The sequence below is a fragment of the Microbacterium sp. NPDC079356 genome (assembly GCF_049545465.1).
GTDB lineage: Bacteria > Actinomycetota > Actinomycetes > Actinomycetales > Microbacteriaceae > Microbacterium > Microbacterium gawkjiense.
Map to the genome: position 1 here is coordinate 55569 of NZ_JBMWDN010000007.1, position 55337 is coordinate 110905.

Genomic DNA, 55337 nt, shown 5'->3' on the forward strand with positions numbered 1-55337 from the left:
TGCACCTGCGTCTCCTGCACGTACTCGAGCGAGCGGAACCGGTAGGTGTACCAGCCCGCCTTCGTCTGGATGACGATCGCGTCGCCGATGACCAAGCGGTCGATGGGGTCGAAAGGGGCCCCGGAGGTCCAGCGATGCGCGGCGTACGCGGTGTTCCCGACCGCGCCGGGCATCGCGGTGTCGGGGTAATGGCCGATCTCGCCGCGGTCGAGGATGTCGGGGCGGGTGATCCCGGAGGCGATCTTGAACTGCCAGTTCGAGCCGAAGCGCGGCACCCTCATGATCCCGAACACGTCGCCGTGCGACTGCTCGCCGAGGACGGGGATCGCCGCGGGGCCCTCCGGCTCCGCGGTCGCATCGGGCGCGGGGGTCTCGGACGGGCCCGGGGTTGCGCGCGCTTCGTTCGCCCACTCCTCCGCGAGCGCCTGCGCGGCAGCCTGCTGCTCGCTCTGCACGATCGCGTCGCCGATCCAGGTGTGCCAGGACACGTAGAGCAGGGTCAGCACACCGACCGTGAGCAGGATCTCGCCGAACACGCTCGCGACCGTCGCGCGACGTCGAGGGCGCGGACGACGGGAACGTCGGGTGGGGTGCTCCGTGGGCGAGGAGTCGGTCACGATCGGAGTTTAGCCAGCGAAGGCTGGATCCGGGCTGGCAGGTAGACTTCCCCCCATGGCACGTGGAGACAAGGACGACGACCGACTCGTCCAGACCGAGGGCGACGCCGCCCCCAACCCCGTCTGGTTCGAGCCGATCATGCTCGGGCTGATGCTCATCGGTCTGATCTGGATCATCGTCTTCTACCTGAGCGGCCAGGCCTTCCCGATCCCCGACATCGGGCCGTGGAACCTCGCGATCGGCTTCGGCATCGCGTTCATCGGATTCCTGATGACGACGCGCTGGCGCTGAGCCCGCGGCATCCCTCGTCCTCGACGGGAATTACACCGGTGTGATTCATCCCCATCTGTGGATGAACCTGTGGATAACTCAGAGGTAGAGCAGACCCGGCACGGTCACGGCGACGGCGACGAGGCCGAGCCCGACGGCGACGAGCAGCAGCGCCTGCAGGCTTTGACGGTTCTGCGCGCGTGTCCGCGCGAAGACGAAGCCGACCAGCAGACCCACGAGACCGCCACCGATGTGCGACTGCCAGGACACTCCCGCACCCACGAACGAGAACACCAGGTTGATCCCGAGCAGGATCGCGATCGGGAGGATGTTCGCGCCGACGTGGCGCCCGATGATGAGCATGGCCGTGAGCAGACCCCAGACCGCGCCGGACGCACCGACGACGGCGGAACCGGGCGCGATGAGCGCGACGAGGACCGATCCGCCGATCGCACTCAGCGCGTAGAGGGCCAGGAACCGCGCCTTGCCGAGAAGGGGTTCGAGGCTGCGGCCCAAAGCCCACAGCGCCAGCATGTTCAGAGCGACGTGGAACGGCAGCGGCGTCGAGTGAACGAGGGCGACCGTCAGCATCCGCCACGGCTCGAAGGGCGCCCCGCTGCCCGGGACGACGTACGGCGGAGCGAAAGCGAGCGCGCCCGTGACCGCGCCGCCGACGACGGGGATGAGCTGCACGAGGTACATCGCGATCGTGACGATCATGATCGCGTAGGTGACGACGGGGCGGTCGCTGCGCAGCTTGCGGGCGAACCGCCCCGGAATCCGCCTCACCTCGGCCGACCGCGCACCCTTCTGCTGTTCCGCGAGGCACTCCGGGCAGATGACGCCCACGGGCAGTGGCGTCTGGCACTCGGGGCAAATGGTGCGGAGGCACCGCTGGCAGAGCACGAAGCTCTGGCGGTCGGGATGCCGGTAGCAGAAGTTGTCCGGATTGGTCCGGGGGTCGGCCGAGGTCACGAAGGGATCAGGCCTCGGCGATGTCGATCGAGGAGATGACGACGGGCTCGAGCGGACGGTCCTGCGCACCGGTCGGGACGGCGCTGATGGCGTCGACCACCTTGCGGGAGGCGTCATCGGCGACCTCGCCGAAGATCGTGTGCTTGCCGTTGAGCCACGGGGTCGGGTCGGTCGTGATGAAGAACTGCGACCCGTTGGTGCCCTCGGCCTTGCCCGTGATGGCGTTGCGGCGCAGGCCCGCGTTCGCCATGGCGAGGAGGTAGGGCTTGTTGAAGGTCAGCTCGGGGCTGATCTCGTCGTCGAAGTTGTAGCCCGGTCCGCCGACGCCCTGACCGAGCGGGTCGCCGCCCTGGATCATGAAGCCCGGGATGATGCGGTGGAAGATGACGTCGGTGTAGAGGGGACCCTCGCCCGGCTTGCCGGTGGCGGGGTGCGTCCACGCCTGGGATCCGTCGGCGAGGCCGATGAAGTTCTTGACGGTGCGCGGCGCCTGGTCGCCGAACAGGTTGACGACGATGTCGCCGTGGGTGGTGTGCAGGGTTGCGACAGCGGAGTGAATCGGCATACCCATCATCCTCTCACTTGCAACCCCCCTCACAGCCTGAATGCGTCTGGCAGTATGGACCCACTACGTCCCCGGATGAACCCCGAAAAGGGAGGGCCCCGTGAGCCTCAACCGCAAGACCAAAAAGGAACTCCGCAAGCTGCAGAAGCAGGCTGCGAACCTCTGGGAGTCCCAGCAGGTGCTGGTCGGCCAGGCCGGTGAGGTCGCCCGCGAGGCGGGTCGCCAGCTCGGCAAGTACAACCACGACCACGTGGTGCCCGCCGCCAAGCACTCCTACGAGCGGTACGCCGCTCCCTACGTCGACCGCGGTGTCGAGACCGGACGCAAGGTGCTCAACGGCGCCATCGTCCCCGCCGCGGGAGCCGTCGTCGGTACCGCCCTGTCCGTGTGGGACGTCGCCAACGACACGCGTCTCCGTCTGGCGAAGGGCAAGGGGCTCGGCGGCTTCGACGCCGACGACTTCCGCAAAAAGGCGAAGAAGGCCGGCAAGAAGGCGACGAAGAAGCTCAGCGTCCCCGAGAAGAAGAGCGGCCCGAGCGCCGGCGGCGTCCTCGCCCTCATCCTCGGCATCGCCGCGGCCGCCGGTGTGCTCTACGCCGCGTGGCAGACGCTGCGTGCCGACGACGAGCTGTGGGTGGCGGACGACCCGCTGCGTGCACCGGATGCCTGAATCCACGCCCGTACCGTCGGAGCGCGTCGCTGAAGCGGCGCGCTCCCGGTCTTTGTCGGTGGAGTTCGTCGCCCGGCCGGCCGCGGGGAGTCTCGAGGAAGCCGCACGGCTGCTGGGTCTCGCGGCATCCGACATCGTGAAGACCCTCGTCGTCAAGCGCAGCGACGACACCTACCTGTTCGCTCTCATCCCGGGCCATCGCGCCATCTCGTGGCCGAAGCTGCGGGCCGTGGTCGGTGTGAACAAACTGCGGCTGCCCGAACCGGAGCTCGCGCTCGCGGCGACGGGGTTCGAGCGCGGCACGATCACACCGATCGGCAGCACGACGGACTGGCCCGTCTACGCGGACGAGACCATCACGGGTCGACGGATCGCGATGGGAGCCGGCGCCCACGGCTTCAGCCTCTTCGTCGACGCCGACGACCTCATCCGTGCTTACGGCGCGACGGTCGCCGACATCTCGCAGGCGATGGGCGAGCGTCAGGCCTGAGGCAGCAGCCCCGCCATCCGCAGGGCGGTGTCCACGAGACCGACCCGGGTCAGCGCCGGAACGTCGGCGAGCGGGAACCACGCCGCCTCGTCGGTCGATCCGTCCTCCTCATTGCGGAGGTCGCCGCCGACGATGTGCGCGCGGTAGAGGATGCGGAGCGCCTGGATGGGCCCTTCGCCGTGCAGCCGGTCCTTGGCGGCGATCACCTGCGAGTCGGTGCCGAGGATGCCGTCGAGTTCCACGTGGAACCCCGTCTCCTCGAAGACCTCGCGCACCGCGGCATCCTTCGGATCCTCACCGGGATCGATGCCCCCGCCGGGCATGGTCCACGCGGGTCTCGTGGGGCTGTTCCAGTGAGTGAGCAGGATGCGGTCCCCGTCGGTGATGACGGCGTACGCGGCGACGCGGATGTCCACGCGTTCACCCTACGCGCCGCCCCGACGCGGGGGGACTGCCTGGGGTGCGAGCTCCCCAACCACGCACCCCAGGCCCTGTCGCGCAGAGCCCCCAGAAACTCCGCGTCCCCCAGCGGAGTTGCTGCTCACGATGGGTCCGAGCTTCGGGTGCTCGTCTCCAACGGCGACACCATTCATGGTGTCGGGTGCGGCGCAAGCGAAGCGCAACATCACCTCAAGATCAGCGCAAGATTCCTCACACGTCGGCGTGGTGACGCTGCGCAACCCCCGTCTGAGCCTCGAGTTCGCGCACCAGAGGGATGACCTTCTCGCCGAACTGCTCGAGCTCCTCCTGGAAGTGCAGGAAGCCGAGGAGGAGGAGGTCGACCCCGCGCCGGCGGTACTCGACGATGCGTCGGGCGACCTGCTCGGGTGTGCCGATGAGCTGCGTGCGGAACCCGTCGTTGTACTGGACGAGGTCCTCGAAGTTCGAGTCCGCCCACATCCCCTTGCGGTCGGCGGTCGCGGGACCCGCCTGCTGGACGGACGTGCGGAAGCCCTCGACGGCCTCGGTGTCGGCCTTGGCGATGATCTCGCGCAACTGCTCGCGCGCCTCGGCCTCGGTGTCGCGCACGATCGCGAAGCCGTTCAGGCCGAACCGTACGCGACGTCCGTGCTCCGCCGCGATGCGGGTGACCTCGTCGTACTGCTCGGTGAAGCCGTCGAAGTCCTTGCCGTTGGAGAAGTACCAGTCCGCGTAAGCGCCGCCGTTGAAACGCGCCGCCGTCGAGTTGCCGCCCTGGAAGATCTCCGGATGCGGTCGCCCGGGCACCGGGTAGGGTCCGGGCCGCAGCGTGAAGTCGTTCACCCGGTAGAAGTCGCCCGCGAACCGGACGTTCTCCTCGGTCAGCAGTTTGCGCAAGACCTGCAGGAACTCGCCCGACCGCCGGTAGCGCTCGTCGTGGTCGAGCCAGGGGAGTCCGAGCTTGGTGAACTCGTCCTTGAACCAGCCCGACACGACGTTGACGGCCGCGCGACCCTTCGAGAAGTTGTCGGCCGTGAGCAGGAACTTCGCGAGGACCGCAGGCTCCCACAGGCCCGGGTGCACCGCCGCGATGACCTTCAGCTTCTCGGTCGCCAGGAGCAGGGCGAGGCTCGTCGACGTCGACTCGTGCTGCTGCGCCGCGCCGTAGCTCGACAGGTACCGCACCTGACTGAGCGCGTACTCGAAGCCGACGCGCTCGGCCGTGCGGGCCAGTTCGATGTTGTAGTCCAGGTCGAACGAGGTCCGCTGCTCGATCGAGGACACCACCAGTCCGCCCGACACGTTGGGCACCCAATACGCGAACTTCGTGGGCTCGAGGCCCGCCGTCGTCTCCGTCATCGTCCGCTCCGTTCCGCCTCGCTCCGAGGACTGTGCGAACGAATCTCCGCCATGGCCGCAGGGGTGTCAAAGAAGACGACGATCCGTGTCGCGGCGTGACGGGATGTGACGACCGGGGATGCGCGAGACGCCGGACCCCGTGGGGAACCGGCGTTTCTGGAATGTGGAGCCTAGGAGATTCGAACTCCTGACATCCTGCTTGCAAAGCAGGCGCTCTACCAACTGAGCTAAGGCCCCCGGTGCGGTGACGGTGGGGCTACCAGGACTTGAACCTGGGACCTCTTCATTATCAGTGAAGCGCTCTAACCGCCTGAGCTATAGCCCCGTCGTTGCCGGCTCACACCTGCAACCTCCAAGACTTTACCCGAAGAGGGCGCCGTTTGACGAATCCGCGGCGGCGGCGGCCCGCGGCATCCGTTCGTTCTGATTCACTGGCCTCATGAGCACGACCATTCCCCGTGAGCCCGGCCACCGCGAACCGCAGGGCGCCGGCCTCGGCCAACGCTTGAACTGGCTGCGCGCCGGTGTCCTCGGCGCGAACGACGGCATCGTCAGCGTCGCCGCCGTCGCGGTCGGCGTCGCCGGTGCGACGAGCGACCTCGGACCGATCCTCACGGCATCGTCCGCCGCTCTCGTGGGTGGGGCGATCTCGATGGCGCTCGGCGAGTACGTCTCGGTGAGCAGCCAACGCGACACCGAGCGCGCGCTCATCGAGAGAGAGACGCGGGAGCTCGCCGAGATGCCCGACGAGGAACTCGGCGAGCTCGCCGAACTCTACGAGGCGAAGGGGCTGAGTGCGGAGACCGCGCGGAAGGTAGCCGAGGAGCTGACCGCGCACGACGCCCTGCGCGCGCACCTCGACATCGAGCTCGGCATCGACCCCGACGAGCTCACCAGCCCGTGGCAGGCTGCGGTGTCGTCGGCGATCGCCTTCACGCTCGGCGCGCTGCTGCCGTTCCTCGCGATCCTGCTGCCACCGGCGGAATGGCGGGTGCCGACGACGTTCGTCGCCGTCCTCATCGCGCTGGGTCTGACCGGCACCATCTCTGCGACCCTCGGCGGCGCCGGCAAGCGGCGGGCCGTCGTGCGTCTCGTCGTCGGCGGGGCGCTCGCCCTCGCCGTCACCTGGGCGCTGGGTCTGCTGCTCGGGACATCCGTCGCGTGAGCGGATGCCGCGGCATCCGATTCAGTTCGAGGTGAAGCCGACGAGCAGACCGCCGGTGACCTTGACCATGAGGTTGTAGATCCCCGCGAGGACCGCACCCAGCACGGTCACGACGATGAGGTTCAGGATCGCGACGACCGCGGTGAACGCCATCACCTGGGGCAGGTTGAGGATCGAGGCGAGCGTGAAGGTGTTCTCGCCGTTGACCGCACCCAGCAGGGCGTCGACCTGGCCCACGAGACCGGTCGAGCTGATCACAAGGTAGACGAGCAGCGTCGAGACGACCGTGACGATCGCGAGGGCGACGGCCGCCAGGAAGGACAGCTTCACGGCCGACCAGAAGTCGACGTAGACGAGACGGAGGCGGACCTGCTTCGCGGTCGTCCGGCTCGAGGACTTCTTGGCCAGCTTGTCGGCTACGGAGCTCATGCGTCACTCTCTTCGGTGGTCTCGGGAGCTGCGGCGGCCTCCTCGGCCCCCGCACTCTCAGCCAGACCCCGCTCGCCGTTGCGGGCGATCGCGAGGATCCGGTCGTCGTCATCGGGGCGAGCGAAGACGACACCCATCGTGTCGCGACCCTTCGCAGGCACCTCAGCAACGGCCGAGCGTACCACCTTGCCGCTGGCAAGAACCACGAGGACCTCGTCGTCCGCGCTGACGATCAGACCGCCCGCGAGCTCGCCGCGGTCGTCGTGCAGCTTGGCGACCTTGATGCCGAGACCACCGCGGCCCTGCACGCGGTACTGCTCCACCGAGGTGCGCTTGGCGTACCCGCCCTGGGTGACGACGAAGACGAATCCCTCGTCACGCACGACGGATGCCGAGAGCAGGCTGTCGCCGTCGCGGAAGGACATGCCCTTCACACCCTCGGTCGAACGGCCCATCGGACGCAGCGATTCGTCGTTCGCCGTGAACCGCAGCGACATGCCCAGGCGCGAGACGAGCAGGAGGTCGTCGGTCGAGTCGACGAGCATCGCGCTGACGAGTTCGTCGCCGTCCTCCTCGTCCTGACCGCGCAGGCGGATCGCGATGATGCCGCCCTGCCGGTTCGTGTCGTACTCGGTGAGCGCCGTCTTCTTGATCTTGCCGTCGCGCGTCGCGAGGACGAGGTACTCGGCCGCGGCGTAGTCGCGGATGTCGAGGATCTGCGCGACGTCCTCGCCGGGCTGCAGGGCGAGCAGGTTCGCGACGTGCTGCCCCTTCGCATCCCGTCCGCCCTCGGGGAGCTCGTAGCCCTTTGCGCGGTAGACGCGCCCCTTGGTCGTGAAGAACAGGAGCCAGTGGTGCGTCGTCGAGACGAAGAAGTGCTCGACCACGTCGTCGGCGCGCAGCTGCGCACCCTTCACACCCTTGCCGCCGCGGTGCTGCGAGCGGTAGTTGTCGCTGCGTGTGCGCTTGACGTAGCCGTTGCGCGTGACGGTGACGACGATCTCCTCTTCGGGGATCAGGTCCTCCATCGACATGTCGCCGTCGTAGCCGTGCAGGATGTGCGTGCGACGCTCGTCGCCGAACTTCGCGACGATCTCACCGAGCTCCTCGGCGATGATCCCGCTCTGGCGGTCGCGCGAGACGAGGATGTCGTTCAGGTCCGCGATCTTGAGCTCGAGCTCGGTGGCCTCGTCGACGATCTTCTGGCGCTCGAGGGCGGCCAGGCGGCGCAGCTGCATCGTCAGGATCGCGTCGGCCTGCGCGTCGTCGACGTCGAGGAGCGACTTCAGCCCTTCGCGCGCCTCGTCGACCGTGGGGGAGCGGCGGATGAGGGCGATGACCTCGTCGAGCGCGTCGAGCGCCTTGAGGTAGCCGCGCAGGATGTGCATGCGCTTCTCGGCCTCACGCAGCCGGTAGCGGGTGCGGCGGACGATGACCTCGAACTGGTGCGCGAGCCAGTAGCTGATGAAGCCGTCGATCGGCAGCGTGCGCGGCACACCGTCGACGATGGCGAGCATGTTCGCGCCGAAGTTCTCCTGCAGCTGCGTGTGCTTGTACAGGTTGTTGAGGACGACCTTCGCGACGGCGTCGCGCTTGAGGACGACGACGAGTCGCTGACCGGTGCGGTCGCTCGTCTCGTCGCGGATGTCGGCGATGCCGCTGAGCTTGCCCTCGCGCACGAGCGAGGTGATCTTGGCGGCGACGTTGTCGGGGTTGACCTGGTACGGGAGTTCGGTGATGACCAGGCAGGTGCGGTTCTGGATCTCCTCGACGTTCACGACGGCGCGCATCGTGATCGAGCCGCGACCCGTGCGGTACGCCTCACGGATGCCCTTCGTGCCGAGGATCTGCGCGCCGGTGGGGAAGTCGGGTCCCGGGATGCGCTCGATCAGCGCATCGAGGAGCTCCTCGCGGGAGGCATCCGGGTTCTGCAGAGCCCACATGACACCGTCGGCCACCTCGCGGAGGTTGTGCGGCGGGATGTTGGTGGCCATGCCGACGGCGATACCGACCGAGCCGTTGACCAGGAGGTTCGGGAAGCGCGAGGGCAGGACGACGGGCTCGCGGGTGCGGCCGTCGTAGTTGTCCTCGAAGTCGACGGTGTCCTCGTCGATGTCGCGCACCATCTCGAGGGCGAGCTGGGCCATCTTGGTCTCGGTGTACCGGGGGGCCGCGGCGCCCATGTTGCCGGGGGAGCCGAAGTTCCCCTGACCATCGGCCAGCGGGTAGCGCAGCGACCACGGCTGCACGAGACGGACGAGTGCGTCGTAGATCGCGCTGTCACCGTGCGGGTGGTACTGACCCATGACCTCGCCGACGACGCGGGCGCACTTCGAGTAGCTCTTGTCGGGACGGTACCCGCCGTCGTACATGCCGTAGATGACGCGGCGGTGCACGGGCTTGAGGCCGTCTTCGACGCGCGGCAGCGCGCGACCCACGATCACGCTCATCGCGTAGTCGAGGTAGCTCCGCTGCATCTCGACCTGGAGGTCGACCTGGTCGATGTTGCCGTGCTGGTAGCCGGCGTTCGGGTCGGGACGCTCTTCGTCAGCCATGTTCTCTCAGTCTTCGTTCGTCGTCGGAGTGCCGGGGCGGATGCGGTGGACTCAGATGTCCAGGAACCGCACGTCCTTGGCGTTGCGCTGGATGAACCCGCGCCGCGCCTCGACGTCCTCGCCCATCAGCACGGAGAAGATCTCATCGGCCGCGGCCGCGTCGTCGATGGTCACCTGACGCAGCGTGCGCGTCTCGGGGTCCATCGTCGTCTCCCACAGCTCCTTGGCGTTCATCTCGCCGAGACCCTTGTAGCGCTGCACGCCGTTGTCCTTCGGGATGCGGCGGCCCGCCGCGGCCCCTTCGCGCAGCAGCGCGTCGCGCTCGGCGTCGCTGTAGACGTACTCGTGCGGCGCGTTCGACCACTTCAGCCGGTACAGCGGCGGCTGCGCGAGGTAGACGTAGCCCGCCTCGACGAGCCCGCGCATGTAGCGGAACAGCAGGGTGAGCAGGAGCGTCGTGATGTGCTGACCGTCGACGTCGGCATCGGCCATCAGGACGACCTTGTGGTACCGTGCCTTCTCGATGTCGAAGTCCGGCCCGATGCCGGCGCCGAACGCCTGGATCATCGCCTGGATCTCGGCGTTGCCCAGGGCACGGTCGAGCCGCGCCTTCTCGACGTTGAGGATCTTGCCGCGCAGCGACAGGATCGCCTGACGCTCGGGGTCGCGGCCGGACACGGCCGAGCCGCCGGCCGAGTCGCCCTCGACGAGGAAGATCTCGCTGATCGACGGGTCCTTGCTCGTGCAGTCCTTGAGTTTCTCGGGCATGGATGCCGACTCGAAGACGCTCTTGCGACGCGCCGTCTCGCGCGCCTTGCGCGCCGCCATGCGCGCGGTCGCCGCTTCGATGGCCTTCGTGATGATGAGCTTCGCCTGCTGCGGGTTGCGGTCGAGCCAGTCCATGAGCTGGTCGCCGACGACCTTCTGCACGAAGGCCTTCGCCTCGGTGTTGCCGAGCTTGGTCTTCGTCTGGCCCTCGAACTGCGGTTCGGAGAGCTTCACCGAGATGACGGCGGTCAGGCCCTCACGGATGTCCTCGCCGGCGAGGTTCTCGTCCTTGTCCTTGAGGAGGCCCTTCTCCTTGGCGTAGCGGTTGATGTACATCGTCATCGCCGCACGGAAACCCTCTTCGTGCGTGCCGCCCTCGTGCGTGTTGATCGTGTTCGCGAAGGTGAAGACGTTCTCGGTGTAGCCCGAGGTCCACTGCATCGCGAGCTCGAGCGAGATGTGACGGACCGTGTCCTCCGACTCGATCTCGATGATCTCCTCGTTGATGACCTCGGCCTTGCGGACCTTGTTGAGGTACTCGACGTAGTCGACCAGGCCGCGCTCGTACAGGAAGTCGTCGTGGCGCTGCGTGGTCTCGGAACCGCCCTCGGGCAGATCCACGACGTCGAGGGCCTCGGGGCGCTCGTCGGTCAGGGTGATGCGCAGACCCTTGTTGAGGAACGCCGTCTGCTGGAAGCGGGTGCGGAGGGTGTTGTAGTCGAAGTCGGTGGTCTCGAAGATCGCCGCGTCAGGCCAGAACGTGATGGTCGTGCCGGTCTTGTCGCTCTCCTCGCCCTTGGCGAGCGGGCCCTCGGGCTTGCCGCCACCCGAGAACGTCTGACGCCAGATGTGTCCCTGACGAGCGATCTCGACCTCGAACCGCGTCGACAGCGCGTTCACGACGGACGATCCGACACCGTGCAGACCACCCGAGACCGCGTACCCGCCGCCACCGAACTTGCCGCCCGCGTGGAGGACGGTCAGGACGACCTCGACCGTCGACTTGCTGGGGTCGGAGGAGTGCGGGTCGACCGGGATGCCGCGGCCGTTGTCGACGACGCGCAGGCCGCCGTCGGCCAGGATCGTGACGTGGATCGTGTCGCAGTAGCCGGCGAGGGCCTCGTCGACGGAGTTGTCGACGATCTCGTAGACCAGGTGGTGCAGACCGCGCTCACCGGTCGAACCGATGTACATGCCGGGGCGCTTGCGGACGGCCTCGAGGCCCTCGAGGACCTGGATCTCGTCGGCCCCGTACTCCGCGGGGATCCGGGGTGCGGCGGGCGGGTCGAGATCCTCGGGAGTGTTGTCGGGGGTATCTGACGTCATCGGTTTCGCGCGCTCCACATCCATCTTCTGGGCTTGATCCCAGTCTAGTGCCTCACGCCCTCGTCACGCGGCTGAACGCCGCTGTGGCGGCACGAAACCTTTCCGAAGCCTCCGGGACGTCGGTCAACCGTAGGTATCGCGTGGACCCCGCCCTGGAACGGCTCTGGGGCCCCATTTCCAGGAGGGGACGTCCGGCCCCACGAAACGCACGGACTCGACGCCCGCCTCCGGGAACCGCCGGATGAGCTCGGTGACGATCGTCGCGCGCATGAGGTGGAGGTTCTTCGCCCACGCCGTCGAATCGCACTGGACGGTGAGCACGCCGTCGCTCAGGGCCACGGGATCCGCGTGACGCGCGGTCTCCTCGCCGGCGACCTCGGCCCACTGGAGCACGAGGTCCTCCTTCGCGAGCTGCGCGTCCCATCCCGACTGCCGGGTGAGGTCGGCCAGCAGGTCGCCGACGCCCTTGGGATCGCGACCCGGCGTGAACGGCTGATTCTCGTCGTCGTCGTTGCGCCGCTTCCGGCGGCGCTTCTTCGCGGCCGACGGCTCGAGTCCGCGCAGCCGGAGGTAGGTCGCGACCGTTTCGGGGATGCCGGTGGCGTCAGACATCGGCATCCGTCACGATCGTGCCCGCCTCGACACGGACGGTGCGGACCCGGAGCGACGCCGGGACGTCGCCCTCGACCGCCGCCGTGACGATGACCTGCTCGAAATCGGCGACGACGCCCGCCAGACGGGCGCGACGGTCGGCGTCGAGCTCGGCGAAGACGTCGTCGAGGATGACGATCGGGTCGCCGAGGCGCAACTGGTCGCGCAGCAGCTGCGCCGACGACAACCGCAGCGACAGCGCCGTCGACCAGGACTCGCCGTGCGAGGCGTACCCCTTCACGGGGAGTCCGCGCAGGCGCAGGAGGAGGTCGTCGCGGTGGGGTCCGACGAGGGTCACCCCGCGCTCGAGTTCCTGGGATCGCTTCGCCGCCAGTCCGGCGCGGAAGGATGCCGCGACCGCGTCGGCCCCGACGGCGGAACCGGTCTTCGCGACGGGTGCGGCGTCGTCCTCCGGGTCTGACCCCTCGACGGTGAGCACCCATTCGAGCTGCGGGTCGTGGTCGGCGCCGGCGATGGCCTCGTACGCGTCGCGCATCGGCTGCGCGAGATCCTCCGCCAGGCGCAGGCGGGCCAGGATGATCTCGGTGCCGAGCGAGATGAGTTTGTCGTCCCAGACGTCGAGCGTCGTGAGCTGCTCCGCCTTCAGTCCCCGAGCCCGCGCCGACTTCAGCAGCGCCGTGCGCTGCTTGAGCACGCGGTCGTAGTCGCCGAGCACGCCCGACATGCGGGGCGCGCGCTGCACGAGGAGCTGATCGGCGAACCGGCGTCGCGCGGACGGGTCGCCGCGCACGATCTGCAGGTCCTCGGGCGCGAAGAGCACGACCTGCGCGTAGCGCGGGAGCTCCGAGGTGCGCACCGGCGACCCGTTGACGCGCGCCTTGTTCGAGCCGGACCGGTTCAGCTGCGCCTCGAGTTGGATGCGGCGGTCGCCGTACCCGAGCCGGGCGCGGACGAAGGCGGCATCCGCCCCGTACCGGACCATCGGCGCATCCTGCGACACCCGGTGCGAACCCAGAGTCGCGAAATAGCCGATCGCCTCGGCGAGATTGGTCTTGCCCTGGCCGTTGCGGCCGACGAACACGTTCGGACCGGCGGCCAGACTCACGTCGGCCGCCGCGTAGTTGCGGAAGTCGACGAGACTCAGGTGCTCCACGATCACCAGATCACCCTCCCTCGAGGCTCCGACACGCCTCGATGTGGACGGACGCCGGGGGTCAGCGCAGCAGGAGGTTCGGCTGCAGCAGGTACTTGAAGCTCTCGGGCGTCCCCGAGGTCTGCGGCGTGATGAGGACCGGGCTCAGCTTGTTGGCGTTCTCGCTCGAGGTGAACGTGATGCGCGTGAACTCGCTCTTCACGGCGCCGAGCGCCTCGAGCAGGTACTGCGGGTTGAGTCCGAGGGTCACCTCGTCGCCGGCGAGCGTCGCGTCGACCGACTCGGTGGCGCGGGCCTGCTCGGTGCCCGCGGCATCCATCGACACGCCCTCGTCCGAGAACGTGAAACGCAGCGGCGCGGAGCGGTCGAGCACGAGCGAGACGCGGCGGACGGCCTCGGCGAGCTCCGCCGTGTTGACGACGGCGTAGTGCTCGGTCTGCGCGGGGAAGAGTCGCCGCACCGGGGGGAAGTTGCCCTTGATCAGGAGCGACGTGACGGTCTTGTTGCCCGCCGTGAACGCGATGATCTCGCGATCACCCGATCCGGAGAACGAGATCTGGATGTCGCCGGAGTGCGCGAAGGTCTTCCCGACCTCGGTCAGCGTGCGCGCGGGGACAAGCGCGGTCGTCGCCTCTTCGCGGGCAACGGCGCCGCTGTCGAAGTTGATCTCGCGCAGCGCGACGCGGTAGCGGTCGGTGGCGACGAGGCTGAGCTCGTTGCCGGTCACCTCGAGCTGCACACCCGTCAGGACCGGGGTGACGTCATCGCGGGAGGCCGCGAACGCGACCTGCGCGATCGCGGTCGAGAAGTCGTCGCCGGGGACGAGGCCGGAGTCGCCCGAGACCTCGGGGATCGCGGGGTACTCGGCGACGGGCATCGCCGCGAGGGTGAACCGCGCCGAACCGCACGTCAGGAGGATCTCACCGTCGGCATCCTGCGTGATCTGGATCGGTGCGTTCGGCAGACGGCTCGCGATCTCGGACAGCAGTCGGCCGTGGACGAGGATCGTGCCCGGCTCGTCGACCGTCGCCTCGATGCGGGTACGGGCGGATGCCTCGTAGTCGAACGCGGCGAGCGACAGACCGTCGTCGCCGGCTTCGATGAGGACACCGGCGAGGATCGGCTGCGGGTTCCGCTGCGGGAGCAGTTTCACGACGAACGACACGGCTTCGCTGAATACATCGCGGTTGACGTGGAACTTCACTGATGCTCCCTTGACGGCGAGATGGGCCCTCTCATGCTAGTGCCCACGACAGGACGCTCCGGAAGCCGCTCTGCCGAGCTCGCCGCGACCGGCCCGCACCCCGTGGGTGTGATCGGATCGGGCTTCCATTAGATAGTTCTCTGTCTTCTTGTTAACAGCTGTGGAAACTGTGGATAAGTCGGTGGATCCCTGTCGCCGAGCCGGAACCACATCCGTGTAACTTGTGCACGGGCTGCGGAAAGACGCGTGAGTCCGACGGCGCGGAATCGATGCGTGTCATCCGTTCATCCACAGGCTGTCGCCGTTCGTTCACATCCGACGGCCCGTGACGCACAGTTATCCACAGGCTTTCCACACTGTGGGAAACGGCATTTTGGTGGTCCGACCGCGCACGTGTCAAGTGCGGCCGCACACCCGGGCGTGTGGGGCCGTCAGCGCGAGGAACGGCCGAGCTGCGAGGTGATCTCGGACACCTGGTTGTAGATCGAGCGACGCTCCTTCATGAGCTCGCTGATCTTCTTGTACGCGTACATCACCGTCGTGTGGTCGCGGTTGCCGAACAGTTGACCGATCTTCGGCAGCGACAGGCTCGTGCGCTCGCGGCACAGATACATGGCGATCTGCCGAGCCGTCGCGACGGACTGCGAACGGCTCGAGCCGTACAGGTCGTCGACCGTGAGGCGGAAGTACTGGGCCGTGGCCGAGATGATGTCGGTCGGCGAGATGACGTTCGCGTCGTCCTGGTCGACGATGTCGCGGAGCACCGTCTGCGCGAGCGAGATGTCGAGGTTCGAGCGGTTCAGGCTCGCGAACGCGGACACCCGGATGAGGGCGCCCTCGAGTTCGCGGATGTTGCTCGACACCTTGGTGGCGATGTACTCCAGCACGTCGTCGGGCACCTGCAGACGCTCGGACTGCGCCTTCTTACGCAGGATCGCGATGCGCGTCTCGAGGTCGGGCGCCTGCACGTCCGTGATGAGACCCCACTCGAAGCGGCTCCGCATCCGGTCCTCGAACCCGGTGAGGTGACGCGGCGGCACATCGCTCGTGATCACGACCTGCTTGTCGTGGTCGTGCAGCTGATTGAAGGTGTGGAAGAACGCCTCCTGCGTCTCAGCGCGACCCTGCAGGAACTGGATGTCGTCGATGAGGAGGATGTCGACGTCGCGGTACCGGGCCTGGAACGCGGACGCGCGGTTGTTCACGATCGAGTTGATGAAGTCGTTCGTGAACTCCTCACTCGAGACGTACCGGACTTTGATGCCCGTGTAGAGGTTGATCGCGTAATCGCCGATCGCGTGCAGGAGGTGGGTCTTCCCCAGCCCCGAGTCCCCGTAGATGAACAGCGGGTTGTACGCCTTGGCCGGCGCCTCGGCGACGGCGACCGCCGCCGCGTGCGCGAACCGGTTGGACTGGCCGATGACGAAGTTGTCGAAGGTGTACTTCGGGTTGAGGCGGGTGTCGTTGCGGGATGCCGGTGCCGCCTGCTCGCTGTAGTCCTCGGCGTTCGGCCGGGTCGGTGCCGACGGGGTCGGCGCGAGGGCCGACTGGACCGGGACCGGCGCGGTGAGGTGGGTGTCGCCGAGTTCGGGGTTCACGACCACGCGGAAGGTGCTCGCCGACGGCTCGGCGTCGACCTGCGCGAGGGCCTCCATGATGGGTCCGCGCAGGCGCTTGTTGAACTGGCCGGCGGTGAGGTCGTTCGGGACGTCGAGGTAGAGCGTCCCGCTCATCACCCCCTGGGCGACGGCGAGGTTCACGAAGCCGTGCAGCTGCGGCGTGACGCGGTCGTCGTTCGCCAGCACGTCGAGCACGGCGCTCCAGACGGGGACATCTGGAAGTTCGTGCTCGGACATGACCCTCCCGGGGTGTGGACAATGGTGTGCACGGTACTGTGCACAACCTGTGGATAAGTATCCGGATCACGCTAGTCATCGGCGCTCCGCAAGGCAAAACCCACTGTAGAACCGGCCCGCGTGTCGTCGCCAGCAGCGTTCGGGCGTCGGTGGATAATGGCCGGTCGGCGTCCCGGTTTGGGATCTCAGGAATCTCGACGTATCCTAGGTCGGTTGACTTGTGCCTCTCGGCGCGAGTCCCCCATGTACCTGTGTCCCCGGTCTCGAGCGTTCGGGTGACCCCGCCCATCCGGAGTGATCTTCATGAGCAAGCGCACGTTCCAGCCCAACAACCGCCGCCGCGCCAAGAAGCACGGCTTCCGCGCCCGTATGCGCACCCGCGCAGGCCGCGCCATCCTCTCGGCTCGCCGCTCCAAGGGGCGCACCGAGCTCTCGGCCTGACACCACGCGGTGCTGGCGCGCGGGAACCGCATCACCCGCGGGGCGGACTACCGTTCCGTCGTCCGCGGAGGTTCCCGCTGTCCGGCGGCACACACCGTGACCCACGTGGTCAGCACGTCTGAACAGCGCCCCCCACGCTTCGGCTTCATCGTGAGCAAGCAGGTGGGGGGCGCTGTCGTGCGCAACACGGTGCGTCGCCGGCTCAAGGCGATCTGCGCAGAGGCCCTGCCGGAGGTCCGGCCCGGGGCCGATGTGGTCATCCGCGCGTTGCCCGCTGCGGCATCCGTCGATTTCGCGACCCTGCGCACCGAGGTCATCCGCTGCCTCGAACGGAAGGCGGCCGCATGAGCTCGGCGCCTCTTCCCTCGTACACCCGCGGAACGGCGGTGATGGATGCCGCGACCCTGCCGGCGACGATCACGCTGCTCCCCCGCAACGCGGTGATCGCGCTGCTGCACGGCTACCGGGCTACCGTCTCCCAGCTGTACGGCGACGTGTGCAAGTACTATCCCTCGTGTTCGGCCTATGCGCTGGGCGCCGTGCAGCAGCACGGGGTCCTCAAGGGCTCGGCGCTCGCGGCGGCCCGTCTCGCGAGATGCCACCCGTGGGCCGCGGGCGGCATCGACGACGTCCCCGCTCACACGCACTTCCGGCACGACCTGACTTCGCACGGCTTCGTCGTGCCCCTCAGAAAGGATTGATCCGTGATGGATCTCTTCGCCTCGGCGACCCTCCCGCCGCTCCCGAACCCGACGACACCCGAACCCGGTGATCCTGACTTCTTCAGCATCATCCTGTGGCCGTTCAAGTTCGTCGTCGAGGCGATCCTCGTCTTCTGGCACTGGATCTTCACGTCGATCGGACTGGCACCGGATGCCGGCCTCACCTGGGTTTTGTCCATCATCGGGCTCGTCATCGTCGTGCGTGCCGCGCTCATCCCGCTGTTCGTGCGGCAGATCAAGAGCCAGCGCAAGATGATGGAACTCGCGCCCGAGATGCGCAAGATCCAGGAGCGGTACAAGGGCAAGCGCGACCAGCTGTCGCGCGAGGCCATGAGTCGCGAGACCATGGCGATGTACAAGAAGCACGGTACGACGCCGCTGTCGAGCTGTCTGCCACTGCTGGTGCAGATGCCGATCCTCCTCGGCATGTTCTACACGCTCAGCGAGGTGAAGCGTCACGCGGAGTGGGGTGTGGGTGGCACCGGCCTGCTGAACGCTACCCTGACGCGCGAGTTCTACAACGCCGAGCTGTTCGATGTCGCACCGCTGCACGTCAACATGATCGACGCGATCAACACGAGTCAGACGGCGACCGTCGTGATCCTGGTGATCCTCGTGATCCTGATGATCCTGTCGCAGTTCTTCACGCAGCTGCAGATCATCTCGAAGAACCTCTCCCCCGAGGCCAAGACCGGCCAGGCCTACCAGATGCAGCGGATCATGCTGTACGTCCTGCCGCTGGCGTTCATCTTCTCGGGTGTGTTCTTCCCGCTCGGCGTCGTCATGTACTGGTTCACCTCGAACATCTGGACCATGGTCCAGCAGTTCGTCGTCATCCGGAACCTCCCGACCCCCGGGTCGGAGGCGGCCAAGGCGCGCGAGGAGCGGCTCGCGAAGAAGGGCAAGGCTCTCGACCCGAGCGGCAAGGTCATCCCCCTCGCCAAGTACGAGGCCGAGCAGCAGCGCCTGTTCGAGGAGGCCGAGCGCGCGAAGGCGCAGGCCCCCAAGCGCCAGCAGCCGGTGAGCAAGCAGCGCGCGAAGAAGCAGGCTCAGAAAGGCAAGCAGGACGGCACGTCCTGACGAGGACCGAAGGATCGATCATGACGACCACTGACCAGACCCCCGGCGCTCGCGCTGTGCCCACCGTCGACGAGCTCGAGCAGGAAGGCGACATCGCCGCCGACTTCGTCGAGGGCATCCTCGACATCGCGGACATCGACGGCGACCTGACGCTCGACGTGCGCGCCGGCCGCGCGTACGTGTCCGTCGAGAACGAGCAGCCCGACGCACTCTCGCTCCTGTCCGACCCCGAGACGGTGCAGGCGCTGCAGGAGCTGACCCGCATCGCGGTGCAGACCAAGACCGGTCGGTTCTCGCGCCTCATCCTGGATGTGGGCGGATCGCGCGAAGCGCGACGCGCGCAGCTGCAGAAGCTCGTGGAGCGTGCGCTGGAGCGCCTCGACGACGGTGCCTCGCAGGCATCCCTGCCGCCGATGTCCAGCTACGAACGCAAGCTCGTGCATGACATCGCCGCGGAGCACGGCCTGGTGTCGGAGTCCTACGGCGAAGGCGCCGATCGCCACACCGTTCTGCGCCGTGGCTGACGTTTCACGTGAAACACCCGAGCGCGAACCGGATGCCGCGGCATCCGTCTTCGGCGATCGGATCGATCTCGCTCGTCGCTTCACCGACGCGCTGATCGCCCAGGGCGAGGAGCGCGGTCTCATCGGACCACTCGAACTCCCCCGCATCTGGACCCGGCACATCCTCAACAGTGCGGTCGCTGCGCCGCTGTTCACGGCCGGATCCCGCGTCGGTGACATCGGTTCCGGCGCCGGTCTGCCGGGACTCGTGCTCGCCATCGCACGTGCTGACGTCCGCTGGGTGCTCATCGAGCCGATGGAGCGCCGCATCGCGTGGCTGACGGAGCAGACGGACGAGCTCGGGCTCGACAACGTCGAGATCGTCCGCGCACGCGGCGAGGATTGGACCGAGGGTGCTGTGTTGGATGCGGTGACCGCCCGCGCCGTGAGCGCGTTCCGCACCCTCATCCCGATCACTGCGCCGTTGGTGCGGGACGGCGGGGAGCTGGTCCTGCTCAAAGGTGCCAACGCAGCGAACGAGATCTCCGCCGCGGAAAAGGCGATTCGGAAGTTCCGGTTATCGGATGTCCGGGTCGAACCCGTCGGCGACGGTGTCGTCGCCGAGTCGACGCGCGTCATCCGCGCCACCGTGCGCTGATAACAGCCGGCGATGTTTCACGTGGAACATCGAGCGGCCTGCAACGTCGGCGAACGTTTCACGTGAAACGTGCGGAGCGCAGGTTCCCTGTTTCACGTGAAACGACGATCGGCGCCGGAGGCTGACGGAGGCCTCGACTACAGTGGGAACGTCCTCGACACGACAGGAGTAACAGGTGCCGGATTCGGAGAACACCACCTCTCCCGCACCCTTCTCTTTCGACGACAGTCCGATCGCCCGCGAATTGGCGGATCTGACGTCGCGCAGGAAGGTCCTCGCCGAGGTGAAGGTCGAGTTCGACGGCTCCACCCGCGTCTTCACGGTGTCGAACCAGAAGGGCGGCGTGGGGAAGACCACGACGACCGTCAACCTGGCGGCGGGGCTCGCCTCCGTCGGTGCGCGCGTGCTCGTCATCGATCTCGACCCGCAGGGGAACTCGTCGACGGCGCTCGGCATCCCGCACAGCGCCGACGTCGCGAGCATCTACGACGTCCTCATCGATGAGGAGCCGCTCGCGGACGTGATCCAGACGAGCCCGGAGTCGCCGAATCTGCTCTGTGCACCGTCGACCATCCATCTCGCCGGCGCGGAGATCGAGCTCGTCTCCCAGGTCGCGCGGGAGCACCGTCTGCGGACGGCCCTGGATACCTACCTGGCGGACAACCACGTCGATTACGTGTTCATCGACTGCCCGCCGTCGCTCGGACTTCTCACGATCAACGCTTTCACGGCTGCGACCGAGGTCCTCATCCCGATCCAGTGCGAGTACTACGCGCTCGAGGGACTGAGTCAGCTGCTGGGGAGCGTCTCGATGATCCAGAAGCACCTCAACCCCGCCCTGCACCTGTCCACCATCCTGCTGACCATGTACGACGGGCGGACCCGACTCGCGCAGCAGGTCGCTGACGAGGTGCGCACGCACTTCCCCGACCGGGTGCTGACCACCGTCATCCCGCGGTCGGTCCGTGTCTCCGAGGCCCCGAGCTTCGGGCAGACGGTCATCGCCTACGACGGACAGTCCGCGGGCGCCGTGGCGTACCGCGAGGCGGCGGTCGAGATCGCGCGGCGCGGTCTCGCACAGAACTCAGAAGAAGGAGCCCACTGATGGCCAAGCGAACCGGACTGGGCCGGGGCATCGGAGCCCTCATCCCCACGCAGGACTCGTCGGAGGCACGTCCCGTGGACGTGTTCTTCCCGGGAGCGTCGCTGCCCGCAGCCGACGCCGACGGATCGAACCAGGATGCCGCACCCGCGGAGACTCCGGCGGGGGAGGATGAGCTCGTCGCCGTTCCCGGAACGCGTCTGATCGAGGTCGACCCGAACGAGATCGTCCCCAACCCGCGCCAGCCGCGCACGAACTTCGACGCGGACGACCTCGCCGAGCTCGTGCACAGCGTCCGCGAGTTCGGTGTGCTGCAGCCGGTCGTCGTGCGGCGCAACGAGGACGGCGCGTACGAGCTCATCATGGGCGAGCGCCGCACGCGCGCTGCCCGCGAAGCCGGCCTGACCGCGATCCCGGCGGTCCTGCGGGAGACCGAGGACGAGCACCTGCTGCGCGACGCGCTGCTCGAGAACCTGCACCGTTCGCAGCTGAACCCGCTCGAAGAGGCGTCCGCCTACCAGCAGCTCCTCGAGGACTTCGGGATCACCCAGGAGGAGCTGGCGACGCGCATCGGGCGATCGCGTCCGCAGATCAGCAACACGATCCGGCTGCTCAAGCTCCCCGTGCCCGTGCAGCAGCGCGTCGCGGCCGGCGTGCTCAGCGCCGGCCACGCCCGCGCCATCCTCTCGGTCGACGACGCCGACCACATGCAGCGCCTGGCCGACAAGATCGTGAACGAGGATCTCTCGGTGCGCGCCGCGGAGGCAGCCGCCAAGACGATCGGCAATCGGGTGCGTCCGCTCCCCAAGGCCGGCACGCGCCGTGCGCACCTCGACGACGTCGCGGAGCGGCTGGGGGACCGGCTCAACACAAAGGTGAAGATCTCGCTGACGGCAAGGAAAGGCCAGATCAGCATTGATTTCGCGACGATCCAGGATCTCAACCGCATCCTCGGTGAGCTCGGCGAGACGGAGTTCGGCGGCTCCTGATCGGGGCCGGACGTCGGGAGGCGAGCGTAGGCTGGAGGGGTGAGCGATCGCCCCAACCTCCCCCGACGCGCGAGCCTCGAGGTGCTGCGCGCGGAGGCGTCGGACGAGTTGTCGGTGTTAGTCGAGGAGCGGCTGCGCGACGGTGAGGATCCCTGGGCCTTCATGGAGGATCTGCCCTCGGTCGACGAGCTGGTCGTGCTCACCCTGCGGGCGGAGAACATCGCGGCCGACGGGGGGCAGCGTCCGAGCCAGGCGCGGAACTACCGTGTGCTGCGGCAGATCGCCCTGGATTACCCCGCGCTGAGCGCGGCCGTCTGGCGCCTGCTCGGCAGCGAGCCGCATCGGACGTGGAACGTCTCGGTCCGAGCCTCCTGACCGTTCCACGTGAAACGTCGCCAATGGACGAACTGACGATCGCCACGATCGACATCGCCCCGTCGCGGACAGTCCTCACCATCGATGCGGTGCGCGCCGCGCTCCGACAACGGGGGATACCCGCCGTCGTCGGCGACGAGGACGGCACCGTGATCGCGCGCGTGGCCCTCACGCCCGACGGCCAGGTGGTCGTCGCGTCCGACGGCACGGTCACGAGCACCGCACCCGAGTCGGTGCTGGACTCCCTCGCGGCGGAATGGTGGGCCGACGTGCTGCTCGAATCCGACGGCCTCTTCCTCGTCGGGCGCGGGCGGGATGCCGCAGACCCGCCGCCGTCGACGCCACCGGTCCGAGAACTCCCGTTCCGGGTCTACGTGCTGCTGGGCGAGCGTGTTACCGGTCTCACCTCGCTCGCGCAGCAGCTCGAGGCATCCGTCACCGTCGCCGAGGTCGACGGAGCGGCCATCGTCGTGGCGCACGGGCACGTCCGGGACTCCTGGCCGCCGGCGCAGCGCCCCATGGTCGCGCTCACCCGCACGCGGACGGGCCTCACGATGGAGGTGTTCAGCGCCGCCGGACTCGCGGCGCTGCCGGAGAAGGAGCGGATGCGGGGGCGCGGCATCCCGGATCTGACGCTGTCGTGGCCGGCACGATGGGTGCCGGTCCTGCCGGAGGAGGGGTGGACGGGGGAGGTGCAGCGGATGCTGCGCACGGCCGCCGTCGAGCGGATGCCGGAACTCGTCGACGACCGGCCCGTCCTCGACGAGCTGCGGGTGACACCTGCCGACCTGGAGCGACTTCGCCGCTGCGACAACGATGACGACCTCCCCGGTCACCTCACCCGGCTCTTGCGTCTGCCGGCGGTCGTCGAGGACCTCGTCCGTGGCCGTGCCGACATCGCGGATCTGCCGGGTGCGCGCCGGAGCGAACGCACCGACGCGGGTCGACGCGCGTGGGAACTCGCGTCCCGTCCGTCGTGGTGGGCGCGGATGTTCCGGCGGCGCGGAAACGACGAAGGACCCGGCGACCGAGGTCGCGCGGGTCCTTCGTGACGTGGCGTGCTCAGCCGATGTAGTCGGCGAGGTCCTGCTCGAGGGCGAACTTCGGCTTGGCGCCGATGATCGTCTTCTCGACCTGACCCTTGTGGAAGACCTTCATCGCCGGGATCGACGTGATCTGGTACTCCAGGGCGAGCTGCGGGTTCTCGTCGACGTTGAGCTTCAGAACCGTGATCTTCTCGGGGTTCTCGGTCTGGATCTCGTCGAGGATGGGGCCGACCATGCGACAGGGTCCGCACCACGCCGCCCAGAAGTCCACCAGGACGGGGCCTTCGGCGTCGATGACGTCCTGCTGCCAGGTGCTCTCACTCGTGGCCTTGGCGGTCATATGTCTGTCTCCTTAGGAATCGACACGTGGGTGTCAGAGGGGAAAACGCAGCGGATGCCGCAATTGTTCCGCGCTCAGGCGGGGGTCGGCAGCCCGTCGATCAGTGCGGCGTCCTGCGCGGGGGCACCCGCGTCGCCGCGCGCGGCGAGGTAGTGCTCGAGGTCGAGGGCGGCGACCGTGCCGCTGCCGGCAGCGGTGACGGCCTGGCGGTAGGTCGGGTCGATGACGTCACCGGCGGCGAAGACACCGGGGACGGAGGTCTTCGAGGTGCGGCCATCGACCCACACGGTGCCGTGCTCGGTGATGTCGAGGACGTTGTGCACGAGGTGCGTGCGGGGGTCATAGCCGATCGCGACGAACACGCCGTCGAGGGCGAGGTCGCGCTCGGACCCGTCGACGGTGTCGCGCAGACGCACGCCGGTCACGGCATCCTCACCCAGGACGTCGATGACCTCGGCGTTCCAGACGAACTCGATCTTCTCGTTGGCCTTGGCGCGGTCCTGCATGATCTTCGAGGCGCGCAGCTCGTCGCGACGGTGGATCACGTAGACCTTCGAGGCGAACTTCGTGAGGAACGTCGCCTCCTCCATCGCGGAGTCGCCGCCGCCGACGACGGCGATGACCTTCTCGCGGAAGAAGAAGCCGTCGCACGTGGCGCAGTACGAGACGCCACGGCCCGACAGGCGGGTCTCGCCCTCGATGCCGATCTTGCGGGGCGCGGAACCGGTGGCGAACACGATCGCCTCGGCCTCGTGCGTCTCGCCGCGGCCGAGCGTGACGGTCTTGATGTCGCCCGAGACGTCGAGCGACACGACGTCGTCGTAGACGACCTCGGCGCCGAACTTCTCGGCCTGCTCCTGCATCTTGGTCATGAGGTCGGGGCCCATGATGCCCTCGGGGAACCCGGGGAAGTTCTCGACCTCGGTCGTGTTCATTAGCTCTCCGCCGGCCTCGACCGAGCTGGCGACGACGAGGGGCGACAGGTTCGCGCGCGCCGCGTAGATCGCCGCGGTGTAGCCCGCCGGACCCGAGCCGATGATGATGACCTTGCGCACGATGAATCCTCTCTTCGTCTGGGCGATGTTCGCGCCCTGACAGTTCAACCCATGGTAGCCGCGTGGCATTCCACGGACCGGGGGCTCACCGGCCCGGCAGGAAGCGGCGGACGGCACGGAACGCGACGCCCAGCTCGGGAGTGCGAAACAGGGCCAGGATGCCGCCGTAGACCAGCAGTGTCACACCGCCGATGAGAGCGGCGCCGAAGAATCCGGGGAGACGCTCGGAGACGGCCCACCCCTCGACCCCGCCGAGAAGGAGGAAGACGGCCCACCCCGCGGCCGCTGCAGGGACGGCCGCGAGCAGGAAGCGCAGGACTCCGCGGAACGCCGCACCGAAACCGAGCGGACCGATCTTCCGCCGCAGGAGGGTGATCGCGAGTGCGAACTGCAGGATGTTCGCCACGGACTGTCCGAGGGCGATCGCGAAGGCGAGCCAGGTCAGGGGCAGGATGCCGGCGTGGACGAGCGCCGACGCGGCCAGAGCCGTCGCGATGACCAGCGCCGCCTGCACGAGCGTGTACACGAAGGGGGTGCGGGTGTCCTTGAGGGCGTAGAAGGTGCGCTGGATGCCGAACTGGAACGACAGCGGCAGGAGCGCGAGCAGGTACGCGCCCAGGACCCAGGCGAAGGCGACGGCGTTGTCCGGCGATGTCGTGAACAAGCGCGCCAGCGGCACGGAGGCCACGGCCATCGCGGCGAGGATGCCGACCATGAAGATGCCGACGGTCCGGGTGAGGGAGGACAGGTCGGCGGTGACCGCATCCGTCCGTCCCTCCGCGACGTGCTCGCTGAGCTTCGTGTAGTACGGGGTCCCGAGGGAGAGGACGATCACGGAGAACGGGAGCATGAACAGCAGCCAGGCGTTCTGCAGCGTCGCACCGGCCGCCGCGGGACCCGAGGCGGCGCCCACGATGTTGATCTGGAAGGCGCCGGCGATCTGCCCGACGACGACCATGAGGAACGTCCAGCCGGCGAGGCGGCCGATCTGACGGAGGCCGATGCCCCGCCAGCCGAAGTCGGGCCGCACGTGCAATCCCGCTCGCCGCCAGAACAGGAACAGGATGCCGGCCTGCACGACGATCCCGAGGGTCGCGGTGCCGCCCATCAGCGCGATCATGCCCGCCGTCCAGCCCGAGGCCGACTCGTAGGTGCCGAACAGCACGATGAAGACGCCGAAGCCCGCGATCGAGATCAGGTTGTTCACGATCGGCGACCAGGCGAACGGCCCGAAGATGCGATTCGCGTTGAGGATCTCGCCCACGAGCGCGTACAGCCCGTAGAAGAGCAGCTGCGGCAGACACCAGTAGGCGAGGGCGAGGGTGAGCGTCTTCGCCGCCGGGTCGGTGAACCTCCCCGCGTAGATCTCCACGAGCACGGGCGCCGCCACGACGGCGACGATCGTGACGACCAGCAGGGCGAGGACGCCCAGGGTCAGCAGTTTCGACACGAAGGCGCTGCCGCGGTCGTCGTGCGTCTTCACGGCCTTGACGATCTGCGGGACGATCACGCCGGCGAGGAGCCCCGAGGAGATGAGCGCGAACACCGAGTTCGGCAGCTGGTTCGCGATCGCGAACGAGTCCGCAGCCTTCGCGCCGACGGTGCCGACGGCGACCGTGAGCACGATGTTGCGGATGAGTCCCGTGATGCGGGACGCCATGGTACCGGCGGCGACGGTGGCGCTCGCGCGTCCGAGGCCGGCCATCACGGGGCCACCGGCATCCGCTTGCGCCGTCGGACCGTCCGGACGACACCGAAGACGAGGAGGGCGGACACGAGGACGATGAGGATGACGAGGGCCACCGACTCCCATTCGGCGCGCACCGACACCTCGACGGTCTCGCTCCGCCCGATCTCGACGCCGGACGGGGTGCGCAGCTGCAGGTCGACGGAGGATTCGCCGCTGCCCACGAGGGCGGAGACGGGGATCGCGACGCGGCTGGTCTGCTGGGCGCCGATCTCGACCTCGGTCGTCGACTCGATCACCAGACGCGCGTCACCGGGCGAGGCGAGCAGGTCGACACGGGCCGGCCACGGCAGGTCGTTGCGGACGGTGAAGACGAGGGGCGCGGAGGCCCCGGCGAGGGTGATGGGGCCGCCGAGGACGAGGGCGACACCGTCGGTCCACGAGGCGATGCGCTCGCGCTGCGCCTGGATCGCGGCATCCCATCCCTCGCGGTCGTCGAGCCACGCGTTTCCGAGCAGCTGCAGCTCGGTCGCCCGCACCGACGAGGTGAGCAGCGTCGGGTCGTCGAGCACACCCGAGATGCGCTGCAGACCGCCGTGCGCGGCGCGGAACCCGTCGATCACCGCGACGCGGTCCTGGTCGGCGGGGACGGAATCGACGTCGACCGCGGCGGCGGGAGCCGCGAGGAGGCCGTCGAGGTCGGTCGCCGTCCAGCCGGGGAGCCCGGTCGCCGCGTCGATCGCGCCGCGCAGGGCGGCCTGGGACCGACCGTTCGAGCGGTCGACCGTGACGAGCAGGGGGTCGGCGAGGTCGCCCACGGCCACCCGGGCCGTGAACTCCGCCAGGAGCGCTCCGCGGGCGGTGTCGGCATCGGTCGCGGAGGCGTCCTCGAGCAGGCGCGAGAGGCCGGCGTCGTAGAGGAGCAGGTCCGTGTCGGCCGAGACCGCGTGCGCCCCGGCATCCGATCGCACCACCGAGCTCGGCAGGAGCGTGACGGGCGGGTCATCGCCGCCCGTCACGGCACCCAGGGCGGCGACGGTCTCGGCGCCGGCCGTTCCGGTCGCGGGCCAGAAGACGCTGTCGCGGTCGGCGCCGACGTCGAACAGCTCCTCGAGCGTGGGGAGGGTCGGTTCCTCGGGGGTCGGCGTCGGGGTCGGGGTCGCCTCGCCGTCGACCGCGGGGGCGCCGAAGTCGGTGGGGTCGAGGTAGGCCGCGAACGAGACCGGCCGGAGGGGGGATGCCTCGCCCGCGCCGATCTGCGCGGCGAGATCGGCGTCGCCGTACTGCAGCGCGAACCGGTCGTTCGGGAGCGCGATCAGGTCGTCGAGCCACGCGACCGCGTCGGCCGGCGCCGCGGAGCCCAGGGCGCGGATCGAGGCGGTGATCGCGGGATCCACGGCGAGGATCGCCGGCGTGCCCGTCACGGCATCCACCTGCTCGCGCAGGTCGCCCCCCTCGGCGGTGAGTTCGGACAGTTGATCGGAGCTGAGGACGCCGGTGGACTGCGGCCCCGCGGTGATGGGCACGACGACGCCGATCTGACGAGCCGGTGCGCCGGTGTCGGGGACGACGAGGACGGTCCGCGCGCGGAGACTGTCCTCGCCGGTGCCGTAGACAGCCCGGACCGGGTACACGCCCGGGTCGAGGTCGTCGATGGGGGCATCGCCCGCGTCGATCGTGAGCGCGGCGGATGCCGACTGCTCGGACGCGACCTCGGGCATCGCGATCTCGCCCACGTCGTCGAACGACGCGCCCGTCGAGCCGCTGTCGAGCCACGACGCGATCGCCGCGGTCGACACGAGGGGATCGGAGCCGATCCCCACGGTCGCCGCGCCGGCGGGGACGGCGTCCGGGCCCGGGTTGTCGGCCGTGAGGGTCAGGGTCAGATCGCCGGATGCGGGGACCACTCCGCCCGCGCCCGGCGCGAGGGTGGCGGTGACGGTCTCGTCGGGCGCGTCGTCGACCGCGGCGAAGGCCGCCGGGGCCGGGGCGGCGAGGGCGATCACGGCCGTCGCTGCCGCCGCCGTACGCAGCCACAGGGATCGGCGAGGCGGACGTCGGCCCGGAGCAGGCGAGATGAAGGTCATGAAGAGGTCGATTCCCGTGCGATCGATGACCGCACCATCGGGAGTGATTCTAGGGTCCCCGTCCTGCGGAGCCCCTGATTGGGCCCCGAGGCCGGTTGAATGGGACGGTGAGCGACATCCGGCATCCCGACCCGTCCACGACCGCCGCGCTCCGCGCCGACCTCGCCGCCGCCGGGTACACGGCCGACGCCGTCCGGGCCGCGTGGGGGCCGCTCGCCGACGACGGGATCGGCCGCGGCCTGCTCGCCCCTGCCCGCCGTGCCCTCGCGGGCCGCAGCGACGCGCTCGCGGTGCTGTGCCGCACGCTCTTCCTCGGCGACGCCGCGCCGGCCGCGGACCTCGACCGCGCGCTGCCGACCGCCGGGGTCGCGGGTCTCGTGACGCTCGGGATCGTGCGCGTCGAGTGCGGCACCGCGACACCGCTCGTGCTGCTGCGCCCGCAGGACTACACGGATGCCGCCGGCTCGGGGTGGTGGTGGATCGTGAGCGACCTCGACGAGGCGGCGCTGGGCGGCGCGCTGCCGACCGGGCACGTCCTGGGCGTCGGCGGCGCCTCGCTCACGCTCGCCGGTCTGCAACTCGACACCCCCGCGCGGCGCGTACTCGACGTCGGGACGGGATGCGGCATCCAGGCCCTGCGGGCGCGGCGGAGCGCGTCGAGCGTCGTCGCGACCGACGTGTCGGAGCGGGCGCTGCGGTTCACGCTGCTGAACGCCGCGCTCAACGACGTCGACAGCATCGAGGTGCGCCACGGCAGCCTGTTCGAGCCCGTCGCGGGCGAGGAGTTCGACCGCGTCGTCTCGAATCCCCCGTTCGTCATCACGCCGCGCGTCGCCGGGGTGCCCGAGTACGAATACCGGGATGCCGGTTTCGCGGGTGACGATCTCGTCGCGGCGTTCGTGTCGGGCGTCGGCGGGGTGCTCGCCCCCGGCGGGACGGCGCAGCTGCTCGGCAACTGGGAGTACCGCGACGGGCAGGACGGTCTCGACCGCGTGCGGGAGTGGGTCGCGGCATCCGCTCACCCGCTCGACGCATGGATCGTGGAACGCGAGCAGCTCGACCCGCTCGCCTACGCCGAACTGTGGGTGCGCGACGGCGGCACGGCGCCGGGGAGCCCCGACTACCCGCGGCTCATCGACGCGTGGCTCGGGGACTTCGCCGCGCGCGGGGTGACGGCGGTCGGCTTCGGGTACCTGCTGCTGCGACGGACGCCGATCGGGATGCCGCCCCTCGCCCGCTACGAGCGCGTCACCCAGCCGGTGCCCGGGGCCCTGGGGCCGCACCTGGCGGCCGCGCTCGCGGCGTGGGACCGCCTCGGGCTGCTCGACGACGACGGACTGGCCGAGGCGACCGCGGTCGTGGCGTCGGACGTCACCGAGGCCCGCCACCACCGCCCGGGCGCCGAGGAACCCTCGGTGATCGAGCTGCGCCAGGGCGCCGGGTTCGGGCGCGTGCTGAACGTCGACCCCGCACTGGCCGCCCTCGTCGGCGCGTGCGACGGCGACCTGCCGCTCGGCGTGCTCATCGACGCGATCGCCGACCTGCTCGAGGTGGATGCCGCCGCGCTCCGCGCCGACCTGCTGCCGCGCGTGCGCGAGCTGGCGTTCACGGGATTCCTGCGCGTGGTGTGAGGCGGGGGGCGCCGGATGCCGTCGGTAGGCTCGTAGGCATGCTGAACATGGCCGAGGGTCTCGCGCGCCTGGGCGCGCTCGCCGAGGCTCCCGTGTCGGCCACGCTCGCCCGCGCGTTCGCGGATGCCGGGTTCGAGCTCGCGATCGTCGGCGGACCCGTCCGCGACGCGCTGCTCGGCCGCACCGTCAACGACCTCGACTACACGACGAACGCGCGACCCGACGACATCCTGCGCATCGTGAAACCGCTCGCGACGGCGACGTGGGACATCGGCCGTGCGTTCGGCACGATCGGCGCGAAGATCAGGGGCGAGCAGGTCGAGATCACGACCTACCGCGCCGACAGCTACGACGGCGCGACCCGTAAACCCACCGTCGAGTTCGGCGACACCCTCGAGCAGGACCTCGTCCGCCGCGACTTCACGGTCAACGCGATGGCGCTCCGCATCCCGGGACCGTCGCTCGTCGACCCGACCGGCGGCGTCGAGGACCTCGTCGGCGGGTCGCTGCGCACCCCCACCGATCCGGACGTCAGCTTCGGCGACGACCCGCTCCGGATGCTGCGCGCCGCCCGCTTCGCGAGCCAGCTCGGCATGGACGTGCACCCTGCGACCCTCGAGGCGATGAGCCGGCTCGCGCCGAGCCTGTCGATCGTGAGCCCCGAGCGGATCCAGGGGGAGCTCGTGAAGCTCCTGTCGACGGAGGCGCCGGACCGCGGCATCCGTCTGCTCGTCGACACCGGCCTCATGGCGCTCTTCCTGCCCGAGGTCCCGGCCCTGCGGCTCGAGGTCGACGAGCACCACCACCACAAGGACGTGTACGAGCACTCGCTCACGGTGCTCGCGCAGGCGATCGACCTCGAGAAGCAGCGGCACCCGGGTCAGGCGCCCGACGTGACCCTGCGCCTCGCCGCGCTCCTGCACGACATCGGCAAGCCCGCAACCCGCAAGCTCGAGCCGGGCGGCGCGGTCAGCTTCCACCACCACGACGTCAAGGGCGCGCGGATGGCGCGCAAGCGGCTGCAGGCGCTGCGGTTCGACGGTGCGACGACGGATGCCGTGTGTCAGCTCATCGAGCAGCACCTGCGCTTCTTCGGGTACGCCGAGGGCGCGTGGACCGACTCGGCCGTCCGCCGGTACGTCCGCGACGCGGGCGAGCAGCTCGAGCGGCTGCACATCCTCACGCGCGCCGACGTGACGACCCGCAACAAACGCAAGGCGGCGCGGCTGCGAACCGCGTACGACGACATCGAGTCGCGCATCGCGGCGCTCGCCGAGGAGGAGGAGCTCAACGCGATGCGTCCCGAGCTCGACGGCAACCGGATCCAGGAGGTCCTCGGCATCCGTCCCGGTCGCGAGGTCGGCGAGGCGTACCGGTTCCTGCTCGACATCCGCCTCGACGAGGGGGTCATCGGAGCGGATGCCGCCGAGCAGCGCCTGCGCGAGTGGTGGGCCGCGCGGGGCTGAGCCCGTGCACGCGGCGGGTCACTCCCCGTCCGGCTCGAACACGGTCTCGATGGTCGTCTCGAACAGGCGGGCGATGCGGAACGCGAGCGGCAGGCTGGGGTCGAAGCGCCCGCGTTCGATGGAGATGATCGTCTGGCGCGAGACGCCGAGCTCGTCGGCGAGGCGCTGCTGCGACCAGCCGCGGTCCTGACGGAGTGCGGGCAGGGAGTTCTGCACGCTCAGCCCCGACGTCGCGCGATCAGATAGCGGATGCCGCAGCTGCCCATCGCGACGACGAGCACGCCGATCAGGGCGATGAGCATGTCGACGCGGATGCTGGTGATGGCGAAGAACGCCGTGCCGAGGCCCGTGATCAGCAGCGTGTCCGAGAACGCGCCCTGCGCGGCCTTGTCGTACCAGGCGCCCTCGATGGACTCCTCGGGGCGGTCGATCGCGCCGCGGATGGTCTCGCGATCGACGAGGAACGCCCACACCAGGCCGACGAGCGCCGGCAGGGTGACGACGGTGAAACCGATCCCGACGATGAACGGCGGGGTGGGGGCGTTCCACATCGCGCCGGCGATGACGCCGACCGCGACGGCGAGCACGAGGCCGGCCGGGATCGCGATCGCCATCGCGGGGGTGCGGCTGCCGCCGCGCAGGCGGCCCCATCGCGTGCGGTCGAGCTGTGGCGCGGTGTCGCCGATGCCGGTCATGATTCCCTCCGTCGTGTCAAGCTAACTTTACTGTCAAGTCAGCTTTACACGACGGGGGTGGGCGGCGCAAGACGACGTCAGAGGCGTCGCGCTGCGGTGAGGTCGATGACGAAGAGGACGGCACCCTGGATGACGATCGCGAGACCGTGTCCGCGGGCATCCGCCCGGCTCAGGCGCCCCCCGAACGAGGGCGTACGCGCCGCGAGGTGGGCGCCGGTGGCGACGTAACCGACGTCGAGCGCCGCGTTCACCAGGAGGATGCGGCGCAGCATCCGCTTCTTCGGGACGCTCCGCTGACGGCGGGTGAACGCCGCGAGACCGGCGTCGATCGCGCCCCACATCAGGTTCTGCAGGCCGAACGCGCGGGTGCGCGGGAACAGCGCGAGCGCGCCGCCGCCGACGACGGATGCCGTGCCCCACCGCGTCAGGCGACGGACGACGACGGCGGCGACGGACTTCGCGGAGCTCATGCCTTCATCATGGCCCGGCGGCGGGGCCCCGGGGCCGCTCGCCTGTCACGATCTGCGGCCGGCGACGGCGTGTCGTGACAGGCGAGCGCGGGTGGTCGCCTTGCCGCGGGCCGCCCCCGCCCTGTCGTTCCCGGGCAGGTCGACCTAGACTGACCGGCACCGCTCCTTCGACGATGATCGGAGCCCCATGAGCTCGCCGTGGTCCGCCCGGGTCGAGGTCGCGCCCGCCACCTCGCGCCTGCTGATCGAGCGTGCGCACGAGGAGCTCCTCGCCGGGAACGCCGGCGACCCGCGACTCGAGGACGTCCGGCCGCTGGTCCGGGAGTCGTGGCGCCGGTCGCTGGCCTCGGATGCCGCCGCCGAAGGGCTCCCGCGCCTCGACATGACGGCCGACGAGCTCGAGGCCTACCGGCGGGCGCATCCGCTCGCCGGGGTCATGGAGATGGTGCGATCGCTCCTGCTGCCCGGTTCCGCCGAGGACTCAGGTGTCATCGTCGCGGTCGGGGATGCCTCGGGTCGCCTCCTCTGGGTCGAGGGCGACCGCGGGGTGCGCACCCTCACCGGCGATATGGGATTCGTCGCCGGCGCGGACTGGGCCGAGGCATCCGTCGGCACGTCGGCGCCCGGCACGGCGCTCGCGCTCGACCGGGCGGTGCAGATCCGGCAGGCCGAGCATTTCAACCGCTTCGTGCAGCCGTGGTCGTGCACCGCGGCGCCGGTCCACGACCCCGAGACCCATCGCCTGCTCGGGGTGATCGACGTCACCGGCGGCAGCGAGGCCGTCACGCCGCAGGCGCAGTTGCTCGTCGACGCGACGGCGCGCGCCATCGAGAGCGAGCTGCTCGTCGGACGGCTGCGCTCCCGCGCCGAGGCGCCCCGGCGCCGAGCCCCCCGCGCCGCGACCGTCCGGCACGCGACCCTGCGGGTGCTGGGGCGCGACCGGGCGCTGCTCGAGACGGAGGGGGATGCCGCGGCATCCGTCCTCGAGCTCAGCGCACGACACGCGGAGATCCTGCTCATGCTCGCCAGCCACCGGGAAGGCCTGTCGGCCGAGGCGCTCGCCGACCTCGTCTACGGCGAGCCCGCGGTCGAGACCCTGCGTCCCGAGATGGTGCGGCTGCGCAGGGTGCTCGAGAAGCAGGCCCCGCAGCTCGTGCCGCTGTCGCGTCCGTACCGGCTGCCGGCGGAGCTCGAGACCGACGTGCAGCACGTCGTGTCGCTGCTCGACCGCGGGGCGCACCGCGTCGCGCTCGCCGCGTACACCGGACCGGTGCTGCCGGACTCCGTCGCGCCCGGGGTGGAGGAGCTGCGCACGTCGGTGCGGGCCACCCTGCGCGAGACGATGATCGGCGAGGCCGGCGTCGAGGCGCTGCTCGCCTACGCCGACAGCGCCGACGGGCGGGAGGATGCCGAGGTGCTCCGCCTGTGCCTGCGCCTGCTGCCGCCGCGCTCGCCGCGTCGCCCCGGGCTCGTCGCCCGGCTCGAGGCCCTCGGCGCCTGACGGGTCGTTCCCCTGTCGCAAACGGCAGGGCGCCGCGGCGTGTTGCGACAGGGGAAGGCGGGGACGGAGGGATGCCGGGGCGCAACCGGATGCAACGTTGCGCGGCGTAGCGTGCCGGCATCCGATCCGCGGCGACGTCGCCGCATCCATGTCCGTCGAAGGAGACAGCATGACCATCGTCGAAGAGGGCGTCTCGAGCGTCTACGCCGCACCCGGCCAGCGGGGCGCGGTCGCGGAGTACCGGGCGCGCTACGGCCACTACATCGGCGGCGAGTTCGTCGATCCGATCAAGGGCCAGTACTTCGAGAACATCACCCCCGTCACCGGCAAGCCGTTCTGCGAGGTCGGCCGCGGCACCGTGGAGGACATCGACCGCGCGGTCGACGTCGCGTGGAAGGCGTTCGCGTCGTGGAAGAAGACCACGCCCGCCGAGCGCGCCGTCATCCTCAACAAGATCGCCGACCGCATCGAGGAGAACCTCGAGAAGATCGCCGTCGCCGAGACGTGGGAGAACGGCAAGCCGGTGCGCGAGACGCTCGCCGCCGACATCCCGCTCGCCGTCGACCACTTCCGCTACTTCGCAGGTGTGCTCCGGGCTCAGGAGGGCTCGCTCAGCCAGATCGACGAGGACACCGTCGCCTACCACTTCCATGAGCCCCTCGGTGTGGTCGGCCAGATCATCCCGTGGAACTTCCCGATCCTCATGGCCACGTGGAAGCTCGCTCCCGCCCTCGCCGCGGGCAACTGCGTCGTGCTCAAGCCCGCCGAGCAGACCCCGGCATCCATCCTGTTCCTGTTCGAGATCATCGGCGACCTGCTTCCGGCGGGCGTCGTCAACATCGTGAACGGCTTCGGGATCGAGGCGGGCGCGCCGCTCGCGCAGCACAAGCGCATCCGCAAGGTCGCCTTCACCGGTGAGACCACGACCGGCCGGCTCATCATGCAGTACGCATCGCAGAACCTCATCCCCGTCACGCTCGAGCTCGGCGGCAAGAGCGCGAACGTCTTCTTCGACGACGTGGCGCGCGACCGCGACGCGTACTACGACAAGGCGCTCGAGGGCTTCACGTTCTTCGCGCTGAACCAGGGCGAGGTGTGCACGTGCCCGTCACGCGCTCTCATCCAGCGGTCGATCTACGACCAGTTCCTGGGCGACGGCCTCGACCGGGTCTCGAAGATCGTGCAGGGCAACCCGCTCGACCCGGCGACCATGATCGGTGCGCAGGCCTCCAACGACCAGCTGGAGAAGATCCTCAGCTACATCGACATCGGAAAGCAGGGCGGCGCCAAGCTGCTGGCCGGCGGTGAGCGGGTCGACCTCGGCGGCGACCTGAGCGGCGGATACTACGTCGCGCCGACGGTGTTCGAGGGCACGAACGACATGCGGATCTTCCAGGAGGAGATCTTCGGCCCGGTCGTCTCGGTGACGAGCTTCGACGACTTCGGCGACGCGATCGACATCGCCAACGACACCCTCTACGGTCTCGGTGCAGGCGTCTGGAGCCGCTCGGCTGACACCATGTACCGGGCGGGACGTGCGATCGAGGCCGGCCGTGTGTGGACGAACACGTACCACCAGTACCCCGCCCACGCGGCCTTCGGCGGGTACAAGCAGTCGGGCATCGGACGCGAGAACCACCTGAAGATGCTCGACCACTACCAGCAGACGAAGAACCTCCTCGTGTCGTACGCCGAAGGCGCGATGGGCTTCTTCTGAGCCGTCACCCCATGACCGACACCACCTACAGCAGGGTCGCCGTCTCGGACGAGGCGGCGGCCCTGCTGCGCACCCTCACCGCGCAGCACGGTCCGCTGATGTTCCATCAGTCGGGCGGATGCTGCGACGGCAGCAGCCCCATGTGCTACCCCGTGGGCATGTTCCTCACCGGCGCGGGCGACGTGAAACTCGGCGAGATCGACGCGGGCCTCGACGATCCGATCGAGGTGTACATGTCGGCATCCCAGTTCGAGTACTGGAAGTACACGCACCTCACGATCGACGTCGTTCCGGGACGCGGGGCGGGGTTCTCGGTCGAGGGGCCGACGGGGATGCGGTTCCTCATCCGGTCCCGGATGCTGACCGACGAGGAGCTCGCCGCCTTCGGGCTCGCCTGAACGCCCGACCACGACCGTTCACCCGGACGACACCTTCCGGTCACGCCCGCTTGTTTGGATCGCGGGGTGTCCTCCCCGATCGTGACCGTCATCCTGCCGGCGAAAGACGCCGGTCCGTACATCGGCACGACCGTCACGACGCTCGGACGCCAGTTCGAGGACCCGGGCCGCCTGCGCCTCGTGGTCATCGACGACGGCTCGACGGACGACACCCGCGCGCAGGTGCAGCACTTCGCCCGCGAGATGCCCCACGTCGAGATCATCTCGAACGCGCAGCCCGTCGGCCTCGCGGCCGCGCGCAACCAGGGACTCGACCTCGTCGACACCGAGTTCTTCTGCTTCGTCGACGGTGACGACTGGATGCACCCGGACCGCCTCGAGAGCCTCGTCGGCTCGATGCGCCGGCTGGAATGCGACTTCGTCCGCACCGACCATGTCACCGACACCGACGGGCGTCGACGTCTGATGCGGGCACCGCACGGGCGCCGAGGCCGGGTCGTGTCGCCGCGCGACGCCATCATGCCGGCCGACGAGACGACGATGGTCGACTACCCCTATGCCTGGGCGGGCATGTTCCACCGGCGCGTGCTGGATCAGGGTCTCGCGCACTTCGAGCCGGGCCTGTTCACGGCGGAGGACCGCCCGTGGATCTGGCGCCTGCACCTGCGCGCGGAATCGTTCGCGGTCGTGGACGCCCCCGCGATCCTGTACCGCCGCGGCGTCACCACCTCGCTCACCCAGGTGCTCGACCGTCGCCAGCTCGACTTCCTCCCCGCCTTCGCGGAGGCGATCCGCGTCGTCGAGGCCGACGACGAGGCGGACCGCTTCCTCCCGAAGATCGCGACCACGACCATGTCGGTGTGCGCCTACCACCTGTTCCGCGCCCGCGCGATGTCGACCGCCGACCGCACGGCGCTGCGCACCGGCATCCGTGACCTGCTGCGCGCCATCCCGGCCGAGCAGATCGACCCGGCGCTGTCGCGGCTGTCGGACCGCCGTCGCCGCATCCTTGCGCGCCTCGTGCGCGAGGTGCGCACCGCATGACGCAGATCTTCGTCCTCAACTCCGCGTACGGTCTCATGACCGCTGTCGCGGCGATGGATGCCGGGGCCATCCCGGCATCCCCGTCGGGGCGCATCCTCGTCGCCGTGAACGCGGCGATCATCCCCGAAGCCGCCCCGGGCATCGGGGACGCCGCGCACCTGGCCACCCTCCGCGCGCGGTTCGACCGCGTCGTCGACCTGAACGAGCTGCTCGCCCCCGAGCGCCCGCCGCATTGGCGCGTGACCGCGAATGCGGCTCCCGTCCTCGAGCGCCTCCTGCGTGAGGCCTGGGGGATCGGCGACGCGGCCGTCGAGCTGTTCCTGCAGAGCCCGCAGGTTGCGCCGTCGCGGGTGTTCATCGACGTGTTCGCCGGTGCCGACGTGTCGATCGTCGGCGACGGCCTCATGACGTACTCGCCGATCCGCAACCGCTGGCCGCACACCGTCGCGAGCCGGGTCACCGCCGTCGTCTACGCCGACACCGTGCCCGGGGTCGAGCCGCTGCTGTTCCCCGCCGCCGATCGCGTGCCGGTGCCGCCCGCCGCCCTCCGCGCGGTCGTCGACGAGGTCGCCGCCGCGACGGACCACCCCGAGATCGATGCGCTCGTGCAGCTCGATCGTCCGGCCCTCGTGCTCGGGCAGTACCTCTCGGCGCTGAAACTCATCTCGGCCGACGAGGAGCTGCGGATGCAGTGCGACATGATCGACCGCGCGCTCGAGTGGCGCCCGGGCTCGATCGTGTTCAAGCCGCACCCGTCGTCGGCCCCCGCCCTCATCGACGACCTCGCGGCGCACGCCGCCGCGCGCGGGGTGAGCTTCACCGTCTTCCGCGGCGGCACCCCCGCCGAGGTCCTCGCCGTGCGGCTGCCGTTCGTCGGCGCGGTCGCCGGCTTCTCGACGGCCCTGCCCACGCTGCAGGCGCTGACCGGCCTGCCCATCGGCGCCGTCGGCACCGATCTGCTGCTGCAGCGACTCACCCCGTTCGAGAACGGCAACCGCATCCCGGTCACGATCATCGACGCGCTCACCCGTCCGGACTCGCCCTACCCGGGAGAGCGGATGCAGCTGCTCGTCGATGCCGTCGGGTACGCCATGCAGCCGGTCATCGCCGCGCACCTGCGGCCGCGCGCCGAGGAGTTCCTTGCGTCAGCGCCCGCCGCCGAGCGTTCCCGGTATTTCGCCCGCGCGCGCCTGACCTCGCTCGCGCTGCCCGGCGGCGGCACGCCCGGCCTGTTCTCGCGTGCGCTCGGGCAGCGCGACGGCGCGAGTCGCATCACCGAGGTGCAGCTCGCGCTCCGCGGCGCGCGGCGCCGGGGGAAGCGGGCCTGGAAGGCCCTGCGAGGAGGATGACGTGACACCGAGCACCGCCCAGACGATCGCGATCATCCCCGCCCGCGGCGGGTCGAAAGGCGTGCCGGGCAAGAACGTCGCTCGCGTCGGCGGCATCCCGCTCGTCGCGCGCGCCGTCCGTGCCGCGCTGACCTCCGGCGCGATCGACCTCGTCGTCGTCTCGACCGACGACGCCGCAATCGCCGACGCCGCGCGCGCCGCCGGGGCGCGCGTCGTCGACCGCCCCGCCGACATCTCCGGCGACCAGGCCAGCTCCGAGAGCGCGCTGCTGCACGCCCTCGACACCCTCGCGGCCGAGGGGATCACCCCCCGGGTGACGGCGTTCCTGCAGGCGACGAGCCCCTTCATCCCCGCCGCCGCCCTCGGTGAGGCGGTGGCGCTCGTGCGGGGCGGTCGCGCCGACAGCGTGTTCTCGGCGCGGGAGAGCTACGAGTTCGTCTGGCGGAGGGATGCCGCCGGTGCGGCATCCGCTCTCGGTCACGACGCCGCACACCGACCGCGCCGGCAGGACCGCGACCCGCACTACGTCGAGACGGGGGCGTTCTACGTCTTCACGACCGACGGGTTCCGGGAGGCCCGGCACCGCTTCTTCGGCCGGACGGAGATCGTCGAGGTCCCCGAGGAGACCGCGATCGAGGTCGACGACCCGGCGCAACTGCGCACGGCGCAGACCCTCGCGCACCTGCTCGAGCCCGCCGAACCGCTTGCCGCGCGGGTCGTCGTGACCGACTTCGACGGCGTCCACACCGACGACTCCGCCTGGGTGGATGCCGCCGGCACCGAGCACGTGCGCGTCAGCCGCTCCGACGGCATGGGGGTCGCGCTGCTCCGGCGGGCCGGGGTGCCGGTGCTGATCCTGTCGACCGAGCAGAACGCGGTCGTCCGCGCCCGCGCCGAGAAGCTGCAGGTCGAGGTGATCCACGGCGTCGACGACAAGGCGACCGTGCTGCGGCAGTGGGCGACCGACCGCGGCATCGACCTCGCCGAGACGGCCTATCTCGGCAACGACGTCAACGACCTGCCGGCGATGGCTCTCGTCGGCTGGCCCGTCGCCGTCGCCGACGCCCGGCCCGAGGTCGTCGCCGCCGCGCGCGTCGTGCTGACGCGCCCCGGCGGCGCCGGAGCGGTGCGCGAACTGGCCGACCGCGTCCTCGCCGCACGCTGACGCACCCACCCGACAGCCAGTCGTCCGGTCCTCGCCACCCGGGATTCATCCGTCATTCACGGTCGGAACCGACGCTGAGGGGAGTAACGACGAAAGGACTCGCCATGACGGTGACCATCGGAAACCACGTACTCGGCGGCGGACACCCCGTGTACGTCATCGCCGAGATCGGCCTCAACCACAATGGCGACGTCGAGCTCGCCAAGCGTCTGATCGACGTCGCCGCCGACGCCGGCGCGAACGCGGTCAAGTTCCAAAAGCGCACCCCCGAGATCGCGACGCCCGCACACATGCGCGACACGCTCCGCGAGACCCCGTGGGGCACGATGACCTACCTCGAGTACCGCTACCGCGTCGAGTTCGACCGCGACCAGTACATCGAGATCGGCGACCACGCCACGATGCGCGGCCTCGACTGGTTCGCCTCGCCGTGGGACGTCCCGAGCGTCGAGTTCCTCGAGGACCTCGGCGTCGTCGCCCACAAGGTCGCCTCGGCGAGCCTCACCGACATCGAGCTGCTCGAGGCGCTGCGCGCCACCGGCAAGCCGGTCATCCTCTCGACGGGCATGTCGACGATCGAGCAGATCGACCGCGCGCTCGAGGTGCTCGGCACCGACCGCACGGTGCTCATGCACGCGACGTCGACCTACCCGATGGAGCCCGAGGAGGCGAACATCAAGATGATCGCCTCGCTCCGCGACCGCTACGCCGGCATCCCCGTCGGGTACTCCGGTCACGAGCGCGGCCTGCAGATCTCCCTCGCCGCCGTCGCCCTCGGCGCGGTCGCCGTCGAACGCCACATCACCCTCGACCGCACGATGTGGGGCTCCGACCACGCCGCCTCGCTCGAGCCGACCGGTCTCGAGCACCTCGTCCGCGACATCCGCGTCATCGAGACGGCTCTCGGCGACGGGGTGAAGCGCATCTACGAGGGTGAGCTCGCCCCCATGGCGAAGCTGCGCCGCGTCCCGGCATGACCATGCGCGGTGACCGTCCGGGACGCCTGCGCGTCGTCGCGATCGCCGACGCCGACTCCTTCGTGAAGTGGTCGGCGGCGCTCATCGACTCCGCGCCGTCGGTGGACCCCCACCTGCTGCTCGTGAAGACGCCGCTCACGGTGAGCGTGGCGCAGGAGCATGCGGCGTTGGCGGGCACCGGCATCCGTCCCGAGGCGGTCACCCGCCTGGCCTGCGACGACATCGCGGCCTGGCTCGCGAAGGACCGGCCCGACGTCGTCGTCATCGGCGGCCGCGGCCCGTTCGTGCGGCTCGTGATGCGGCAGATCGACCGCGTCGCGCCGCGGCCCGTCGTGGTGTCGGGGCTGCCCGGCATCTCGATCCCCGCCCAGCGCGGCGCCGCGATGTACCGCAAGCACTGCGACCTCATGATCGTGCACTCGCAGCGCGAGCGACGGGCGTTCCGGCACCTGGCCCAGCGCCTCGGCCTCGAGCTGCGCCTGGGGCTCGCGACCCTGCCGTTCGCGCGTCCGGCGCGTCCGTCCGGGGGCGGCACCGACCTCGTCTTCGCGGCGCAGGCGATCGTCCCGCGCGAGCCCGCCGACCGGGTCGCGATCGCGGGCATCCTGCGGGCCGCGGCCATGGCCGACCCGTCGCGGCGCGTCGTCGTGAAGCTGCGCTCCCGCCCCGAGCTCGGCGAGACCGAGACGCACTACGAGCGCACCGAGCTGACCGAACTGCTGCGGGACCGGCCCGACAACCTCGTCTTCTCGCACGAGCCGATGGCGCAGGCGCTCGCGAACGCCGAGGGGCTCGTGACGGTCAGCTCGACGGCGGCGATCGAGGCCATGGCGATGGGCGTCCCCGTCATCGCCCTCGACACCTTCGGCGTCTCGAAGACCCACCTCAACACCGTGTTCAACGGCAGCGGCGTGCAGGGCAGTGCCGAGGACGTGATCGCCCGCCGGTTCCGCCACCCGAACGCGCAGTGGCTCGCCGACAACTACTTCCACGCGCCCGAGCAGTCGACCTGGTGGTCCGACGTCGAGCAGCTCGTCTCGCTGCGCCGGCGCGGCCTGCTGCCGCCGCGGTTCGTCCCGACGGCCCGCGGGGGCGCGCTGCACGAGGCGTGGCAGCGAAAGGCCGTGCTCGGCCGCGAGGACCGCTCGCTCACGGGAGCCGTCGCGCTCGCCGTCGGCGCACCGCTCGTCTGGGGCATCCTCACCGCGCGCAAGGTGCTCGGCCGTCGCGGCGCGGGCAGCTGGTTCGACGACCAGACCGACATCACCGTCACCCCGGCCCGGTACCAGGACCCGATCGTCCGGCCCCGCCGCGCCGCGCTCGTCGCGATCGACTGACGGGGCGCCGGGGCTTCCCCTGTCGCAACACGCCGTGCGCGGCTGCAGGTTGTGACAGGGGAGGAGAACGCCGCGCGTCAGCGGCGCCCGGCGAGCATCGCGGCGGCGGCCGCGGTCTCGTCGCGCAGCGCGTCCGCGAGGGCGGCGACCGCCGGGATCCGCAGCGACTCGGGCCGCACGATCATCCAGTACGGCAGCCGCTCGTCGAACTGATCGGGCAGCAGCCGCACGAGGTCGTCGTGCCGGTCGGCGACGAAGCACGGCAGCAGCCCGATGCCCGCCCCCGCCCGCGTCGCCTCGACGTGCACGAACACGTTCGTCGAGCTCAGTCCGTCGCGCATCTCGGGTACGAGGCGCCGCGGCAGGTCGAGGGCGTCGACCTGCAGGATCGCGTCGACGAAGTAGACGAGCGGATGCCGCATGAGCTCGGCGGCGTCGCGCGGCATCCCCTCCCGTTCCAGATAGGCACGCGAGGCGTACATCCCGAGCGTGTACGCGCCGAGCTCGACGCCCTGCGCGCGCCGGGATTGCGGGGCGCCGACGACCACCTCGATGTCGAGGCCGGGACGGTGCGCGGCGGCCCGCCGGGTCGCGGTGACGATCTCGACGCTCAGGCGCGGGTGCTGCCGGCGCAGCCGCGCGACGGCGGGGGCGGCGATGAAGGCGCTGAACCCGTCCGTCGCCGACATGCGCACGACACCCGCGATCGGGTCGTGGTCCTCGCCGGCGCCGGAGAGCTGCGTCAGCGCGGACTCGATCCGTCCCGCGGTGTCGACCGCCTGGCGGCCGAGCGCCGTGAGCTCCCAGCCGCCGCCCGACTGCGCGACCGCGTCCCGCGTCAGAGCAGACCACCCCGGATGTCATCGACGACATCGATCGGAGAGACCATGTCAGCCCCCACCCGCGCCGCCGACCCCGCGGCATCCCCCACCCCGTCCGGCCTGCGCCGCGTCGTCGCCGCCTCGATGGCCGGCACCGTCGTCGAGTGGTACGAGTTCTTCCTCTACGCCACCGCCGCGAGCCTCGTGTTCGGCACCTACTTCTTCCCGCAGACCGGATCGTCGCTCGACGGGATCATCGCCGCCTTCGTCACCTACGCGGTCGGCTTCATCGCGCGGCCGCTCGGCGGCGTCGTGTTCGGCCAGATCGGCGACCGCTTCGGCCGCAAGCCCACCCTGCAGGCGACGATCATCATCGTCGGCGTCGCCACCTTCCTGATGGGCTGCCTGCCCGGCTTCGTCGAGATCGGGTACTGGGCCCCCGCGCTGCTGGTCGCGCTGCGCTTCCTGCAGGGCTTCGCGGTCGGCGGCGAGTGGGGCGGTGCCGTGCTCCTCGTCGCCGAGCAGAGCCCGAACCGGTCGCGCGCGTTCTGGTCGAGCTGGCCGCAGGCCGCCGTGCCCGTCGGCAACCTGCTCGCGACGCTCGTGCTGCTCATCACCTCGTGGGTGCTGAGCTCCGAGGACTTCCTCGGCTGGGGATGGCGCATCGCGTTCTGGCTGTCGGCCGTCATCGTCCTCGTCGGTTTCTACATCCGCCGTCACGTCGAGGAGGCGCCGATCTTCCTCGAGGCCAAGGCGCAGGTCGAGGCCGAGAAGGCGGTCTCGTACGGCGTCGTCGAGGTGCTGCGTCGCTACCCGGTCGGCGTGCTGCAGGCCATGGGCGTGCGGTTCGCGGAGAACATCGTCTACTACATCGTCGTCAGCTTCTCGATCGTCTACCTGAAGACCGTCCACGAGTACGACACCAGCCAGCTGCTGCTCGCCCTGCTCATCGCGCACGTCGTGCACTTCCTCGTGATTCCGCAGGTGGGGCGCCTCGCCGACCGGTTCGGCCGCCGGCCCGTCGCCCTGACGGGCGCGATCCTCAGCGCGACGTGGGCGTTCTTCGCCTTCCCGCTGTTCGACACGCTCAACCCCGTGCTCATCGTGCTCGCCGTGACCGTTGGCTTGACGTTCCACGCGTTCCTGTACGCGCCGCAGCCGGCGATCATGGCCGAGCTGTTCCCGACCCGCATGCGCTACTCCGGCGTCTCGCTCGGCGCGCAGGTGACGGCGATCGCCGCCGGCTCGCTCGCCCCGATCCTGGCGACCCAGTGGCTGCGGGACTTCGGCTCGTGGACCCCGGTCTCGATCTACATCGCGATCGCCTGCCTCATCACCGGGACCACGATCGTCCTCATGCGCGAGACGAAGGGTGCCTCACTGCAGGCGATCGACGACGCGGATGCCGCCCGTACAGCCGAACTGCTCCGCGAGAAGGAGCGGGCATGACCGACCTCACCGGCCGGACCGCCCTGGTCACGGGTGGCGCGAGCGGCATCGGGTCGGCGTGCGCCTCGGCGCTCGCCGCCGCCGGTGCCCGGGTGACGGTCGCGGACGTCGACGCCGACGGCGCGCAGCGGGTCGCTGCCGCCGTCGGCGGCGAGGCGTGGGCCGTGGACCTGAGCGACACGGCGGTCCTCGCCGACCTGCGGCTGGACGTCGACATCCTCGTGAACAACGCCGGCATCCAGCACGTCCGCCCGATCGAGGAGTTCGAGCCCGAGCGCTTCTCGTTCATGATGCGCCTCATGCTCGAGGCGCCGTTCCTGCTCATCCGCGCGGCGCTGCCCGCCATGTACGAGCGCGGGTTCGGCCGCATCCTGAACATGTCGAGCGTGCACGGACTCGTGGCATCCCCCTACAAGTCGGCCTACGTCGCCGCGAAGCACGGTCTCGAGGGACTGTCGAAGGCGACCGCCCTCGAGGGCGGTGCGCACGGGGTGACGAGCAACTGCATCAACCCCGGGTACGTGCGCTCGCCGTTGGTCGAGAAGCAGATCGCCGACCAGGCGAAGCTGCACGGCATCGGCGAGGACGAGGTGCTGTCGCAGGTGCTGCTCGCCGAGGCCGCGGTCAAGCGCCTCGTCGAACCCGAGGAGGTCGCCGCCCTCGCGGTCTGGCTCGCGGGGCCGGATGCCGGCATGGTCAGCGGCGCGAGCTACACGATGGACGGCGGCTGGTCCGCCCGCTGAGCCCCCCGCCTTCCCCTGTCACAACACGCCGCGCGCGGCTGCTGTTTGTGACAGGGGAAGGGGGGATGCCGCGGCGCGGCGCGCCGGGTCAGCGGAAGATCGCGTCGAGCAGGCCGCTCTGCATCGCGAAGACGCCGAGGACGAAGAGCCCGCCGATGATGATGGCGGGCCACGAGACGCCGCCCTTCAGGCGTCGGCCCTGCGCGGCGACCCCCGGCGGCGGCCGCAGCGTCCCGAGCGGCGGGGCGAACGGCAGCGAGTCGGCCGTCGCGCCCGGCACGGCCGCGGTCTGCGTGAGTCGGTCGTCGCGCCAGCGTTCCCACTGGGCGAGCTTGTCGAGCAGGGCGCCGACGGCCGAGAACAGCCACGCCCAGGTGTTCGGGTCGAGGGTGGACAGGTCGCGCTTGGCGTAGAGGAACAGCCAGTCGTCCACGATCTCGACGTCGAGCTGCGCGGCGTGGTCGATGAAGCGCGCCATGATGTCGGGCGTGAAGAGGTAGAGCGCGTCCTGCTCGTACCCCTGCGGGGAGTAGAGCGCGAAGTGCTCGTCGAAGTCGCCTTCGAGGCTGAGTCGCTGGTCCTTGTCGAACGCCTGCGGCAGGTTCGAGCCGAAGAGCCCGTTGTTGCCGGTCGCGTCGAGCACGATGTGCGGCAGCGGCGTCGCCAGCCGGATCGCGACGTACCCCCAGCGGTGGGTCGTCTGGTTCTTGCCCGACCCGGTCGTGTAGCGGTAGTTCGCGAACTCCACGAACCGCGGCCTCTCGCCCCGCAGGATGTCGGTCGACTTGCGGGAGTGCCCGTGCGAGAAGATCATGCCCGGCAGAGGCGGAGCGGATGCCTCGGCGTACCACGTCAGCCCGTTCGCCCGCGCGAACCGCTCGAGGCGGTAGATCCGCTCGTGCGATCCCTTGAGCCCGCGGATGATGAGCGAGACGACACCGATCGCGAAGATCGAGATGACGAGGATGAACCCGAAGGCGAGCGGGTTGCGGTTCGCTCCGCTGAGGGAGCTCGTCAGCACCTCGACGAAGATGCTGACGACGAAGAACCCCACGAACAGGAACACTGCGACCACGACGACGATCACCCACACACCTCCGCCGGAGGGGAGCCGACCGGCGGCGAGCAGCTCCTTGCGGTGGGCGGAGACGGCCGCACGGTCGACCGGCTCGGTGAGCGGGGTCGGGTCGAAGGTCGATGTGCTCATCGGTTCACCTCGTCGGAGTCGGACGTCAGGGCGGAGCCTTCGGGGATCTCGAGTGCTTCGAGATCGGATGCCGCGACCAGGGCGGCGATCAGTTCGCGGGAGCCGCCGATCACCGTCGAGTCGTAATCGACCTCGGAGACGAGCACCCACGCACGATCCGCCGGCCAGACCATGCTCGGGCTGAGCGCCGACGGCTCGAAGCCGTGCTCCTCTGCCGGCCGGTCGCGCCAGGGCACGTCGAGGAACCAGTCCGGTCGGGCGAGCTCGCTGACGCCGCCGCGGAAGAGGACGTGTCCCCGGTCCGGGAGCTCGAGCCGAGGACTCTCGGAGATCTCCCGCGACAGGATGCCCTCCTGCCAGGTCTTCCGACGGAAGACGTTGTTCCACGCGTCCTTCACGCTCGTCCCGAGCATCTGGTTGTGATGGGCGAGCACCGGGTCGGCAGGGTCCCCCATCTGGAAGAACGCGCGGGACGGCCCCTCGCCCATGTGCCCGAGCAGCGCCCCGTGTCCCTCCCAGAGCGCGACGACGCCGTCGTCCGGAGTGGTCGTGTGCTGCGCGAGGATCGACGCGATCGCGGCGAGCAGCTCGGGCAGGAGCTGCCCGCTCTCGGGGGGATCGACCCAACGCCCGTCGGGCGTGACGAGCGTGCCGCCCGTGTCCTCCTGTTGCGTCAGGCTCGACCACTGGGCGGTGGGGTGGAACACGGTGCCGAAGATCCCCGCCGCCTCACGCCACGTGAGGTCCCGTGTGACGAGGCGTTCGCTCACGCGGAGGTGCTCGTCGGCCGTGACCGCCACCCACTCCTCGATCGTGGGCAGCCGCTCACCCGGGAGCTCGGTGACGGATGCCGGATGGAACACCCGCGCGTACGCCTCGAACCCGCGCGGCACGACGTCGTGCATCGTCCAGGTCCACGGGTCGTCGATGCGCTCGCGCAGCCAGTCGCCGGCCGAGACGTCCGCGGTCCACTCCATGACGGCCACGGTACCGGCCGGTCGCTCCCGGGAACGGGACGGATGCGGCGGGGCACCGGCATCCGTCCCGTTCGCCGTCAGGCGACCCGGCTCACGCGGTGCGCACGTCGACGACCCAGGTCACGCCGAAGCGGTCGGTGAGCATGCCGAACCCTGCGCTCCATGCCGACGCGGCGAGCGGTTCGACGATGGTCGCGCCCTCGGCGAGGGCGTCCCAGCGTGCGGTGACCTCGTCGAGCGTGTCGCCCTGCAGCGAGACGAAGAAGGCGCGGTCGGTGATCGTCATCCCGTTCTCGCGGTGCGTCGTGCCCGCGATCGCCTCGGCGCCGGCGGCGGGCCCCGGGACGTCGTACGCCATGAGGCGGAATCCGTCCGCCGCGACGAGGATGCCGAAGACGACCGTGTCGGCGCCGGGTGCGTCGGCGGGCATCCCGAGGTCGGCGTAGGTGGTCACCATCGCCTGGCCGTCGAAGACGCGGGCGTAGAACTCGAGGGCCTCGCGCGCGGTGCCGCGGAAGTTGAGGTGGGTCGTGGTGGTGAGGGTCATGGTCGTCCTTTGCTGAGTGGCTGTCTGCCTGCGGCGACTCTCCTCCGCGTAGAGGACCGTTCCTGTCCGCTTCTCGACGAGGATGGGGACATGTCCTCGCCCTCGCACCGGATGCTGAACCTGCTGTCGGTCCTGCAGTCCCGGCGCGACTGGGCGGGGCAGGAGCTCGCCGACCGCCTCGGGGTGACCGTGCGCACCGTGCGACGCGACGTCGACCGGCTGCGCGAACTCGGCTACGCGATCACGGCGGTCAAGGGCCCGTACGGCGGGTACCGCCTCGCGCCCGGCGAGGAGCTGCCGCCGCTCCTGTTCGACGACGAGCAGGCGGTGGCGATCGCGGTCGCGTTGCAGTCGGCATCCGGAGTCGACATCGCGGATGCCGCGGCCCGGGCCCTCGCCACGATGCGGCAGGTCATGCCGTCGCACCTGCGCCACCGCATCGACGGCATCCGGTTCGAGGCGGACGCGGCGGGCGCGCAGGCGGCGCCGACGGTCGTGGCGGCGGTGAGCGCCGCGGCCCGCGATCACCGCACCCTCCGCATCGAGTACCGCGACGACGGCCGCGCCCGGCCGATCGAGCCGCACGCCGTCGTCGTGCGCGACGGGCGCTGGTACGTCGTCGCGTGGGACGGGGATGCCGCGGGCTGGCGCATCCTGCGGCTCGACCGCGTGCGGCTCCGGCAGGGCGGCGGCGTCCCGTTCGAGCCGCGCGAGATCCCCACGGGCGATGCACGCACCTATCTCGCCGCGAGGTTCAAGGGTTCCGACGAGCAGGACCGATGGCCCGTGACCGCCGACCTGATCCTGTCGACGCCCGCGCAGCGGGTCGTGCCGTTCCTGGGCGACGCGGAGCTCGAAGACCTCGGCGACGGCCGCAGTCGCGTGCGCGTCGGATCCTGGTCGTGGGCGGGAGCGCTCGCGTGGGCGCTGCGCTTCGACGTCCCGTTCGAGGTCGTGGGGCCACCCGAGCTCGCCGACGCCGCCGGGGCGCTGGGGCGTCGACTGAGCGATTCCGCGGCGGGGCCGGGCATCCGCTAGACTGTTGTGGTTGTCCGTCTGCGCTCATGCGCGGAATCATCGGACACGTGCATCAACCCTCCTGATGCCGGGAAACGCCCGGCATCCGTTCTAGTCCGAAGGAGGTGGGTTAGTGACGCACATCCACCAGTACGAACTCATGGTGATTCTCGACCCCGAGGTCGACGAGCGCCAGGTTGCTCCCAAGCTCGACGGGTTCCTGAAGGTCATCACCGCTGATGGTGGCTCGATCGACAACGTCGACGTGTGGGGCAAGCGCCGTCTCGCCTACGAGATCCAGAAGAAGACCGAGGGCATCTACGCCGTCGTCAACTTCACCGCCACGAGCGAGGCCACGCAGGAGCTCGACCGTCAGCTCAAGCTGAACGAGCAGATCATGCGTACCAAGGTCCTCCGCGCCGAGGAGGCGATCGCTCAGGTCGCCGCCGAGAAGGAGCGCGCTGAGGCCAAGGCCGCCCGCAAGGCAGCGAAGGCTTAAGGCTCATGGCCGGCGAGACCATCATCACGGTCGTGGGTAACCTCACGGCGGACCCCGAGCTGCGCTACACGCAGAACGGCCTCCCCGTCGCGAACTTCACGATCGCATCGACGCCGCGCAGCTTCGACCGTCAAGCCAACGAGTGGAAGGACGGCGAAGCGCTGTTCATGCGCGCGTCGGTCTGGCGCGAGTTCGCTGAGCACGTCGCAGGCTCGCTCACCAAGGGCATGCGGGTCGTCGCGACCGGCCGCCTGAAGCAGCGCTCCTACCAGGACCGCGAAGGCAACAACCGCACGGCGATCGAGCTGGAGGTCGACGAGATCGGCCCCTCGCTCCGCTACGCCACGGCTCAGGTCACCCGCGCCGCCTCCAACGGCGGCGGTAACGGTGGCGGCGGCTTCGGCGGCGGTCAGCAGCAGTCGCGTCCGCAGGTGCAGCAGGACGAGCCTTGGGCCACGCCCGGGTCCTCGGCTCCTGACGCCTGGAGCGCGCCCGGGACGAGCTACGGCGACGACACCCCGTTCTGATTCGAATTGCGGATGCCGCGGGTCGCGGCATCCATCTCTCTTAAGGAAGACACATGGCTGGAAAGGCAACCGGCGATCGCCGCAAGCCGCGGAAGGGCGCGAAGAACGCCGCTCCCGCGAAGGCGATCCGCGTCGGCGTCATCGACTACAAGGACGTCGCGACGCTTCGCAAGTTCATCTCGGAGCGTGGGAAGATCCGCGCCCGTCGTATCACCGGAGTCTCGGTGCAGGAGCAGCGTCTGATCGCCAAGGCGATCAAGAACGCCCGTGAAATGGCGCTCCTGCCCTACGCCGGCGCTGGCCGGTAAGGAGTACCGACATGGCAAAGCTGATTCTCACGAACGAGGTCGCCGGGCTCGGTAGCGCCGGCGACGTCATCGAGGTCAAGAACGGGTACGCCCGCAACTACCTCATCCCCCAGGGCTTCGCTGTGGCCTGGACCCGCGGTGGCGAGAAGCAGGTGGCGTCGATCCGCGCCGCTCGCGAGTCCCGCGCGATCCACGACCACGAAGAGGCCGTGGCGCTCAAGAACACGCTCGAGTCGAACACGGTCAAGCTGACCGTCAAGGCCGGCGCTGAGGGCCGCCTGTTCGGTTCGGTCAAGACCGCCGACGTGGCCGACGCCGTCAAGGCCGCCGGTCTGGGCGACCTCGACAAGCGCAAGATCCACATCACCTCGCCGATCAAGGCCGTGGGCGAGCACGAGGCGACCGTTCGCCTCGGCGACGAGCTCACCGCCGTGATCACCCTGCAGGTGGTCGCCGCCAAGTAATCCTGGCGCGCGGTTCGGATGCCGCGGTCCCTTCCCTCACGGGTCGGGACCGCGGCATCCGTCGTTTCCGGGGGCCGTGCGATGTGTCGCGGATGCAATGGATCTCGGCCGACACGCCGGTGGTGGGGGTGGGGACCCGGCGTGTCACGCAGGATCCATGCATCCGCGAGGGGGTGGACGGATGCCGCGGGTGGGGGCCCGTGGCATCCGCCCTTCTGGGGGGAGTCGGTCAGACGGTGCGGCGACGCAGCGTGAGCAGCGCACCGCCGGCGAGCAGGGTGATCGCGGCCAGGGGCAGCCACGGGGTCGCGACGCCTCCCGTCTGAGCCAGCGCCTGCGGCGTCTCGCCACCGCTGGCCCGGGTGACCATCGGGGCGGGGGTGCCGCCGGGGATCTGACCGTCCGTGCCGTCACCGGGGACCGTGGGCTCGACCGGCGTGGTGGGGTCGGTCGGGTCCGTCGGGTTCACCGGCGTGGTGGGGTCGGTCGGGTCCGTGGGGTCGACCGGGGTGGTCGGGTCCGTCGGGTCGACCGGGGTGGCCGGGTCCGTGGGGTCGACCGGGGTGGTCGGGTCCGTGGGGTCGACCGGAGTGGTCGGGTCCGTGGGGTCCGTCGGGACGACCGGGTCCGTGGGGTCCGTCGGGTCGACCGGGGTGGTCGGGTCCGTGGGGTCGACCGGGTCCGTGGGGTCCGTGGGGTCGACCGGGTCGGTCGGGTCGGTCGGGTCGGTCGGGTCCGTCGGGGTGCCGGGGTCGGTCACCTCGCTGTCGCCGATGACCGAGACGGCGGTGTCACCGATGGTGATCGGGATGCCGATGGGCAGCACGACCTGCGTACCGCTTCCGACACCGCCCTCACCGGAGGTGACGGGGCCCGTTGACGTGCCGGGTGCGGGTGCTGCGGGGGCCGCGGCATCCGTACCCTCCGTCGTGCTGTCACCGATGACCGAGACCGCGGTGTCGCCGACGGTCACGGGGATCGTGATGGGCGCGACGACCTGGGTGCCCGAGCCGATACCGTCCGAACCGCCCGTGGTGGGCGCTCCGGTCGAGCCGCCCGAGACCGGCGCGGCCGGACCCGACGAGCTCTCGCTCGCGCTGTCACCGATGACCGAGACCGCGGCGTCGTCCACGGTCACGGGGACCGTGATGGGGGCCACGACCTGCGTGCCGGAGCCGATGCCGTCGGTGCCGTCGGTCGAGGGCGCGCCGGTGGTTCCGGTGGCCGGTGCGGTGGGCGCGGCGACGTCGGTGCTGTCGCTCGTGCTGTCACCGATGACCGAGACCGCCGTGTCGCCGATGGTGACCGGCACGGTGATCGGCGCGACCACCTGCGAGCCCGAGAGGATGCCGTCCGAACCACCCGTGGTCGGCGCTGCGGTCGAACCGCTCGGCGCCGGGGCGGCCGGGGTGGCGGCATCCGTCGACTCGGTGGTGCTGTCGCCGACGACCGAGACCGCGGTGTCGTCCACGGTCACGGGGACCGTGATGGGGGCGACGACCTGGGTGCCCGAGCCGACGCCGTCGGTTCCGTCGGTGGACGGGGCGTCGGCGGGCTCGGCGGGTGCGGGTGCCGGCGCGGCGGGCGCGGCATCCGTCGACTCGGTGGTGCTGTCGCCGATGACCGAGACCGCGGTGTCGTCCACCGTGATCGGGACGTTGACGTCGACCAGCGCCTGCGACCCCGAGGCGGCGCCGTCGGCACCGCTCGTGGACCCGGACGAGGTCTCGCGCGGCTGAGCCGGCTCGGCCTCGTCGTCGGACGAGCTGGACGAGTCGCCGATCACCGAGACGGCGGTGTCGCCGACGGTGATCGGGATGTCGACGTTCAGCAGGGCCTGGGTGCCCGAAAGCAGCCCGTCCTCGCCGGACGTCGTCGGTTCTGCGGCCTGTGCGGCCGCCGCGCCGAAGAGCGTGATGCCCCCGGCCACGAGCGTGCCCAGCAGGACACGCGACAACGTGGAGTTCATTTCATCTCTCCTCAAAGATCGACAGGGAATAGGCGCCGGAGCGCCGGCACGCAGAGCGTGCGGATGCATGCCGCGAGAAAGCGCGGCGCGATCCCCGTCAGTCGGGAGAGACGTCGGTGTCGAAGAAGGGCGCGGGAAGGCGCTGCTCATCGGTCGGGCGACCCCGTCGTGCCCAGGCACGGTGCGCGACGGGGAACCCGAGCGGGAGCAGGGCGAACAGCCCGGCAGCCCCTCCGGAGGATGCGGAAGACAGAGAACCCGACTCGCTCAGCGGCGCCGAGGGCGCGGGTGCAGGGGGGCCTGCGAGATCGAGCGGATGCGGCGCCGCGACAGCCGCGCCGAAGTCGGCGGGAGCCTGCGCGACGGCGCGGGAGAAGAGCTGGGCGACCTGCGTCGGGGTGCCCGACGACGCCTCCGTCGGAGCGGTCGCGGGCCGGTTCACGAGCGCACCGGTGGGAGCGTCGACGACCGGCATCGACACGGCCGGCTCGACGACGGGCACGGTGGGCGCGGTCGGAACCGGAAGGCCCGGCACAGGTCCCGTGGAGGGCACGTCGACGGGGAGGCTCGGAAGCTCGATGTCGGGTGTCACGGCATCCACCACGGGCGAGACGACCTCGACGATCGGCGGGATCACGGGCGAGACGGCGTCGACGACGGGGTCGGTCACCGGGCTGACCGCGTCGACGATGGGCGGGACGACGGCCTCGACGACCTCGTCCGTGACGGGGGTCACCACCTCGACGACGGGTTCGAGGACAGCATCGGTGACGGGCTTCACAGCCTCGGTGACGGGCTTGATGACCTTGTCCGTGACGGGCTTGATGACCTTGTCGGCGACCGGCTTGACGACCTTGTCGGTGACCGGCGCGACGACCTTGTCGGTGACGGGCTTGATGACCTTGTCCGTGACGGGCTTCGCGACCTTCTCCACGACCGGCGCGACGACCTTTTCGGCGGTCGGCTTGACCGCCTTCTCGGTCACGGGCTTCGCGACCTTCTGCGTGACGGGGGTCACCACCTTGTCGACGACAGGCTCGGTGACGTCTTCGACGATCTTGGTCACCCCGCTGAGGAGTCCCTCGTCCGTGCGGTCGGACGCGCGGGCATCCGGTGCGATCAGCACGGTGACGATCGCGGCCCAGATCACGGCGATCCCGAGCCCGATCGCACAGAGGAGACCGAGGCGGGTGAACGCGCGTAGCGTCGTGTGCACAGGTCACCTCCACGATGGAAACATCGGGACGCATGCCGAGAAGGCCGCGTCTGCGGGGTGCCTGGACCCCATAAAGTACGCCGTTCCTGTGAGCTTGGCAAGAGGTTCCGAGGGTTTGGGAAGACCGCCGGGAAGGCCCGACTTTCTCATTTGACAAACGGGCGATTCTGCACATGGGGTGGGGATAACGCTGAACCTTCAAGCGCCACTTGAGGTCGGTTATCCATCCACAGCCTGTGGGAAGCACAAGCCCAGATCAAAAGGACATTCGGCGGTGTGGAACGATGTGTTTTCGCAGGTTTTCCACAGGCACTCTGCACAGGGTGGTCGGCGTTTCCCGCACGTTCTCCACACAGTTATCCACAGGCTGGTTTGCGTGTGTCGGAGCCCCTCCCTAGCGTGTGCGAGGGCCTTCCAGCGGGCCCGGAAGAGGGGCATGGATGTCGATCGCGGATCTGTCGGACGACCGAATCGGCGGCTCCCGCGGCCCCGAGCGGACTCCGCCGCACGACATGCTCGCGGAGCAGAGCACCCTCGGCGGAATGCTGCTCTCGGGTGACGCGGTCGCCGACGTCATCGAGGCGCTCCGCGGAACCGACTTCTACGTCCCGAAGCACGAGCTGATCTTCGAGGCCGTCCTCTCCCTCTACTCGCACGGCGAGCCGACCGACGTCGTCGCGGTCACCGACGAGCTCATCAAAACAGGCGATCTGCAGCGTGCCGGCGGGGCGGACTACCTGCACTCGCTGACGTCCATCGTCCCGACGGCGGCCAACGCCGCCTACTACGCGTCGATCGTCCGCGAGCGGGCGCTGCTGCGTCGGCTCGTCGAGGCCGGCACCCGCATCGTGCAGATGGGCTACAACGGGCAGGGCGAGGCGCTCGACCTCGTCAACAACGCCCAGGCCGAGATCTACTCGGTCACCGGTGCCGAGCAGTCCGAGGACTACGTCCCCCTGCAGGTCGCTGTCGACGCCGCCGTCGAGGAGATCGAGGCCGCTCGCGGTCGCGACGGTCAGATGACCGGCATCCCGACCGGGTTCGCCGGGCTCGACCAGCTCACCAACGGTCTGCACGGCGGACAGATGATCGTCGTCGCGGCGCGTCCCGCAATGGGTAAGTCGACGCTCGCGCTCGACTTCGCCCGCGCAGCCGCCATCAAGCACAACCGCCCGACCGTGTTCTTCTCGCTCGAGATGGGGCGCAGCGAGATCGCGATGCGCCTCATGAGCGCCGAGGGCTCGGTGCCGCTGCAGAGCATGCGCAAGGGCATGCTCGACAGCCGCGACTGGACGACGATCGCCTCGACCCGCGGCCGCATCA

Annotated in this window: 56 protein-coding genes, 2 tRNA genes and 1 pseudogene (2 of these 59 cut by a window edge); 32 read left to right on the top strand and 27 right to left on the bottom strand. The window is 70.0% G+C overall.

The annotated features are described in order from the left end of the window. Nucleotides 1–617 carry the 5' portion of a class E sortase gene (locus ACPEH0_RS13585; RefSeq protein WP_366214425.1) on the bottom strand. 181 nt of this gene lie to the left of the window's left edge, so only the first 617 of its 798 coding nucleotides appear in the window; it begins with the start codon at nt 615–617; its stop codon lies beyond the left edge, outside the window. A 55-nt stretch (nt 618–672) separates the two neighbouring features. Here ACPEH0_RS13585 and ACPEH0_RS13590 point away from each other — a divergent pair, with 55 nt between their 5' ends. Further along, entirely contained in the window at nt 673–909 is a 237-nt protein-coding gene (locus ACPEH0_RS13590) for a cell division protein CrgA (protein ID WP_217528921.1), read from the top strand. Between the two features lie 78 nt (nt 910–987). Here the strand turns inward: ACPEH0_RS13590 and ACPEH0_RS13595 are convergent, their stop codons facing one another. Both ACPEH0_RS13595 and ACPEH0_RS13600 read right to left on the bottom strand, forming a co-directional pair. After that, on the bottom strand, nt 988–1863 hold the full coding sequence (locus ACPEH0_RS13595; protein WP_366214424.1) for a rhomboid family intramembrane serine protease: 876 nt from the start codon (nt 1861–1863) through the stop codon (nt 988–990). Between the two features lie 7 nt (nt 1864–1870). After that, entirely contained in the window at nt 1871–2428 is a 558-nt protein-coding gene (locus ACPEH0_RS13600) for a peptidylprolyl isomerase (RefSeq protein WP_217528919.1), read from the bottom strand. A gap of 100 nt (nt 2429–2528) precedes the next feature. On the opposite strand from ACPEH0_RS13600, the gene ACPEH0_RS13605 reads away from it, so the two are divergent. Together ACPEH0_RS13605 and ACPEH0_RS13610 are read left to right on the top strand one after the other, a co-directional pair. Continuing rightward, a complete protein-coding gene (locus ACPEH0_RS13605; RefSeq protein WP_217528917.1) occupies nt 2529–3098 on the top strand; it encodes a DNA helicase in 570 nt (189 codons plus the stop codon). Beyond that, nucleotides 3091–3588, top strand: a complete 498-nt coding sequence (locus ACPEH0_RS13610; RefSeq protein WP_253035459.1) for an aminoacyl-tRNA deacylase — start codon at nt 3091–3093, stop codon at nt 3586–3588. Before ACPEH0_RS13605 ends, ACPEH0_RS13610 begins: the two co-directional genes overlap by 8 nt. Here ACPEH0_RS13610 and ACPEH0_RS13615 read toward each other — a convergent pair. From ACPEH0_RS13615 to ACPEH0_RS13630, 4 genes are all read right to left on the bottom strand, one after another. Further along, nucleotides 3579–4004: an NUDIX hydrolase gene (locus tag ACPEH0_RS13615; protein ID WP_366214423.1), complete on the bottom strand. Its 426-nt coding sequence runs from the start codon at nt 4002–4004 to the stop codon at nt 3579–3581. The genes ACPEH0_RS13610 and ACPEH0_RS13615 overlap by 10 nt on opposite strands. A 235-nt stretch (nt 4005–4239) precedes the next feature. Then, the gene (sfnG, locus tag ACPEH0_RS13620) at nt 4240–5367 is read right to left on the bottom strand and encodes a dimethylsulfone monooxygenase SfnG (RefSeq protein WP_366214422.1); all 1128 of its coding nucleotides are present in this window, start codon (nt 5365–5367) and stop codon (nt 4240–4242) included. A 164-nt stretch (nt 5368–5531) separates the two neighbouring features. Continuing rightward, nucleotides 5532–5604: transfer RNA gene (locus tag ACPEH0_RS13625), tRNA-Ala, on the bottom strand. A gap of 14 nt (nt 5605–5618) precedes the next feature. After that, nucleotides 5619–5692: transfer RNA gene (locus tag ACPEH0_RS13630), tRNA-Ile, on the bottom strand. Between the two features lie 114 nt (nt 5693–5806). Between ACPEH0_RS13630 and ACPEH0_RS13635 the strand changes: the two genes are divergently transcribed. After that, nucleotides 5807–6532 (top strand): VIT1/CCC1 transporter family protein, encoded by a 726-nt coding sequence (locus tag ACPEH0_RS13635; RefSeq protein WP_366214421.1) that lies wholly within the window; start codon nt 5807–5809, stop codon nt 6530–6532. Nucleotides 6533–6553: 21 nt separating this feature from the next. On the opposite strand, the gene ACPEH0_RS13640 is transcribed toward ACPEH0_RS13635, so the two are convergent. From ACPEH0_RS13640 to dnaA, 7 genes are all read right to left on the bottom strand, one after another. Further along, on the bottom strand, nt 6554–6961 hold the full coding sequence (locus ACPEH0_RS13640; protein ID WP_217528907.1) for a DUF3566 domain-containing protein: 408 nt from the start codon (nt 6959–6961) through the stop codon (nt 6554–6556). After that, nucleotides 6958–9516, bottom strand: coding sequence for a DNA gyrase subunit A (gyrA, locus tag ACPEH0_RS13645; RefSeq protein ID WP_217528898.1), 2559 nt, complete (start codon nt 9514–9516; stop codon nt 6958–6960). The genes ACPEH0_RS13640 and gyrA overlap by 4 nt, the downstream gene beginning before the upstream one ends. A gap of 51 nt (nt 9517–9567) precedes the next feature. Continuing rightward, nucleotides 9568–11610, bottom strand: coding sequence for a DNA topoisomerase (ATP-hydrolyzing) subunit B (gyrB, locus tag ACPEH0_RS13650; RefSeq protein WP_064002919.1), 2043 nt, complete (start codon nt 11608–11610; stop codon nt 9568–9570). A gap of 123 nt (nt 11611–11733) precedes the next feature. Next, nucleotides 11734–12228: a DUF721 domain-containing protein gene (locus ACPEH0_RS13655; RefSeq protein WP_217528896.1), complete on the bottom strand. Its 495-nt coding sequence runs from the start codon at nt 12226–12228 to the stop codon at nt 11734–11736. Continuing rightward, entirely contained in the window at nt 12215–13381 is a 1167-nt protein-coding gene (recF, locus tag ACPEH0_RS13660; RefSeq protein WP_217528894.1) for a DNA replication/repair protein RecF, read from the bottom strand. Before recF ends, ACPEH0_RS13655 begins: the two co-directional genes overlap by 14 nt. Nucleotides 13382–13436: 55 nt before the next feature. After that, nucleotides 13437–14579, bottom strand: coding sequence for a DNA polymerase III subunit beta (dnaN, locus tag ACPEH0_RS13665; RefSeq protein ID WP_217528892.1), 1143 nt, complete (start codon nt 14577–14579; stop codon nt 13437–13439). A gap of 431 nt (nt 14580–15010) precedes the next feature. Next, on the bottom strand, nt 15011–16435 hold the full coding sequence (gene dnaA / locus ACPEH0_RS13670) for a chromosomal replication initiator protein DnaA (RefSeq protein ID WP_217528890.1): 1425 nt from the start codon (nt 16433–16435) through the stop codon (nt 15011–15013). A 303-nt stretch (nt 16436–16738) separates the two neighbouring features. Here dnaA and rpmH point away from each other — a divergent pair, with 303 nt between their 5' ends. The 10 genes from rpmH (at nt 16739) to ACPEH0_RS13720 (ending at nt 23357) form a co-directional block, all read left to right on the top strand. Beyond that, entirely contained in the window at nt 16739–16876 is a 138-nt protein-coding gene (gene rpmH, locus ACPEH0_RS13675) for a 50S ribosomal protein L34 (RefSeq protein ID WP_064002918.1), read from the top strand. Nucleotides 16877–16885: 9 nt separating this feature from the next. After that, a complete protein-coding gene (gene rnpA / locus ACPEH0_RS13680; RefSeq protein WP_217528887.1) occupies nt 16886–17224 on the top strand; it encodes a ribonuclease P protein component in 339 nt (112 codons plus the stop codon). After that, nucleotides 17221–17577, top strand: a complete 357-nt coding sequence (gene yidD / locus ACPEH0_RS13685) for a membrane protein insertion efficiency factor YidD (protein WP_082886155.1) — start codon at nt 17221–17223, stop codon at nt 17575–17577. The genes rnpA and yidD overlap by 4 nt, the downstream gene beginning before the upstream one ends. A gap of 6 nt (nt 17578–17583) precedes the next feature. Next, nucleotides 17584–18678, top strand: a complete 1095-nt coding sequence (gene yidC / locus ACPEH0_RS13690) for a membrane protein insertase YidC (protein ID WP_366214458.1) — start codon at nt 17584–17586, stop codon at nt 18676–18678. 20 nt (nt 18679–18698) lie between these two features. Beyond that, nucleotides 18699–19202, top strand: a complete 504-nt coding sequence (locus ACPEH0_RS13695) for a protein jag (protein WP_366214420.1) — start codon at nt 18699–18701, stop codon at nt 19200–19202. After that, on the top strand, nt 19195–19839 hold the full coding sequence (gene rsmG / locus ACPEH0_RS13700) for a 16S rRNA (guanine(527)-N(7))-methyltransferase RsmG (RefSeq protein WP_366214419.1): 645 nt from the start codon (nt 19195–19197) through the stop codon (nt 19837–19839). The genes ACPEH0_RS13695 and rsmG overlap by 8 nt, the downstream gene beginning before the upstream one ends. A 175-nt stretch (nt 19840–20014) precedes the next feature. After that, the gene (locus ACPEH0_RS13705) at nt 20015–20944 is read left to right on the top strand and encodes a ParA family protein (RefSeq protein ID WP_308210405.1); all 930 of its coding nucleotides are present in this window, start codon (nt 20015–20017) and stop codon (nt 20942–20944) included. Beyond that, a complete protein-coding gene (locus ACPEH0_RS13710; protein WP_253035468.1) occupies nt 20944–21930 on the top strand; it encodes a ParB/RepB/Spo0J family partition protein in 987 nt (328 codons plus the stop codon). The genes ACPEH0_RS13705 and ACPEH0_RS13710 overlap by 1 nt, the downstream gene beginning before the upstream one ends. A 39-nt stretch (nt 21931–21969) precedes the next feature. After that, nucleotides 21970–22305 carry a tryptophan synthase subunit alpha gene (locus tag ACPEH0_RS13715; protein WP_217528881.1) on the top strand — a complete coding sequence of 112 codons (336 nt, stop codon included), beginning with the start codon at nt 21970–21972 and terminating at the stop codon, nt 22303–22305. Between the two features lie 23 nt (nt 22306–22328). Beyond that, nucleotides 22329–23357 (top strand): hypothetical protein, encoded by a 1029-nt coding sequence (locus tag ACPEH0_RS13720; RefSeq protein ID WP_366214418.1) that lies wholly within the window; start codon nt 22329–22331, stop codon nt 23355–23357. Nucleotides 23358–23367: 10 nt separating this feature from the next. Here ACPEH0_RS13720 and trxA read toward each other — a convergent pair whose 3' ends face one another. The 4 genes from trxA to ACPEH0_RS13740 form a co-directional block, all read right to left on the bottom strand. Beyond that, nucleotides 23368–23691: a thioredoxin gene (gene trxA, locus ACPEH0_RS13725; RefSeq protein ID WP_217528877.1), complete on the bottom strand. Its 324-nt coding sequence runs from the start codon at nt 23689–23691 to the stop codon at nt 23368–23370. Between the two features lie 74 nt (nt 23692–23765). Continuing rightward, on the bottom strand, nt 23766–24746 hold the full coding sequence (gene trxB, locus ACPEH0_RS13730) for a thioredoxin-disulfide reductase (RefSeq protein ID WP_061018795.1): 981 nt from the start codon (nt 24744–24746) through the stop codon (nt 23766–23768). A gap of 85 nt (nt 24747–24831) precedes the next feature. Beyond that, nucleotides 24832–26451 (bottom strand): murein biosynthesis integral membrane protein MurJ, encoded by a 1620-nt coding sequence (murJ, locus tag ACPEH0_RS13735; protein WP_366214457.1) that lies wholly within the window; start codon nt 26449–26451, stop codon nt 24832–24834. After that, the gene (locus ACPEH0_RS13740) at nt 26451–28520 is read right to left on the bottom strand and encodes a DUF6049 family protein (RefSeq protein ID WP_366214417.1); all 2070 of its coding nucleotides are present in this window, start codon (nt 28518–28520) and stop codon (nt 26451–26453) included. The genes murJ and ACPEH0_RS13740 overlap by 1 nt, the downstream gene beginning before the upstream one ends. A gap of 107 nt (nt 28521–28627) precedes the next feature. Between ACPEH0_RS13740 and ACPEH0_RS13745 the strand changes: the two genes are divergently transcribed. Both ACPEH0_RS13745 and ACPEH0_RS13750 read left to right on the top strand, forming a co-directional pair. Beyond that, nucleotides 28628–30151, top strand: a complete 1524-nt coding sequence (locus ACPEH0_RS13745) for a DUF7059 domain-containing protein (protein ID WP_366214416.1) — start codon at nt 28628–28630, stop codon at nt 30149–30151. A gap of 38 nt (nt 30152–30189) precedes the next feature. Beyond that, nucleotides 30190–31617 (top strand): CCA tRNA nucleotidyltransferase, encoded by a 1428-nt coding sequence (locus ACPEH0_RS13750; protein ID WP_366214414.1) that lies wholly within the window; start codon nt 30190–30192, stop codon nt 31615–31617. A gap of 18 nt (nt 31618–31635) precedes the next feature. On the opposite strand, the gene ACPEH0_RS13755 is transcribed toward ACPEH0_RS13750, so the two are convergent. The 3 genes from ACPEH0_RS13755 to ACPEH0_RS13765 all read right to left on the bottom strand — a co-directional run bounded on the left by ACPEH0_RS13755 (nt 31636) and on the right by ACPEH0_RS13765 (nt 32782). Next, nucleotides 31636–31833 (bottom strand): helix-turn-helix transcriptional regulator, encoded by a 198-nt coding sequence (locus ACPEH0_RS13755; RefSeq protein WP_064002794.1) that lies wholly within the window; start codon nt 31831–31833, stop codon nt 31636–31638. A 2-nt stretch (nt 31834–31835) separates the two neighbouring features. After that, entirely contained in the window at nt 31836–32312 is a 477-nt protein-coding gene (locus ACPEH0_RS13760; RefSeq protein WP_217528867.1) for a hypothetical protein, read from the bottom strand. Between the two features lie 77 nt (nt 32313–32389). Further along, nucleotides 32390–32782, bottom strand: coding sequence for a DUF6992 family protein (locus tag ACPEH0_RS13765; RefSeq protein ID WP_366214413.1), 393 nt, complete (start codon nt 32780–32782; stop codon nt 32390–32392). 187 nt (nt 32783–32969) lie between these two features. Between ACPEH0_RS13765 and ACPEH0_RS13770 the strand changes: the two genes are divergently transcribed. From ACPEH0_RS13770 to ACPEH0_RS13805, 8 genes are all read left to right on the top strand, one after another. Next, nucleotides 32970–34283 (top strand): GAF domain-containing protein, encoded by a 1314-nt coding sequence (locus ACPEH0_RS13770; protein ID WP_366214412.1) that lies wholly within the window; start codon nt 32970–32972, stop codon nt 34281–34283. Nucleotides 34284–34452: 169 nt separating this feature from the next. Next, nucleotides 34453–36000, top strand: coding sequence for an acetaldehyde dehydrogenase ExaC (gene exaC / locus ACPEH0_RS13775; RefSeq protein ID WP_217528861.1), 1548 nt, complete (start codon nt 34453–34455; stop codon nt 35998–36000). An 11-nt stretch (nt 36001–36011) separates the two neighbouring features. Next, nucleotides 36012–36398, top strand: a complete 387-nt coding sequence (locus ACPEH0_RS13780) for a DUF779 domain-containing protein (protein ID WP_217528859.1) — start codon at nt 36012–36014, stop codon at nt 36396–36398. 66 nt (nt 36399–36464) lie between these two features. Beyond that, nucleotides 36465–37442, top strand: coding sequence for a glycosyltransferase family 2 protein (locus ACPEH0_RS13785; RefSeq protein WP_366214411.1), 978 nt, complete (start codon nt 36465–36467; stop codon nt 37440–37442). Further along, nucleotides 37439–38791 carry a polysialyltransferase family glycosyltransferase gene (locus tag ACPEH0_RS13790; RefSeq protein ID WP_366214410.1) on the top strand — a complete coding sequence of 451 codons (1353 nt, stop codon included), beginning with the start codon at nt 37439–37441 and terminating at the stop codon, nt 38789–38791. The genes ACPEH0_RS13785 and ACPEH0_RS13790 overlap by 4 nt, the downstream gene beginning before the upstream one ends. A 1-nt stretch (nt 38792) precedes the next feature. Further along, nucleotides 38793–39956: an acylneuraminate cytidylyltransferase gene (locus tag ACPEH0_RS13795; RefSeq protein WP_366214409.1), complete on the top strand. Its 1164-nt coding sequence runs from the start codon at nt 38793–38795 to the stop codon at nt 39954–39956. A gap of 104 nt (nt 39957–40060) precedes the next feature. After that, nucleotides 40061–40933 (top strand): N-acetylneuraminate synthase family protein, encoded by an 873-nt coding sequence (locus tag ACPEH0_RS13800; protein WP_217528854.1) that lies wholly within the window; start codon nt 40061–40063, stop codon nt 40931–40933. Next, nucleotides 40930–42270 carry a DUF6716 putative glycosyltransferase gene (locus tag ACPEH0_RS13805; RefSeq protein WP_366214408.1) on the top strand — a complete coding sequence of 447 codons (1341 nt, stop codon included), beginning with the start codon at nt 40930–40932 and terminating at the stop codon, nt 42268–42270. Before ACPEH0_RS13800 ends, ACPEH0_RS13805 begins: the two co-directional genes overlap by 4 nt. 77 nt (nt 42271–42347) lie before the next feature. Here the strand turns inward: ACPEH0_RS13805 and ACPEH0_RS13810 are convergent. Beyond that, nucleotides 42348–43097: pseudogene (locus ACPEH0_RS13810) on the bottom strand (LysR substrate-binding domain-containing protein); the annotation flags it as partial. A gap of 60 nt (nt 43098–43157) precedes the next feature. Between ACPEH0_RS13810 and ACPEH0_RS13815 the strand changes: the two are divergent. After that, nucleotides 43158–44540 (top strand): MFS transporter, encoded by a 1383-nt coding sequence (locus ACPEH0_RS13815; RefSeq protein WP_366214407.1) that lies wholly within the window; start codon nt 43158–43160, stop codon nt 44538–44540. Next, nucleotides 44537–45283 (top strand): 3-hydroxybutyrate dehydrogenase, encoded by a 747-nt coding sequence (locus ACPEH0_RS13820; protein WP_366214406.1) that lies wholly within the window; start codon nt 44537–44539, stop codon nt 45281–45283. Before ACPEH0_RS13815 ends, ACPEH0_RS13820 begins: the two co-directional genes overlap by 4 nt. An 88-nt stretch (nt 45284–45371) precedes the next feature. Here ACPEH0_RS13820 and ACPEH0_RS13825 read toward each other — a convergent pair whose 3' ends face one another. The 3 genes from ACPEH0_RS13825 to ACPEH0_RS13835 all read right to left on the bottom strand — a co-directional run bounded on the left by ACPEH0_RS13825 (nt 45372) and on the right by ACPEH0_RS13835 (nt 48014). Beyond that, the gene (locus tag ACPEH0_RS13825; RefSeq protein WP_366214405.1) at nt 45372–46490 is read right to left on the bottom strand and encodes a hypothetical protein; all 1119 of its coding nucleotides are present in this window, start codon (nt 46488–46490) and stop codon (nt 45372–45374) included. Further along, nucleotides 46487–47467 carry a hypothetical protein gene (locus ACPEH0_RS13830; RefSeq protein WP_366214404.1) on the bottom strand — a complete coding sequence of 327 codons (981 nt, stop codon included), beginning with the start codon at nt 47465–47467 and terminating at the stop codon, nt 46487–46489. The genes ACPEH0_RS13825 and ACPEH0_RS13830 overlap by 4 nt, the downstream gene beginning before the upstream one ends. A gap of 91 nt (nt 47468–47558) precedes the next feature. Beyond that, a complete protein-coding gene (locus ACPEH0_RS13835) occupies nt 47559–48014 on the bottom strand; it encodes a VOC family protein (protein ID WP_366214402.1) in 456 nt (151 codons plus the stop codon). Nucleotides 48015–48104: 90 nt separating this feature from the next. On the opposite strand from ACPEH0_RS13835, the gene ACPEH0_RS13840 reads away from it, so the two are divergent. From ACPEH0_RS13840 to rplI, 5 genes are all read left to right on the top strand, one after another. Then, nucleotides 48105–49052 (top strand): helix-turn-helix transcriptional regulator, encoded by a 948-nt coding sequence (locus ACPEH0_RS13840; protein ID WP_366214401.1) that lies wholly within the window; start codon nt 48105–48107, stop codon nt 49050–49052. Nucleotides 49053–49164: 112 nt separating this feature from the next. Further along, a complete protein-coding gene (gene rpsF, locus ACPEH0_RS13845; protein WP_269454691.1) occupies nt 49165–49530 on the top strand; it encodes a 30S ribosomal protein S6 in 366 nt (121 codons plus the stop codon). A 5-nt stretch (nt 49531–49535) separates the two neighbouring features. Further along, nucleotides 49536–50057 carry a single-stranded DNA-binding protein gene (locus ACPEH0_RS13850; protein ID WP_064002776.1) on the top strand — a complete coding sequence of 174 codons (522 nt, stop codon included), beginning with the start codon at nt 49536–49538 and terminating at the stop codon, nt 50055–50057. Nucleotides 50058–50110: 53 nt separating this feature from the next. After that, complete coding sequence (gene rpsR, locus ACPEH0_RS13855; protein ID WP_005054609.1) at nt 50111–50365, top strand: 30S ribosomal protein S18; 255 nt, start codon at nt 50111–50113, stop codon at nt 50363–50365. An 11-nt stretch (nt 50366–50376) separates the two neighbouring features. Further along, nucleotides 50377–50829, top strand: coding sequence for a 50S ribosomal protein L9 (gene rplI, locus ACPEH0_RS13860; protein ID WP_064002775.1), 453 nt, complete (start codon nt 50377–50379; stop codon nt 50827–50829). 229 nt (nt 50830–51058) lie between these two features. Here rplI and ACPEH0_RS13865 read toward each other — a convergent pair whose 3' ends face one another. Continuing rightward, a complete protein-coding gene (locus ACPEH0_RS13865; protein ID WP_366214400.1) occupies nt 51059–52798 on the bottom strand; it encodes a chaplin family protein in 1740 nt (579 codons plus the stop codon). Between the two features lie 97 nt (nt 52799–52895). Next, the gene (locus tag ACPEH0_RS13870) at nt 52896–54014 is read right to left on the bottom strand and encodes a hypothetical protein (protein WP_366214399.1); all 1119 of its coding nucleotides are present in this window, start codon (nt 54012–54014) and stop codon (nt 52896–52898) included. Nucleotides 54015–54454: 440 nt separating this feature from the next. Between ACPEH0_RS13870 and dnaB the strand changes: the two genes are divergently transcribed. Beyond that, nucleotides 54455–55337: the 5' portion of a replicative DNA helicase gene (gene dnaB / locus ACPEH0_RS13875; RefSeq protein ID WP_064002773.1), read on the top strand. 488 nt of this gene lie beyond the right edge of the window; 883 of the gene's 1371 nt are visible here — the first part of the coding sequence; it begins with the start codon at nt 54455–54457; its stop codon lies off the right edge, out of view.

Excerpts from the sequence above, each read along its gene's own strand:
- ACPEH0_RS13590 (WP_217528921.1), top strand. The coding sequence starts at position 673 with ATGGCACGTGGAGACAAGGACGACGACCGACTCGTCCAGACCGAGGGC.
- ACPEH0_RS13600 (WP_217528919.1), bottom strand. The coding sequence starts at position 2,428 with ATGCCGATTCACTCCGCTGTCGCAACCCTGCACACCACCCACGGCGAC.
- ACPEH0_RS13610 (WP_253035459.1), top strand. The coding sequence starts at position 3,091 with ATGCCTGAATCCACGCCCGTACCGTCGGAGCGCGTCGCTGAAGCGGCG.
- sfnG (WP_366214422.1), bottom strand. The coding sequence starts at position 5,367 with ATGACGGAGACGACGGCGGGCCTCGAGCCCACGAAGTTCGCGTATTGG.
- ACPEH0_RS13635 (WP_366214421.1), top strand. The coding sequence starts at position 5,807 with ATGAGCACGACCATTCCCCGTGAGCCCGGCCACCGCGAACCGCAGGGC.
- ACPEH0_RS13640 (WP_217528907.1), bottom strand. The coding sequence starts at position 6,961 with ATGAGCTCCGTAGCCGACAAGCTGGCCAAGAAGTCCTCGAGCCGGACG.
- gyrA (WP_217528898.1), bottom strand. The coding sequence starts at position 9,516 with ATGGCTGACGAAGAGCGTCCCGACCCGAACGCCGGCTACCAGCACGGC.
- gyrB (WP_064002919.1), bottom strand. The coding sequence starts at position 11,610 with ATGACGTCAGATACCCCCGACAACACTCCCGAGGATCTCGACCCGCCC.
- ACPEH0_RS13655 (WP_217528896.1), bottom strand. The coding sequence starts at position 12,228 with ATGCCGATGTCTGACGCCACCGGCATCCCCGAAACGGTCGCGACCTAC.
- dnaA (WP_217528890.1), bottom strand. The coding sequence starts at position 16,435 with ATGTCCGAGCACGAACTTCCAGATGTCCCCGTCTGGAGCGCCGTGCTC.
- rpmH (WP_064002918.1), top strand. The coding sequence starts at position 16,739 with ATGAGCAAGCGCACGTTCCAGCCCAACAACCGCCGCCGCGCCAAGAAG.
- yidD (WP_082886155.1), top strand. The coding sequence starts at position 17,221 with ATGAGCTCGGCGCCTCTTCCCTCGTACACCCGCGGAACGGCGGTGATG.
- yidC (WP_366214458.1), top strand. The coding sequence starts at position 17,584 with ATGGATCTCTTCGCCTCGGCGACCCTCCCGCCGCTCCCGAACCCGACG.
- ACPEH0_RS13695 (WP_366214420.1), top strand. The coding sequence starts at position 18,699 with ATGACGACCACTGACCAGACCCCCGGCGCTCGCGCTGTGCCCACCGTC.
- ACPEH0_RS13710 (WP_253035468.1), top strand. The coding sequence starts at position 20,944 with ATGGCCAAGCGAACCGGACTGGGCCGGGGCATCGGAGCCCTCATCCCC.
- ACPEH0_RS13720 (WP_366214418.1), top strand. The coding sequence starts at position 22,329 with ATGGACGAACTGACGATCGCCACGATCGACATCGCCCCGTCGCGGACA.
- trxA (WP_217528877.1), bottom strand. The coding sequence starts at position 23,691 with ATGACCGCCAAGGCCACGAGTGAGAGCACCTGGCAGCAGGACGTCATC.
- murJ (WP_366214457.1), bottom strand. The coding sequence starts at position 26,451 with ATGGCCGGCCTCGGACGCGCGAGCGCCACCGTCGCCGCCGGTACCATG.
- ACPEH0_RS13740 (WP_366214417.1), bottom strand. The coding sequence starts at position 28,520 with ATGACCTTCATCTCGCCTGCTCCGGGCCGACGTCCGCCTCGCCGATCC.
- ACPEH0_RS13750 (WP_366214414.1), top strand. The coding sequence starts at position 30,190 with ATGCTGAACATGGCCGAGGGTCTCGCGCGCCTGGGCGCGCTCGCCGAG.
- ACPEH0_RS13760 (WP_217528867.1), bottom strand. The coding sequence starts at position 32,312 with ATGACCGGCATCGGCGACACCGCGCCACAGCTCGACCGCACGCGATGG.
- ACPEH0_RS13765 (WP_366214413.1), bottom strand. The coding sequence starts at position 32,782 with ATGAGCTCCGCGAAGTCCGTCGCCGCCGTCGTCGTCCGTCGCCTGACG.
- ACPEH0_RS13770 (WP_366214412.1), top strand. The coding sequence starts at position 32,970 with ATGAGCTCGCCGTGGTCCGCCCGGGTCGAGGTCGCGCCCGCCACCTCG.
- exaC (WP_217528861.1), top strand. The coding sequence starts at position 34,453 with ATGACCATCGTCGAAGAGGGCGTCTCGAGCGTCTACGCCGCACCCGGC.
- ACPEH0_RS13780 (WP_217528859.1), top strand. The coding sequence starts at position 36,012 with ATGACCGACACCACCTACAGCAGGGTCGCCGTCTCGGACGAGGCGGCG.
- ACPEH0_RS13790 (WP_366214410.1), top strand. The coding sequence starts at position 37,439 with ATGACGCAGATCTTCGTCCTCAACTCCGCGTACGGTCTCATGACCGCT.
- ACPEH0_RS13800 (WP_217528854.1), top strand. The coding sequence starts at position 40,061 with ATGACGGTGACCATCGGAAACCACGTACTCGGCGGCGGACACCCCGTG.
- ACPEH0_RS13805 (WP_366214408.1), top strand. The coding sequence starts at position 40,930 with ATGACCATGCGCGGTGACCGTCCGGGACGCCTGCGCGTCGTCGCGATC.
- ACPEH0_RS13815 (WP_366214407.1), top strand. The coding sequence starts at position 43,158 with ATGTCAGCCCCCACCCGCGCCGCCGACCCCGCGGCATCCCCCACCCCG.
- ACPEH0_RS13820 (WP_366214406.1), top strand. The coding sequence starts at position 44,537 with ATGACCGACCTCACCGGCCGGACCGCCCTGGTCACGGGTGGCGCGAGC.
- ACPEH0_RS13825 (WP_366214405.1), bottom strand. The coding sequence starts at position 46,490 with ATGAGCACATCGACCTTCGACCCGACCCCGCTCACCGAGCCGGTCGAC.
- ACPEH0_RS13830 (WP_366214404.1), bottom strand. The coding sequence starts at position 47,467 with ATGGAGTGGACCGCGGACGTCTCGGCCGGCGACTGGCTGCGCGAGCGC.
- ACPEH0_RS13835 (WP_366214402.1), bottom strand. The coding sequence starts at position 48,014 with ATGACCCTCACCACCACGACCCACCTCAACTTCCGCGGCACCGCGCGC.
- ACPEH0_RS13840 (WP_366214401.1), top strand. The coding sequence starts at position 48,105 with ATGTCCTCGCCCTCGCACCGGATGCTGAACCTGCTGTCGGTCCTGCAG.
- ACPEH0_RS13850 (WP_064002776.1), top strand. The coding sequence starts at position 49,536 with ATGGCCGGCGAGACCATCATCACGGTCGTGGGTAACCTCACGGCGGAC.
- rpsR (WP_005054609.1), top strand. The coding sequence starts at position 50,111 with ATGGCTGGAAAGGCAACCGGCGATCGCCGCAAGCCGCGGAAGGGCGCG.
- rplI (WP_064002775.1), top strand. The coding sequence starts at position 50,377 with ATGGCAAAGCTGATTCTCACGAACGAGGTCGCCGGGCTCGGTAGCGCC.
- ACPEH0_RS13865 (WP_366214400.1), bottom strand. The coding sequence starts at position 52,798 with ATGAACTCCACGTTGTCGCGTGTCCTGCTGGGCACGCTCGTGGCCGGG.